General features: G+C 70.8%; 53 protein-coding genes, 1 tRNA gene and 3 pseudogenes (2 of these 57 cut by a window edge). 27 read left to right on the forward strand and 30 right to left on the reverse strand.

Going from position 1 to position 55,024, the window contains the following annotated elements:
- A protein-coding gene (locus RLT59_RS16305; RefSeq protein ID WP_399126905.1) for an NsdA family TPR-like regulatory protein crosses the window boundary here: on the reverse strand, positions 1-457 show its 5' portion. The gene continues 791 nt to the left of window position 1, outside the view; 457 of the gene's 1,248 nt are visible here — the first part of the coding sequence; the start codon lies at positions 455-457; the stop codon falls past the left edge of the window.
- An 859-nt stretch (positions 458-1,316) separates the two neighbouring features.
- On the opposite strand from RLT59_RS16305, the pseudogene RLT59_RS16315 reads away from it, so the two are divergent.
- Positions 1,317-1,844 (forward strand): annotated as a pseudogene (locus tag RLT59_RS16315) (DinB family protein).
- 69 nt (positions 1,845-1,913) lie between these two features.
- On the opposite strand, the gene RLT59_RS16320 reads toward RLT59_RS16315, so the two are convergent.
- The 4 genes from RLT59_RS16320 to RLT59_RS16335 form a co-directional block, all read right to left on the reverse strand.
- On the reverse strand, positions 1,914-2,162 hold the full coding sequence (locus RLT59_RS16320; protein ID WP_399125529.1) for a transposase: 249 nt from the start codon (positions 2,160-2,162) through the stop codon (positions 1,914-1,916).
- A 178-nt stretch (positions 2,163-2,340) separates the two neighbouring features.
- A complete protein-coding gene (locus tag RLT59_RS16325; protein ID WP_311304069.1) occupies positions 2,341-3,177 on the reverse strand; it encodes a hypothetical protein in 837 nt (278 codons plus the stop codon).
- A 432-nt stretch (positions 3,178-3,609) separates the two neighbouring features.
- Entirely contained in the window at positions 3,610-3,819 is a 210-nt protein-coding gene (locus RLT59_RS16330; protein WP_311304070.1) for a DUF397 domain-containing protein, read from the reverse strand.
- Entirely contained in the window at positions 3,816-4,646 is an 831-nt protein-coding gene (locus tag RLT59_RS16335; protein ID WP_311304071.1) for a helix-turn-helix domain-containing protein, read from the reverse strand. Before RLT59_RS16335 ends, RLT59_RS16330 begins: the two co-directional genes overlap by 4 nt.
- A 103-nt stretch (positions 4,647-4,749) precedes the next feature.
- On the opposite strand from RLT59_RS16335, the gene RLT59_RS16340 reads away from it, so the two are divergent.
- The 3 genes from RLT59_RS16340 (at position 4,750) to RLT59_RS16350 (ending at position 6,018) form a co-directional block, all read left to right on the forward strand.
- The gene (locus RLT59_RS16340; protein WP_311304072.1) at positions 4,750-5,031 is read left to right on the forward strand and encodes a hypothetical protein; all 282 of its coding nucleotides are present in this window, start codon (positions 4,750-4,752) and stop codon (positions 5,029-5,031) included.
- Positions 5,032-5,101: 70 nt separating this feature from the next.
- On the forward strand, positions 5,102-5,440 hold the full coding sequence (locus RLT59_RS16345; RefSeq protein WP_311304073.1) for a hypothetical protein: 339 nt from the start codon (positions 5,102-5,104) through the stop codon (positions 5,438-5,440).
- An 80-nt stretch (positions 5,441-5,520) separates the two neighbouring features.
- Positions 5,521-6,018: a hypothetical protein gene (locus tag RLT59_RS16350; protein WP_311304074.1), complete on the forward strand. Its 498-nt coding sequence runs from the start codon at positions 5,521-5,523 to the stop codon at positions 6,016-6,018.
- Positions 6,019-6,049: 31 nt separating this feature from the next.
- Here the strand turns inward: RLT59_RS16350 and RLT59_RS16355 are convergent, their stop codons facing one another.
- Positions 6,050-6,757 (reverse strand): pentapeptide repeat-containing protein, encoded by a 708-nt coding sequence (locus tag RLT59_RS16355; RefSeq protein WP_311304075.1) that lies wholly within the window; start codon positions 6,755-6,757, stop codon positions 6,050-6,052.
- 218 nt (positions 6,758-6,975) lie between these two features.
- Between RLT59_RS16355 and RLT59_RS16360 the strand changes: the two genes are divergently transcribed.
- The gene (locus RLT59_RS16360; RefSeq protein WP_311304076.1) at positions 6,976-7,977 is read left to right on the forward strand and encodes a zinc-binding dehydrogenase; all 1,002 of its coding nucleotides are present in this window, start codon (positions 6,976-6,978) and stop codon (positions 7,975-7,977) included.
- Between the two features lie 18 nt (positions 7,978-7,995).
- Here the strand turns inward: RLT59_RS16360 and RLT59_RS16365 are convergent, their stop codons facing one another.
- A complete protein-coding gene (locus RLT59_RS16365) occupies positions 7,996-8,469 on the reverse strand; it encodes a GNAT family N-acetyltransferase (protein WP_399125533.1) in 474 nt (157 codons plus the stop codon).
- A gap of 34 nt (positions 8,470-8,503) precedes the next feature.
- A complete protein-coding gene (locus tag RLT59_RS16370; RefSeq protein ID WP_399125535.1) occupies positions 8,504-9,475 on the reverse strand; it encodes an aminoglycoside phosphotransferase family protein in 972 nt (323 codons plus the stop codon).
- Here RLT59_RS16370 and RLT59_RS16375 point away from each other — a divergent pair.
- From RLT59_RS16375 to RLT59_RS16385, 3 genes are all read left to right on the forward strand, one after another.
- Positions 9,461-10,135: a rhomboid-like protein gene (locus tag RLT59_RS16375; RefSeq protein WP_311307748.1), complete on the forward strand. Its 675-nt coding sequence runs from the start codon at positions 9,461-9,463 to the stop codon at positions 10,133-10,135. The two genes, RLT59_RS16370 and RLT59_RS16375, sit on opposite strands and share 15 nt — an antisense overlap.
- A 76-nt stretch (positions 10,136-10,211) precedes the next feature.
- On the forward strand, positions 10,212-11,612 hold the full coding sequence (locus tag RLT59_RS16380; protein WP_311304079.1) for an NAD(P)/FAD-dependent oxidoreductase: 1,401 nt from the start codon (positions 10,212-10,214) through the stop codon (positions 11,610-11,612).
- A 171-nt stretch (positions 11,613-11,783) separates the two neighbouring features.
- Positions 11,784-13,517, forward strand: a complete 1,734-nt coding sequence (locus RLT59_RS16385) for a PE-PGRS family protein (RefSeq protein WP_311304080.1) — start codon at positions 11,784-11,786, stop codon at positions 13,515-13,517.
- A 100-nt stretch (positions 13,518-13,617) separates the two neighbouring features.
- Here the strand turns inward: RLT59_RS16385 and RLT59_RS16390 are convergent, their stop codons facing one another.
- Positions 13,618-13,869, reverse strand: coding sequence for a hypothetical protein (locus tag RLT59_RS16390; protein ID WP_311304081.1), 252 nt, complete (start codon positions 13,867-13,869; stop codon positions 13,618-13,620).
- Positions 13,836-14,600, reverse strand: coding sequence for a hypothetical protein (locus tag RLT59_RS16395; RefSeq protein ID WP_311304082.1), 765 nt, complete (start codon positions 14,598-14,600; stop codon positions 13,836-13,838). Before RLT59_RS16395 ends, RLT59_RS16390 begins: the two co-directional genes overlap by 34 nt.
- A gap of 419 nt (positions 14,601-15,019) precedes the next feature.
- Here RLT59_RS16395 and RLT59_RS16400 point away from each other — a divergent pair, with 419 nt between their 5' ends.
- The 4 genes from RLT59_RS16400 to RLT59_RS16415 all read left to right on the forward strand — a co-directional run bounded on the left by RLT59_RS16400 (position 15,020) and on the right by RLT59_RS16415 (position 17,894).
- Complete coding sequence (locus tag RLT59_RS16400; protein WP_311304083.1) at positions 15,020-15,577, forward strand: CGNR zinc finger domain-containing protein; 558 nt, start codon at positions 15,020-15,022, stop codon at positions 15,575-15,577.
- A 378-nt stretch (positions 15,578-15,955) separates the two neighbouring features.
- On the forward strand, positions 15,956-16,273 hold the full coding sequence (locus RLT59_RS16405) for a hypothetical protein (RefSeq protein ID WP_311304084.1): 318 nt from the start codon (positions 15,956-15,958) through the stop codon (positions 16,271-16,273).
- Between the two features lie 107 nt (positions 16,274-16,380).
- Complete coding sequence (locus RLT59_RS16410; RefSeq protein WP_311304085.1) at positions 16,381-17,424, forward strand: hypothetical protein; 1,044 nt, start codon at positions 16,381-16,383, stop codon at positions 17,422-17,424.
- A gap of 26 nt (positions 17,425-17,450) precedes the next feature.
- Positions 17,451-17,894, forward strand: coding sequence for a hypothetical protein (locus RLT59_RS16415; protein WP_311304086.1), 444 nt, complete (start codon positions 17,451-17,453; stop codon positions 17,892-17,894).
- A gap of 316 nt (positions 17,895-18,210) precedes the next feature.
- Here the strand turns inward: RLT59_RS16415 and RLT59_RS16420 are convergent.
- Positions 18,211-18,284 (reverse strand) — tRNA-Thr (locus tag RLT59_RS16420).
- 158 nt (positions 18,285-18,442) lie between these two features.
- Here RLT59_RS16420 and RLT59_RS39365 point away from each other — a divergent pair.
- The 5 genes from RLT59_RS39365 (at position 18,443) to RLT59_RS16440 (ending at position 22,657) form a co-directional block, all read left to right on the forward strand.
- Complete coding sequence (locus RLT59_RS39365; protein WP_399125540.1) at positions 18,443-18,826, forward strand: helix-turn-helix domain-containing protein; 384 nt, start codon at positions 18,443-18,445, stop codon at positions 18,824-18,826.
- Between the two features lie 391 nt (positions 18,827-19,217).
- On the forward strand, positions 19,218-19,835 hold the full coding sequence (locus tag RLT59_RS39370; protein WP_399125542.1) for an RNA-guided endonuclease TnpB family protein: 618 nt from the start codon (positions 19,218-19,220) through the stop codon (positions 19,833-19,835).
- Positions 19,836-20,143: 308 nt separating this feature from the next.
- The gene (locus tag RLT59_RS16430) at positions 20,144-21,280 is read left to right on the forward strand and encodes an ABC transporter ATP-binding protein (RefSeq protein WP_311304087.1); all 1,137 of its coding nucleotides are present in this window, start codon (positions 20,144-20,146) and stop codon (positions 21,278-21,280) included.
- 214 nt (positions 21,281-21,494) lie between these two features.
- Positions 21,495-21,908: a hypothetical protein gene (locus RLT59_RS16435; protein ID WP_311304088.1), complete on the forward strand. Its 414-nt coding sequence runs from the start codon at positions 21,495-21,497 to the stop codon at positions 21,906-21,908.
- Positions 21,909-21,943: 35 nt separating this feature from the next.
- Positions 21,944-22,657 carry a nucleotidyltransferase family protein gene (locus tag RLT59_RS16440; protein ID WP_311304089.1) on the forward strand — a complete coding sequence of 238 codons (714 nt, stop codon included), beginning with the start codon at positions 21,944-21,946 and terminating at the stop codon, positions 22,655-22,657.
- Positions 22,658-22,741: 84 nt separating this feature from the next.
- Here RLT59_RS16440 and RLT59_RS16445 read toward each other — a convergent pair whose 3' ends face one another.
- The 10 genes from RLT59_RS16445 to RLT59_RS16490 form a co-directional block, all read right to left on the reverse strand.
- Positions 22,742-24,451: a DoxX family membrane protein gene (locus tag RLT59_RS16445; protein ID WP_311304090.1), complete on the reverse strand. Its 1,710-nt coding sequence runs from the start codon at positions 24,449-24,451 to the stop codon at positions 22,742-22,744.
- A 198-nt stretch (positions 24,452-24,649) separates the two neighbouring features.
- Positions 24,650-25,606, reverse strand: a complete 957-nt coding sequence (gene rlmB / locus RLT59_RS16450; protein WP_311304091.1) for a 23S rRNA (guanosine(2251)-2'-O)-methyltransferase RlmB — start codon at positions 25,604-25,606, stop codon at positions 24,650-24,652.
- Positions 25,607-25,689: 83 nt separating this feature from the next.
- Positions 25,690-27,093 carry a cysteine--tRNA ligase gene (cysS, locus tag RLT59_RS16455; protein ID WP_311304092.1) on the reverse strand — a complete coding sequence of 468 codons (1,404 nt, stop codon included), beginning with the start codon at positions 27,091-27,093 and terminating at the stop codon, positions 25,690-25,692.
- 64 nt (positions 27,094-27,157) lie between these two features.
- Entirely contained in the window at positions 27,158-28,450 is a 1,293-nt protein-coding gene (locus RLT59_RS16460; protein ID WP_311304093.1) for an MFS transporter, read from the reverse strand.
- The gene (locus RLT59_RS16465; protein WP_311304094.1) at positions 28,447-30,171 is read right to left on the reverse strand and encodes an ABC transporter permease subunit; all 1,725 of its coding nucleotides are present in this window, start codon (positions 30,169-30,171) and stop codon (positions 28,447-28,449) included. Before RLT59_RS16465 ends, RLT59_RS16460 begins: the two co-directional genes overlap by 4 nt.
- 4 nt (positions 30,172-30,175) lie before the next feature.
- Entirely contained in the window at positions 30,176-31,693 is a 1,518-nt protein-coding gene (locus tag RLT59_RS16470; RefSeq protein WP_311304095.1) for an ABC transporter substrate-binding protein, read from the reverse strand.
- Positions 31,694-31,765: 72 nt separating this feature from the next.
- On the reverse strand, positions 31,766-32,338 hold the full coding sequence (locus RLT59_RS16475) for a GNAT family N-acetyltransferase (RefSeq protein WP_311304096.1): 573 nt from the start codon (positions 32,336-32,338) through the stop codon (positions 31,766-31,768).
- A 121-nt stretch (positions 32,339-32,459) separates the two neighbouring features.
- A complete protein-coding gene (ispF, locus tag RLT59_RS16480) occupies positions 32,460-33,017 on the reverse strand; it encodes a 2-C-methyl-D-erythritol 2,4-cyclodiphosphate synthase (RefSeq protein WP_311304097.1) in 558 nt (185 codons plus the stop codon).
- Complete coding sequence (ispD, locus tag RLT59_RS16485; RefSeq protein WP_311304098.1) at positions 33,007-33,753, reverse strand: 2-C-methyl-D-erythritol 4-phosphate cytidylyltransferase; 747 nt, start codon at positions 33,751-33,753, stop codon at positions 33,007-33,009. Before ispD ends, ispF begins: the two co-directional genes overlap by 11 nt.
- 492 nt (positions 33,754-34,245) lie before the next feature.
- Positions 34,246-34,728 carry a CarD family transcriptional regulator gene (locus RLT59_RS16490; protein ID WP_006380568.1) on the reverse strand — a complete coding sequence of 161 codons (483 nt, stop codon included), beginning with the start codon at positions 34,726-34,728 and terminating at the stop codon, positions 34,246-34,248.
- 633 nt (positions 34,729-35,361) lie between these two features.
- Between RLT59_RS16490 and RLT59_RS16495 the strand changes: the two genes are divergently transcribed.
- Positions 35,362-36,054 carry a DUF461 domain-containing protein gene (locus RLT59_RS16495; RefSeq protein WP_311304099.1) on the forward strand — a complete coding sequence of 231 codons (693 nt, stop codon included), beginning with the start codon at positions 35,362-35,364 and terminating at the stop codon, positions 36,052-36,054.
- A 235-nt stretch (positions 36,055-36,289) separates the two neighbouring features.
- Positions 36,290-37,733: pseudogene (locus tag RLT59_RS16500) on the forward strand (NF041680 family putative transposase).
- Between the two features lie 57 nt (positions 37,734-37,790).
- On the opposite strand, the gene RLT59_RS16510 reads toward RLT59_RS16500, so the two are convergent.
- Both RLT59_RS16510 and RLT59_RS16515 read right to left on the reverse strand, forming a co-directional pair.
- On the reverse strand, positions 37,791-38,471 hold the full coding sequence (locus tag RLT59_RS16510) for a two-component system response regulator PhoP (protein ID WP_073733027.1): 681 nt from the start codon (positions 38,469-38,471) through the stop codon (positions 37,791-37,793).
- Positions 38,468-39,742 (reverse strand): two-component system sensor histidine kinase PhoR, encoded by a 1,275-nt coding sequence (locus RLT59_RS16515; protein WP_311304102.1) that lies wholly within the window; start codon positions 39,740-39,742, stop codon positions 38,468-38,470. Before RLT59_RS16515 ends, RLT59_RS16510 begins: the two co-directional genes overlap by 4 nt.
- 198 nt (positions 39,743-39,940) lie before the next feature.
- Between RLT59_RS16515 and phoU the strand changes: the two genes are divergently transcribed.
- Positions 39,941-40,618, forward strand: coding sequence for a phosphate signaling complex protein PhoU (gene phoU / locus RLT59_RS16520; protein WP_311304103.1), 678 nt, complete (start codon positions 39,941-39,943; stop codon positions 40,616-40,618).
- A 437-nt stretch (positions 40,619-41,055) separates the two neighbouring features.
- Here phoU and RLT59_RS16525 read toward each other — a convergent pair whose 3' ends face one another.
- Positions 41,056-42,396, reverse strand: a complete 1,341-nt coding sequence (locus tag RLT59_RS16525; protein ID WP_311304104.1) for an MDR family MFS transporter — start codon at positions 42,394-42,396, stop codon at positions 41,056-41,058.
- A gap of 221 nt (positions 42,397-42,617) precedes the next feature.
- Between RLT59_RS16525 and RLT59_RS16530 the strand changes: the two genes are divergently transcribed.
- From RLT59_RS16530 to RLT59_RS16540, 3 genes are all read left to right on the forward strand, one after another.
- Positions 42,618-43,379: a phosphoglyceromutase gene (locus RLT59_RS16530; protein WP_311304105.1), complete on the forward strand. Its 762-nt coding sequence runs from the start codon at positions 42,618-42,620 to the stop codon at positions 43,377-43,379.
- Positions 43,380-43,594: 215 nt separating this feature from the next.
- Positions 43,595-43,843 (forward strand): hypothetical protein, encoded by a 249-nt coding sequence (locus RLT59_RS16535; RefSeq protein ID WP_073733032.1) that lies wholly within the window; start codon positions 43,595-43,597, stop codon positions 43,841-43,843.
- Positions 43,840-44,082 carry a hypothetical protein gene (locus tag RLT59_RS16540; protein WP_311304106.1) on the forward strand — a complete coding sequence of 81 codons (243 nt, stop codon included), beginning with the start codon at positions 43,840-43,842 and terminating at the stop codon, positions 44,080-44,082. The genes RLT59_RS16535 and RLT59_RS16540 overlap by 4 nt, the downstream gene beginning before the upstream one ends.
- Before the next feature lie 7 nt (positions 44,083-44,089).
- On the opposite strand, the gene RLT59_RS16545 is transcribed toward RLT59_RS16540, so the two are convergent.
- A complete protein-coding gene (locus tag RLT59_RS16545) occupies positions 44,090-44,872 on the reverse strand; it encodes a hypothetical protein (RefSeq protein ID WP_311304107.1) in 783 nt (260 codons plus the stop codon).
- A 246-nt stretch (positions 44,873-45,118) separates the two neighbouring features.
- On the opposite strand from RLT59_RS16545, the pseudogene RLT59_RS16550 reads away from it, so the two are divergent.
- Positions 45,119-46,106: pseudogene (locus tag RLT59_RS16550) on the forward strand (phosphotransferase family protein).
- A gap of 31 nt (positions 46,107-46,137) precedes the next feature.
- Here the strand turns inward: RLT59_RS16550 and RLT59_RS16555 are convergent.
- The 3 genes from RLT59_RS16555 to mshA form a co-directional block, all read right to left on the reverse strand.
- Positions 46,138-47,901, reverse strand: a complete 1,764-nt coding sequence (locus RLT59_RS16555; RefSeq protein ID WP_311304108.1) for a glycosyl hydrolase family 28-related protein — start codon at positions 47,899-47,901, stop codon at positions 46,138-46,140.
- 134 nt (positions 47,902-48,035) lie between these two features.
- The gene (locus tag RLT59_RS16560; protein WP_311304109.1) at positions 48,036-48,593 is read right to left on the reverse strand and encodes a type III secretion system chaperone family protein; all 558 of its coding nucleotides are present in this window, start codon (positions 48,591-48,593) and stop codon (positions 48,036-48,038) included.
- 67 nt (positions 48,594-48,660) lie between these two features.
- The gene (mshA, locus tag RLT59_RS16565) at positions 48,661-50,025 is read right to left on the reverse strand and encodes a D-inositol-3-phosphate glycosyltransferase (RefSeq protein WP_311304110.1); all 1,365 of its coding nucleotides are present in this window, start codon (positions 50,023-50,025) and stop codon (positions 48,661-48,663) included.
- A 204-nt stretch (positions 50,026-50,229) separates the two neighbouring features.
- Here mshA and RLT59_RS16570 point away from each other — a divergent pair, with 204 nt between their 5' ends.
- The 3 genes from RLT59_RS16570 (at position 50,230) to RLT59_RS16580 (ending at position 54,091) form a co-directional block, all read left to right on the forward strand.
- Positions 50,230-51,018: a class I SAM-dependent methyltransferase gene (locus RLT59_RS16570; protein ID WP_311304111.1), complete on the forward strand. Its 789-nt coding sequence runs from the start codon at positions 50,230-50,232 to the stop codon at positions 51,016-51,018.
- Between the two features lie 241 nt (positions 51,019-51,259).
- Positions 51,260-52,348 (forward strand): C40 family peptidase, encoded by a 1,089-nt coding sequence (locus tag RLT59_RS16575; protein WP_311304112.1) that lies wholly within the window; start codon positions 51,260-51,262, stop codon positions 52,346-52,348.
- A 399-nt stretch (positions 52,349-52,747) separates the two neighbouring features.
- Positions 52,748-54,091: a PP2C family protein-serine/threonine phosphatase gene (locus tag RLT59_RS16580; protein ID WP_311304113.1), complete on the forward strand. Its 1,344-nt coding sequence runs from the start codon at positions 52,748-52,750 to the stop codon at positions 54,089-54,091.
- Here RLT59_RS16580 and RLT59_RS16585 read toward each other — a convergent pair.
- Both RLT59_RS16585 and RLT59_RS16590 read right to left on the reverse strand, forming a co-directional pair.
- Complete coding sequence (locus RLT59_RS16585) at positions 54,073-54,408, reverse strand: DUF2516 family protein (protein WP_311304114.1); 336 nt, start codon at positions 54,406-54,408, stop codon at positions 54,073-54,075. The genes RLT59_RS16580 and RLT59_RS16585 overlap by 19 nt on opposite strands.
- A gap of 123 nt (positions 54,409-54,531) precedes the next feature.
- Positions 54,532-55,024, reverse strand: the 3' portion of a protein-coding gene (locus RLT59_RS16590) for a hypothetical protein (protein WP_311304115.1). Its footprint extends 146 nt past the window's final position; 493 of the gene's 639 nt are visible here — the last part of the coding sequence; its start codon lies beyond the right edge, outside the window; its stop codon occupies positions 54,532-54,534.

The raw sequence follows: 55,024 nt of genomic DNA on the forward strand, positions 1-55,024 counted from the left end.
TCAGCTGGTCACGGATGACGGGGTACACGGAGCCCTTGGATCGGGCCAAATGGTAAACCTGCCAGAGATGGCTGTTCATGCGTGCGAAGTCGGCGGGCACCCCCCGGCGGACGCCCTCGGTGAGGGCCTCGGTCTCCTCGACCGGGAGGGTGGCAAAAACCCCGCTGACAGTCAGTATGCGGAGAAATTCGCGGCGGATCATTTCGTCGGGGTCTCCCGCGCTCGGGGGCTCACTGAACTGGCGCCCTGCGGCCATCCGGTCTGCCGCTCGTGGCGGTGCCAGGAGAGCGTCCAGCTCCTGGAGGCTGACTTCGAGGGCGGTGGCCAAGGACCTTCGCTGGGGCGGCTGAGGCGCGACTTTGCCGCTTTCCCAGCGTCCGACAGTAGTGCGGTCCACACCGAGTAACTCGGCCAACGTCTCCTGGCTGTAGCCCAGGGTCCTGCGTCGTTCCGCCAGTCCCGTTGCGCCCCCTTCCCCCGGTTTCGGGGCCTTCGGTGCCCGTCCACGGACCTGCGTCAAGACTGCCGCATGGAGGCCGTGGAGACCTCCGACTTCGCGGGCTTTCCTGGATGTTGCCCCAGACGAGCAGCGGGATTCACAAAGGAGTTCGGTCATGACGACGAGAGACGAGGCTCTGGCGCGCGAGCCGGACGGTAAGGCGCGGACGCGGGTCCTGGGCTCTTCACCGAGAGCCCTCATGACCCTCCGGGTCTCCCACGACTCCGGGCGGACTTGGGGCCAGGTGACAGAAGTACAGGAAGACGAGAGTCCGATGGCCCTCGACAACCCCGGTCGCTTCCCGCCATGCACGTGCCCGCGCTGCGCGGACCATTCCCCGCGCCTTGGAGCCTCCTCGGGTGAAGTCGTGATGCGGTGCGCGCACTGGCGCCGAGTGCCCCTCGACCTGGCACGGGAAGCGCAGGAGAAGTCGGCCGCCACGTACATCGACAGAACGGTGCAGTGCCAGCTGTTCGCGCACGACGACGGTGAGCACTTCGGCCTCCTCACCGACGACGGCGCGCGCGGGACCGCGCTGTGGCTCCGCTGGCACGGGGCGGACGAGGCCGAGCGCGCGTGCTGCCGGACTGCCCGGTGGCCGCTCCAGGGCCCGACGGTGAGGGCTGCTGCCTGTTCACCGGCCACGCCGAGCAGCACACTTGGGAAGACGTCCTGGACGAGGTCTCGTGCACCAGGTGATCGCGAGCCCCCACAAAACCCGGAGCCCTCGCTCGCCTCGCAACGAACAGGGGGTATCGCGTGTTCGTCGCCAGCGAAGGCCCGGGAAGTTCATGGCGGCGTGTGCCAGGGTCCTGGCATGACTTCGACACCGGATGGACGCCCTATCCCACCCGCGCATGCCGGCGAGCGCGCCATGCTGGAATCGTGGCTCGACTTTCACCGTGCCACTCTCGCCCTGAAGTGTTCGGGCCTTAAAGACGATCAATTACGGCTGGCCTCGGCTGCGCCGTCGTCGATGACACTGCTGGGCCTCGTCCAGCACATGGCCGAGGTGGAACGCAATTGGTTCCAGCGTGTGTTCGCAGGCCAGGACACGCAGGCAGTCTTCGGGGAAAGCAACGTCGACGGCTTTGCACTTGAGGATGGCCGAGGACTCGACGAGGCCCTGGAGGTCTGGCAGGCAGAGATCGTTCGAGGGCGTGAGCTCATCGCTGCCGCCTCGCTGGACGACTCCGGTCGGCTGTCTGAGTAGGAAGCCAGCCACGTAGGTGACGTAGGGGTTTCGCTGCGCTGGATCATGGTCCACATGATCGAGGAGTACGCACGTCACAACGGCCATGCCGACCTGATCCGAGAGCGCATCGACGGTGTCTCAGGGGCGTGAAATGCGTTTGGCGACAGCTTGTTCGGCTGGCTCTATTCACCAGTAGTGTCGTGACACCGTCACCAGCTGTTACGACAACAGGACTCTCTTTCTGAGGAGTTGGAAGCCGACCCGGCCGAACATTTGGCGCTTGCGGATCGTGACCTGGTTGGCATCACCTTCGATGACACCCGAGCTCCAGGGGAGGGTCAGGACGGCGGCGACGGCTTCACGGTCGCGGTCGATGCCCGCGGCGAGCGTGTGGAGGCTCGGGAGGCCGTCCTGTCGCACGGCAGCGAGCCAGTCAGGCAGACGCTCACCCTGACGCTCGGTGAGCATGGTCGCGCCCCCGGCCCGCCGCCTCGGCCCGTCGCGCAGCTCCGCCCGTCGCGACCGCGTCGATCACCGCCGTCCAGGACCTCGACGCGATCGTGGAGAGCGCGGAGTGCTCCTGCGACGCCGGGGACGATAACCCCCATTGACCGACACGACCTCCGGACCGCGCCGCCGTTCGGCGTCACCGCCGTCCGCGTTCGGCGCGGGGTGCGAGTCCGGCGCGTACGGCGCTCATTCTGGCGTGTACGCCGTGGTCGGGTACGGCGTCTGTGGGGCCGGTGGGGGTGTTGGGGGTGTTACCTCGGCAGGGGGCGCAGAGTCCGCCGGGCATGGCGTGGGCGTTGCCGGGGGCGCGGCATTCGCGGCATTCCAGGGTGCGCAGGACGATGCGGGGGGTGGGGGAGGCTTCGCGGACGGGCGGGAGTTTGTCCAGGAGGCGTCGGCGGAGGAGTGCGGCGGGGTGGTGGATGCGTGGGGGCAGGCCTTCGGTGAGGGCGTGGAGGACTTCGGGTTCGGTGGCGCCGCGTTCGAACCATTCGGTGATCTGGGGTTCGAGGGTCACGCAGTCCGTGTGGGAGAGGGTGAGTGTGGGGGTGTGGCGTCCGAGGGCGGCGAGCAGGATGAACGAGCGGGAGAGGGTGGGTCGTTGGGATGTGCGCTCCTGGTCCTGTTCCGGGGGTACGTCGCCGCGGATGAAGGTGTCCCACCAGTCGTCGTCGTGCCAGGTGCGGGAGAAGAAGGTGCGGGTGACCCAGAGCAGGGCTTCCTCGGTGGCGATGCATTCGCTGCCCCGGCGCAGGTGGCCTGCTTCCTGGAGGCGGTTGAGGGTGGTGCGCAGGGCGCACTGGCCGTACGGGAGCGTCTTGGCGAGGGTTTTCACGGAGATGTCCGCGCCGTCGCACAGTCCGTCGATGTACGCGGCGACGGCGGCGTCACGGGGCAGGAGGTGCGCGAAATCATGGCCGGTGCGCGGGCGTTGGCCTGGCGCCGAACGCTTGCCGTACCCGGGACCGGCCATCGGGTGATCAAGCGTGGGGACAGGGGGAACAAGGGCAGGACTAAGCTGGCTGGCAGCCATGAGATCGCTCCTGACGATCGAAGTGGTCAGGCCCCCGTTAGGTGTTTCTGCACCGACGGGGGCCGTCTTGGTCCACTGCCGCTAGAGCGCGGCTACCCTCCGTGGCAAGTCGATCGCGAAAAGTCAACCCTCAAGGCAGGGAGGGTGGGTGGGCATTCAGACCCACCCACCATTCCGCTGAAAGAGCGCTCGGAGCTCGACGCTTGAGCCCCGAGCGTGAGCTGCGGAAAGTTCCCGCCGGGTGCCCCGAACCCGCCGCGTGCCACGATTCCGGCCAGTACGTCGAAAGCCCCGCCACACCCCCGACTCGGGGACACGGCAGGGCTTTCGACGATGCAACGCACACGGGGCCGGTGTACGCCGGTCCAGCGGTCAGACGGTGCCGAACTCCCCGGCCTTGACACCCGCCACGAACGACGCGAACGCGCCGGCGGGAAACCCCAGAGCCGGGCCGCACAGATCCTTGGAATCACGCACGGGGACCACACCGCGCGCAGGCGCGAGGTTGAGAGCCACCTCCACGCACTGGCCGCCGTCGGAGCTGTTGGAGGACTTGAACCAGTGGAAGGAATCGGTAGTCACGAGGTGCCCTTTCGTGCCTGGTTGATCAGAGCCACGGAGTCAACCTGCGAGAGCGCTTCGGCCTGTCCCTGATGGTAGGACGTGAACAGAGGCCCGACCAACCGCATGTCACGCTCCAACTGGCCCGCGTGCGCGGACTCCGCGTAAGCCATGTACGACCGGTCCACCATGGTGATCAGGGTCACCGGCTTGTTCAGCGTACGACGCTCACCGAGCATGAACGGGGCGACCTGCACAACGGTGTTCGGCCTGTCAGCGATCACCGCGAGGTGCTCCAACTGTTCCGCCATGACCTCGGGCCCGCCCACGTACTGCCGGATGCAGCTCTCGTCGAGCACGGCGTACACCTGCGGGAGCGGAGTGCGCGCGAGTGACTGCTGGCGGCGGGCAAGCAGCGCAAAGCATTCCTCCGCCTGCACTTCAGTGATCGCACCTCGTCGCACCGCCCCCGTGGTGACAGCGGTGGCGTACGCCGGAGTCTGAAACAGACCCGGCACAAGGCCCATCTCGAACAGGCGGGTCTCCGTGGCCTGCCCCTCCTGAACGACGTACTCGGGGAAGCCGTCGAGTATCGCGCTGTTCCGCGTCTCCGCGCCCTGCCGGGTCAGCGCTTCACCTGTCCCGAGGGCTCGGTCAGCACTTTCAGTGAACGCGGAAGTTGGAGGTCGGGATCCGGTTTCCACGCCGGAAATATGCGATGCCGAGTATCCCGAACGCCCGGCCAAGACCTCCTGCGTCCACCCGCGTCCCTCTCGCAGTCTGCGCAGACGCTCCCCGAAGGCGGCGCGGGGGCTCGCAGACGGGTCTAACCTCCCTCGATTCGCCACCTGTTGCCTCTCCATCATTCGGTCTTGCGGAGGTTGGAGGTGCCGAAAGACCAGTCCACGCTGGGCGCCCCGAGTAGCGGAATCACTACGGAGAGGAGTGGCGATGGCTGTGCGACATGTCCCGCTGGACGGACAGGAACCGCCCCCCGTCCCCGCCCCTGTTCCCACCCCCGGCACGCTCATGGTTGACACCGCTCGCAAGAATTGTGTCGGAGAGTTCCGAGGGGTCGCCGGCCCTTACTGGGCACTGCGACCGGTAAGCGGCGGCCAGGAATGGGAAGCCGAACCCCAGCACGTACGCCTCGCGGACGACATAGAGCGGCTGCACGCGCAGAACGCGCAGAACGCGCGGTGCAACGCCCGGAGCCGGGGCGAGGTGCTGTGAGGGCCACGATCCGCTCACCCCGCCTGCCCAGCCACATGACCGCCCTCACCAGTCCGGTGGCGGGCGCATCGTGAACAAGACCGCGAACGGCTGCGACGCCGTAGCCCGCACGCCCTGGTCCGAGACCGTGCGCGCGTACGGGCAGCAGCGCGACCCCGAACTGTCCGAACCACTTGCCTGCGAGCTGGCCGAGGGGCACCCCGGTGATCACGCCGACCAACTCGGGGACATGGGGCGCGGCACCTTTCAGGTGTGGGTGCGCTGGGGCTCGGACCAGGTCACCTACATCGCCGCCCCCACGTGCGGAATGAAAGACCCCACTATCGACCCCGTGCACCAGGACGTGTGCACGCTGTACAGGGAACACCCACCGGGCCATTCCTGGGAGATCCGAGAAATGTTCGACTGACGCCCACGCCGCGCCCGGAGTCCGACCTGGCCCCGGCTCCACCGGCGCGAGCGACACGCCGGGCATGACACCATCGAACCGTGCTCGATATCGGCTACTCCCTCTCCCGGCGCTTCCCCGATCCCCCGCAGACCGACTACCGCCGGGCGGACGTCCACGCCCTGCGCCACGATCTGTTCTCCGGGGACGTCTACCTCGCGGACACCAAGGAGGACCGCGAAGTATCCACAGGCTGGGGATGGGTGCCGGTGCTCGACTTCGCCTGGGCCCTGTGCGACATCGTCGAGCAGATCGACCAGGACCCCCGGGGCAACCGCTCGCACCGCCGCCAGTTCGCGGAGCTCGACTTCACCGAATCGTCCGACCGGATGCTCTTCGAGCGCCGCTTCGGCTGGGTCGACGTCGAGGCCGACTGGATGCCCGCCGAGGAAGCACCGCTTACCTTCAACCACGCCCTGCTGCGCCGCGAGGCCCGCGACTTCCTGCACGACCTGATCGCGGACCTCTCCGACATGCACGAAGGCCTCGCGGACAACCCGGTGGTCTGGGACCTCCAGGCACGCTTCCCCCGCCTCTGACCGGCGCCCCTTCCGCCCCCTCGGCACGGCTTCACGCCTCCACCCGCACCCCGATCTGCGCCGCGAACGCCGGAGCCAGCTCCATCAGCTGCGACGGGCTGATCACCGCACCCGCCAGCCGCTCCACCCCGCGCGCGATGTCCAGCTCCGCGACCGTCCGCAGATCCACCGACTCCATCCGCACCGCGCTGAAATCGGCCCGCTTCAGCACACAGTCCCGGAACTCCACCCGGTCCAGCTGCGCGCCACCGAAATCCGGCTCGGAGAGCACACAGCCCTCGAAGACCACGTCCTTCAGCCGGGCCTTCCGCAGATTCAGGTAGTCGATCTTCCCGCCCCGCACCAGCACCCGCTCCAGCACCGCGCCGTGCATCTGCACCCCGCCCAGGCGCGCGTCCACGATCTCCACGTCGCGCAGCGACGCCCCGGCGAAATCCGTGCCCACCCCCCGTACGCCCGTCAGCACCGAATCGATGAACCGGGCCCTGACCAGCTCCGTACGGTCCAGCGCGCAGCCCTCCAGCGCACAGTCCATGAACCGGGCACCCGGGCCCGACTCATCCGCCAGATCAACGGACTCGAAGCGCACCCCATCGTAATCCCCGTCCGGCTCAAGGCCCTCGCCGCCGTACGGTTCGAGCGGCGGCAGCCGCACCTCCGGGCGCCGCGCCGCCGCGACCCCGTCCTTACCGCCCCGGCCCCTGCCGTTCCCCTGACCGCTACCGCTGCTGCGCACCATGCCCCCATCGTGACGCACCCCACTGACAACGCCCCGCCATCGACCGGGACGACGGCATCCACCTCGCCCTCCGGGCCACCGAGCACCGCACCACGGCCTCCCCCTCCACCTCCACCTGCCCCTCCCGGACACCGCTTGACCTCAAGCACGCTTGAGGCCGAAGAGTGGGCTCACCGGCACCGGCACGACACCGACACCGACACCCCGGGGAGCCCACCATGCACGCCGTCCGCCTCCACGCCTTCGGCCCCGCCGAGAACCTCGTCTACGAGCCCGTCGCGGACCCCGTCCCCGGGCCCGGCCAGGTCCGGATCGCCGTCCGCGCCGCCGGCGTACACCTGCTCGACACCGCCCTGCGCCAGGGCATGACCGGCCCTTACCCCGCCCCCACTCCGCTGCCCACCGTCCCCGGCCGCGAAATCGCCGGCACCGTCGAATCGCTCGGAGAGGGCACCGACCCCGACTGGCTAGGCCGGCACGTCGTCGCCCACATCGGCAACGCCCCCGGCGGCTACGCCGAGCTCACCGTCACCGAGGCCGACAAGCTTCACCCCGTACCCGACGGCCTCGACGACGCCGAAGCCGTCGCGATGATCGGCACCGGCCGCACCACCCTCGGCATCCTCGGATTCACCCCGCTCGGACCCGAGTCGATCGTCCTGGTCACCGCCGCGGCCGGCGGCATCGGCACCCTGCTCGTCCAGTACGCCAAGAACGCCGGAGCCACCGTCATCGGCCTCGCCGGAGGACCCGCCAAAACGGGCCTCGTCCGCGCCAACGGCGCCGACCTCGCCGTCGACTACACCCTTCCCGACTGGCCCCGCCAGGTCCGCACCCACCTCGACGCCCTCGGCCGCCGCGCCACCGTCGTCTACGACTCCGTCGGCGGTACCACCGCACGCGCCGCCGTCGACCTCCTCGGCAAGGGCGGACAGCACGTCGTCTACGGCTGGTCCGGCCAGGGCCTCCACGACGGCCGGCCCCTCACCTTCACCGAGGACGAACTCGCCGCCCGCGCCATCACCTCGCAGAGCGTCCTCGGCCCCGCCATGATCCAGCGCGGCGGCGGCCTACGCGCCCTGGAGATCCGCGCCCTCGCAGAGGCCGCGGCCGGCCGCCTGCGCCCCGCAGTCCAGCGCTACCCGCTCGCCGGGGCGGCCGCCGCCCACCGCGCTCTGGAAACCCGCGGCACCACCGGCAAGGTCGTCCTCATCCCCTGATCCCCCGACCGCCGGAGGTCAGCCCCCGAGCTCCGCCAACGCCCCGTCCGTCAGCCGGTACACCGTCCACTCGTCCTGCGGCCGCGCGCCCAGCGACTCGTAGAACGCGATCGACGGAGCGTTCCAGTTCAGCACCGACCACTCCAGGCGCTCGTAGCCGCGCTCCACGCAGATCCGCGCCAGCTCACCCAGCAACGCCTTGCCGTGTCCGCCGCCCCGCCGCTCCGGACGCACGTACAGGTCCTCCAGATAGATCCCGTGCACACCGCGCCAGGTGGAGAAGTTCAGGAACCACAGCGCGAAGCCCACCACCTCACCGTCCTCCTCCGACTCCGCGATGTGCGCGAACGCCGCGGGACGCTCACCGAACAGCGCCTCGCGCAACTGCTCCTCCGTGGCGTTCGCCTCGTGCAGCGCCTTCTCGTAGTCGGCCAGCTCACGGACCATCGCGTGAATGGCTGGGACATCGGCGGCGGTAGCGGTACGAATCATGGGGGCAGCGTAAGCAGTACCGCTCCGCCAGCCGCTACCGGCCCAGCAGCCGCCGCGCGATCTCGGCCTGCTCCGGATCCAGCCGCCGCGCACCGTCCTCCGCGCCCCAGCACGCGTTCTGCAGCACCCGCCCCAGCGTCCACGCACGGGCCCGCGCCCGGTCGAGACCGAGCACCTCCGTCATCAGATCGAACCGCCACCCCACCGCCTCCGCGTCGAACCGGTTGACCAGCGCCGGAAACAGCTCGAACCCCGGATCACCCGCCAGCGGCTTCGGATCGATCGCCACCCACCGCGCCCCCTGCCCCGCCGGACCCGGACCGCCCCGCCCGGCCAGCACGTTGCCGAAGTGCAGATCCCAGTGCAGCAACCGGTCCCCCGGCTCCCCCGCCACCTCCCGGACCGCCGCCGCGCAGTCCGCCAGCAGCCGCCGCTCCTCCTCGTCCGCCAGCAGCTCCACCGCCCCCGGCGCCGCCGCCAGCGCCCGCGCAGAGACCTCGCCCAGCCCCCGCAGACCGCTCCCCGCCGGAGCCCGCACCGCCGTCAGCCCGGCCAGCAGCTCCGCGATGATCCGCACCGCCTCCCGTACATCCGCCGTCCCCGACAGGGATCGGTGCCCGTCCAGCCGCTCCAGCAGCATCGTCCCCGTCGCCGGGTCGTGGTCCAGCAGCTGCACCGCACCCGCCGACGCCGCACCCCACACCCGCAGCGCGAGCGGCTCCCCCGCCGTCTCCGCGTCCACCGCCTGCAACTTCAGCGCGGCCGGGCGCCCCTCCGCCACCCGCACCACCGGCAGCACCAGCGCGCACACCCCGTACAACGCCTCGCCGTCCCGGCGCAGCCCCCACCGCTCCAGGAACTCCGCCGCCATCCCCGGCAACGCGGCGAGGAACGCCCGCCCGGCCGCACCGTTGTACTTGGACTGAGTGGCGATCAGCGCATCCGGAATGTCAATCACGCCCCCGATCGTAGGAGCGTGCGTCAATCGGCTATGCCCCTGAGCCATCCCTCCCCGCCCACGCGGCCCCGCCCCGCACCCGTCACGTGGCTCCGCGGCGCCGGCTCATGGATCCGCAGCGCCCCCGGCACCTACGTCTGGCTGCTGGCTCTCTTCGTCACCACCGTCATCGTCCACCAGATGTCACCGGCCTTCGAGGAGGACTTCCTCCGCCAGCGCTCCACCAACATCCATGAGCTCTCCCAGAACCCCGTACGCGTCCTGATCAGCAGCGCGTTCTGGATCGACGGCGGCGAATGGCTCCCCTACGCCGTGCTCTACACCGTCTTCCACGCCCCCGCGGAACGCCGCCTGGGCACGCTGCGCTGGCTCACCGTCGTCGCGGCCGCCCACGTCCTCGCCACCCTCGTCGGCGAAGGCGTCCTGGCCTGGGCCATCCGGCACGGCCACGCGCCCGGGACCGCCGCGAACACCCTGGACGTCGGGGTCAGTTACGCGCTCGCGGGCGTCGTCACCGTCCTCACCTACTACATCCCGCGCCCCTGGCGGTACGTGTACCTCTTCGCCGTACTCGTCATCTACGGCGTCCCGCTCGTCACCGGCGCCACCTTCACCGACGTCGGCCACTTCACCGCGGCGCTCATCGGTCTCGCCTGCTATCCGCTGACCCGCCGCCACCACGAGACGAAACAGTCCCCCGCCCAGTAACGTCCAGCCACGCAGAGCACCGCACTCCACAGCCGGCCACACCACCGGCGCCAGTCACACGGACAGCAGGGGCAACATGAGCACCGTCAGTACAGCCAACGGCGGCATATCCTTCTGGTACGCGGACCAGGGCACCCCCCTCCCTCGCGAACCCCTGCCCGGCGACGCCACCGCCGACATCTGCATCATCGGCGGCGGATACACCGGCCTCTGGACGGCGTACTACCTCAAGAAGGCCGTCCCCTTCCTCAACATCACCGTCCTGGAAGCCAAGTTCTGCGGCTACGGCGCCTCCGGCCGCAACGGCGGCTGGCTCTACAACGGTGTCGCCGGCCGCGACCGCTACGCGAAGCTGCACGGCCACGAAGCGGCCGTCCGGCTCCAGAGGTCGATGAACGACACCGTCACCGAGGTCATCCGGGTCGCGGACGAGGAGAAGATCGACGCGGACATCCACCGGGGCGGCGTCCTCGAAGTGGCCTGCACCCCGGCGCAGCTCACCCGGCTGAAGGACTTCCACTCCGTGGAGATCGCCTTCGGCGAGACCGACCGCACCCTGCACGGCGCCCGCGAGACCGCGGAGCGCGTCCGGGTCACCGGAGCGATCGGCTCCACCTGGACCCCGCACGGCGCCCGCCTGCACCCCGCCAAACTCGTCAAGGGCCTCGCGGACACCGTGGAGGCCCTCGGCGTCACGATCCACGAGTCGACGCCCGTCACCGAGATCAAGCCCAAACACGCCGTCACCCCGTACGGCACGGTCCGCGCCCCGTACATCCTGCGCTGCACCGAGGGGTTCACGGCGGGCCTCAAGGGCGAGAAGCGCACCTGGCTCCCGATGAACTCCTCCATGATCGTCACCGAGCCGCTGCCCGAATCCCTCTGGGAGACCATCGGCTGGAACGGCCGCGAAACCCTCGGCGACATGGCCCACGCCTACATGTACGCCCAGCGCACCGCCGACGACCGCATCGCGCTCGGCGGCCGGGGCGTCCCGTACCGCTACGGCTCGGCCACCGACAACGACGGCCGCACCCAGCCCGCGACCGTCGAGGCCCTGCGCGACCTGCTCGTCCGCCTCTTCCCCACCACGGCGGGCACCCGCATCGCGCACGCCTGGTCCGGGGTGCTCGGCGTCCCCCGCGACTGGTGCGCCACCGTCACCCTGGACCGCTCCACCGGCCTGGGCTGGGCGGGCGGCTACGTCGGCTCCGGCGTCGCCACCACCAACCTCGCCGCCCGCACCCTGCGCGACCTGATCCAGCAGGACTCCGGGCAGGGCGGCCCCACCGAACTGACCGCCCTGCCCTGGGCCAACCACAAGGTCCGCCGCTGGGAACCGGAACCCCTGCGCTGGCTCGGCGTCCAGAGCATGTACGCCGCCTACCGCGCCGCCGACCGCCGCGAACTCACCTCGCCCCGCGCCGGAACCGACCCGATCGCGAAGCTCGCGGACCGCCTGGCGGGACGGGGCTGAACCGCACCGGGACCGGTCCGGCCCCCGTACGCCCGACGGACCGGAGGGGCAGCCGGACTGCCTCTCCGGGCAGACCCTGACGTGGGCCCCCCGTCCGGAGCACGCGACGCCCTAGCGTGGCACCGCACTGGTCCCGCTTCAGGGGCAACCGGTCTCGGCTGAGGGGCGTCCATGAAATCCCATGACAGGAAGCGTCCCGTCGCAGCGGCCGGCCAGGAGAAGTCCGTACGCACGACCGCACCCACCGGGTTGATGGGGGTGCAGGCCAGCAGCGGCAACCAGGTGGTCCTGGAGATGATGCGCCGCGGGCACGAGGAAGAGGGGCAGCGGCGCGGGGAGGCCGTGCAGCGCTCCGTCGACGCGGCCACCACGGTCCAGCGCGCGGGACCCACCGAGCAGGAGGGCGCCGAGGCAGCCGGACCGGCGCAGGAGAAGGACCCGAAGGGCAAGGAGATCATCGCCCGGCTCAGCCAGTCGATCGAGCAGCACACGACCCAGACGAACTCCAAGGCGAACATCTTCGCGCCCGGCACCTGGTGGCCCGAGCAGTGGATGATCGAGGGGCCCTCCCGGCTGCGGAAGACCCTGGAACGGCGGGTGATGCGGGGTCAGGCGTTCAGCGACGAGGAGCTGGATGACATCAGGGAGCTGTCCTCGGTCAACGCGAAGTGGCTGAAGGACGTCGGAATCGGCACCTACGAAGAGGCCAAGACCTACGCCAAGGGGCCGTTCGACAACTGGTTGAAACTGGACCCCGGCAAGCGCGTACTCACCGCGACGCTGGCCATCGGGAATCGTCCCGACATCGTGTCGGACCTGTCCGTCCGCGCACCGACGGACCCGGCCTACACGCTCGGCCGGTTCATGCTCACCCAGACAACCGGCACCGACCCGAAGAAGCGGAAGAACCTGGAAGCGGAGCGCAACCAGCAGATCCGCGACACCGCCGTCGACACGCTCCACCCGGAGGGCATAGCCCCCGAGCGCATGCACGACGGTTCCGTCCCGGCGGAGGGCACCCCGGTGGACAAGGACGGGAAGAAGGCGCCCGACTACGTCGAGAAGGACGCTCAGGGCCGCGAAATGCTCACCAAGATCCTGCTCATCCTGCGCCACGGGCTTCAGCTCTACGACCCGAAGCAGAGCAAGCACGTGAAGGACCACGAGCAGGACGTCATCCGTGCGCTGTCCCACGGCGGCCGCGTCAACGTGCGTATCCCGGCGCTGAGCGCGAAGGGCGATCCCGCCTACTGGCTGCCGCACTTCCTGGGCGCGACCCAGGACGCCACCAAGGGGGAGACCGCGGAGCACGTGTCCGAGCGGGGCTTCGCCACCCACCGCACCGACATCGGCACCAACAAGGGCAAGAAGGAACCCAAGTTCAAGGAGAGGGGCGGCGTCGCGGCGTCCCTCACGAACAAGCTCGCCGTCGGTGCCGCCCGGCCGAAGCTGTGGGGCCAGGACATCTCCGGCGGCGGACTCGGCTCCAAGGACTGGAACGGCGCGATGGTCCTGCCGAACGGCTCGTACGGCCACGTCCTGCTCGTCTACCACCGCCCGACCATGGAGAAGGACGGATCCCTCCAGATCGGCGTCGAGACCATCGCGCCGCACGCCGAGAGCCCCGTCGGCTACGAACACGACTTCCGTTCCACCGAGGCCACCTCGAACCCCGAGTCCATCCTGCACGGCCACAAGGGGGACAAGATCGGCTCCGGCGGCCTCAGCACGAACGAACGCTACGTGGACCTGCGGGACATGGCCAAGGATTCGAGCGGCGGCTGGCAGAGCTACCTGGAAGACATCAAGCAGCAGTGGGACCGGGACCTCGCCGCGACGGACGGCAACGCGGAGGAGCGCCGCGCGCTCTACGAGGAGCTGGTCGGCAAGCGCCTCCCGTCATAACGGCGCCTCTCTCGGCGGCTCCCGACGCCTCCCCGCGGCTCCCGGCGGCTCCCGGCGGCGAAGCGCGCGCTGATCCACCGGGAACCACGGGACACAGCCCTCAGTCGCCCCCACCCCCGCCACCGTCGCCGCCCCCGCCGTCACCGGAGTCCCCGCCGTCCGCGCCCCAGCCGTCGCCGCCACCGGGCTCGTTGTCGTCACCGCCGTTGCCGAGGTTGCTGAACCAGGGGCGGTCCCATGCCCCGTCGGTGGCGATCGGCTCGCCCGCGCGCCCCGCCTGCCGCTCCGACCGGAACCGCGCGGTCCCGGTCGTGTCGCCTATCCCGAAGGCGGCGGCGAAGAGATGCGCCATGACCGCGTCGGGCGGGTCCGCGCTCTCGTGGCGCACCGGGGACAGCGGCCGCAGGACCGTGTCCGGCGTGCGGGCGGGCCTGCGTTCTCCCTGCGCAGCACCCAGTGCACCCCGGCGAGCCGCACCTCGACCACGCTCTTGGACTTGCGCAGCTTCTTCCTGAGTACGAGCTCCGCCTCCGCGTCGCCGACCGTCAGGCGCAGGCCCTTGGACGGATCGGGGCCCTCGCCCTGGAAGCCGCGGGGCGCGCGGACGCGTACGGCGGGGGCGTGCGGCCCCCACACGTCGCCGCGCACCAGCCGGCGGTCCACGGCGACGGCGACCGGCCCGGCGGGCCCCTCCGCGAACCTCCGCGCGATCCACAGCGGTACGCCCTCGGCCCCGGCCCGCGCCGCCAGCGCGGCCACCTGCTCGGGCCCGCCGCACAGCCGCACCGCCAACTCGCCCAGCGCACGGGCGAACTCGGCGGCCCGCCGCGCCTTCACCGGTACCGCGGTGCCGGTGACGCGGGTCAACGGGACGACCCCAGGCCCCTCCGGAAGCCGGTCGAGCGCCCGCTCGGCCCCACCGCCGCCCAGCCAGCACCCACGCCCGTACGCCTCCGCCATGGCACCGAGGTTCAGCTCACCCATCGGCGTGGTGCGGCCACCCCTGCGCAGCCCTTCCTCGGTCAACTCCACGGTCTGCGCCAGCGGATTCCAGGACCGCTCGCCATAGAGCACCTGGCTCACGACAACCCCCCATGTACGAAAGTGCATACGTGCCTCGGCCGCAGCCACCCTCACAGACCCACGACCGCACCCCGGCGCCGGGGCGAGTGCTGCTCACGGCCCCGGGCCCTCCGACCGGCCCACGCACCGCAAGCACTTGACCATCTCGCCGTCGAGCAGAACGACGAGACAGCCGCAGCCACCGACGCAGTATTCGACCTCACCCTCGGACGTGCGGTGACAGGACCTCAGCGTCCACCACCGCGTCTCCGCCGGAGTGGGCTCGTGACAGACGGGACAGCGGTCGCCCGACGGCGGGACCGTGGATGCGGAAGTCATGCCCCCAACATGACGTCACTCCCTAAACCACTTCAACCATTACACAGAACAGGCTCCCGTATCCCTGCAGCACCGAACCCACCCGGTGGTGTAATGACCCCATGCACTTCGACCATTACGGCGGCGAGGCCGCCCGGCTGGCCGCGGACCTGGTCAACCTGACCGCGCCACCGCGCCCCGAGCACCTGGAACCACTCCTCGCCGCACACGGCGTGGTGCACCGCACGCTCACCGCCGCACAGGCCGAGACGATCTGGACATGGTCCCGGTGCCTGGCCGCGTGCTTCGGGCGGCAGGACCTCGAAGAGCGGTGCCAGACGGTCAACACCCTCCTCGCCGACGCCTCCAGCAGCCCCCGCATCTCCCTGCACGACGGCCACCCCCACCTGCACTACAGCGCCACCGGCGCCGACCCGGCCACCCACATCCGGGCCATCACCGCAGCGGGCCTCGCCTACGTCGTATGCTCCGCCGACGCCGACCGCCTGGGCCGCTGCGCCCGCCGCGACTGCGACCTGGCATTCGTCGACACCTCCCGCAACGGCCGCCGCACCTACTGCTCGGTGCGCTGCGCCAACAACGACGCGGTAGCCCGCCACCGCGAACGCCACCAGGCTGCCGCCCGGCCGTCAGCCGCACAGGAGACCCGGTCACCGTGACCATCCAGGAGGCCGACATCGACGTTCTGGGGCCCAGCGATCAACGGTGCCGACGCGAACACGAACGAGCCTGGGGGTTTGGCCGCAGGGCCCTCGCGAGAGGCCCGTCGTGTCAGGACGCCCTTCGCGTCGTCCAAATTAATCGGTGGCCGACGGCACCCCTTGACTCCGACGCCGGCGGAGATTTTCCGCCAAGAGTCCTACCTTCGGCCACCCAGGACGCACGGACTCGGCATCCAGGGTTCGGGTCATCATCAGGACGCAAATGCGGGATCTGTCGTGAAACTGCGTAGCCTGCTTGAACGAAAACCTCAATGGTCAAAGCCCCTCCGCAAGGCTCTGCCCACGGGATGTGGTCACGAATGAAGGCGGCGTCACATGCGCAAGGAACCGGCCGACAACGGCGGCGACGCCCCCCTGCCCTACCTGCCGCTCACGCCGGGCGCGCGAGGACCGCTGGATCCGCCGCTGCCGGGCACCGCTCCGCCGGGCCTCGGCGCCCCTCCGGTCATAGCGGAGGGTGTGCTCCTGAAGGCGGCTGGTGTGACCGACGAGGTCTTCGATGCCTTCCACGAACCCGCCAGGTCAGTAAACGAACCGGCCGGCAAAGCCACGCGCGAGCTGGCTGATTGGTACAGCAGCGCGGCGCTGAAGACGTCCCTGAAAAGCTGGGAACAGCAGGTCACAGCCACTTAGGGGTGGCTCGCGCCCATTGCGGAGAGTCTGCGCACCTCATCCCATGCGTATACGGGCACGAATCAGGAGATCGAGCATCAGTTCAACCAACTGCGAGGGCAGAACTGATGCCTTCCCTCTACCGTGAGCTGCTGGACACCGCTCTCTCCGTACTGGACGACCTCGCGGACAAATGGCGTGAGGCGCATACCAAGACAGAGAACCCACCGAAGCGAATGAACGACGAGGTACTCAAGCTCCTGCGTGACAAGGGGTATTGGGAGGGAGCGGCGGCTCCATTCGCCTGGACACTGATCGATGACATCGCGCGTCAGCTGACGGCGGCCACCAAGGTTGCCAAGGCCCTGTCCGATGTCCTCGACGACGCCGTCTCTGACGTCAGAGTCATTCGGCGTGATCTCAAGGATGCCGTGCAGCGGGCGCTGGACAAGGGGCTGGCCGTGGACAACTCGGGCACAGTGTCCGGGTACATCACCGCAGACCAAAATCTCGCCATGACACTGATGTCCGACGTGGGGATCGACTCCTGGTTCAACAGCAAGCCGCAGCACGACACGATCGGCTCCACAAACCGGATCAGCGCAGACGAGTACAACGCGTATCACCGCGTCCTGGACGGCAAGAACCCATATCCGGGACGGCAGGACGACAGCCCGTACAGCCTCGGCCTCGACTACGTGACCGGCATGGGACCTCGGCAGCGCGACTTCACCAACGGCGACAAGATGACCGATCTGCTCCAGTCCATGGAGAGCATGAAGGACATCCGACGACAGACAGTGGAGCAGTGGGAGGAGACGGGCAGCTTGACAGGGAGCGCGGCGTTCTCCATTTCCGAATCCGGCAAAGTCGGCGCAGCCAAGAAGCTCATCACCCAGGACCTGCCTGCCATCATCACCAACGACCCGGATCGCCTCGGTGAGGCCTTCATCGGCTCGTACAACGTCAAGTACGGGGTCCAGGGCACCGACCCGGACGGATCACTGGTGGTGCAGTACACCCTGGACAACACCACGAGTTCGGAGTCGGCACTCCACTACATCGGCTACTACGACTGGTTGAAATACGCCGAGGCCGCCGATGGTCCGGTGACGAGTGCCGTGCACCAGACGGCTTCCTGGACCGAGCGCATCCCGGGGCGGGGTCAGTGAGCTCCGCACGCACAGGCCGCCGAGTCATGTCGGCCGTCGTGCCCGTGACCGGCTCGCTGCTGACCGGATGTTCCGGCGTCAGCGACGCGGCCGGCTGCGGACCGGCGCCATCGGCGGAGGTCCGCCAGGCCGATCTGTACGGGAACTACTCCGGCCCCCACGGGGCACGCCTCGATCTCACCGCCGTCGGCGGGACGTCGGTCACGTTCTCCGTGAAGAGCTGGCCCAGGGAGGACGGCCCCGAGATCCTGGCGGACGATGCCCCCACGTTCGACGGCGGCGGGGTCTGGAAGCCGCTGAACCTGCCGGGAGAGGACGGCAAGGTCGGGCTCGCCTTCAACGGCCCCGACACAAGCGTCCGGGGCACGACCGTCACCGAACTCCTCGTAGGCAAGGACGACGGACACACCGTCCTCTTCGCCAGGCTCGGGGACCCGGACGTGTGCCGGACCTTCAGGCTGACCCCATAGGCAGGGGCGACCGAAAGGCTGCCTCCGCGTGTCTCCCAGGAAGTCCAGGAGCGCGGTGCGGAGGGCTACCGGCCGGGTCGTCGGGCCGGCCCGGGAGATATGCGCCATCGGGCCGCGCGAGCGGGCGTCGCACCGGAGCGGTACCTCTTCGTGGACGACCGACCGGAGAACGCCCAAGCCGTGCGAGCCACAAGGATGACCGAAGGTTCACTACCGCGAACCTTCGCATCTCCGACAGATGCCGAGCTTCCCGCTGCAGATCCAGACCGGTTTGGCATAAAAAACCCAGGTCAGCTCGGCGCCAACCTGGGAGTTGAGCCGCCTGTCGGATTCGAACCGACGACCTATTGATTACAAATCAATTGCTCTAGCCAACTGAGCTAAGGCGGCATCGCACGCGATGGAAGAAGCGCGCGCGCGAGCCCTCACTCTACACAGCGCCCCACCCGCCGATCCAGGAAGTTCCGCGCACCCCATAACTGTCCGAGCATCCGTGCGTTAAGAAGACTGGCGTGCTGATCCGGATATCGGACAGTAGGGGGAGGGCCATGACGGACAGGGCAGACCAGCCGATACAAGAGACGGGTGACGAGGCCAAGCGCATCAAGCGCGAGGCCCTGGGTATCGCTGACCGCAGGAAGCACCAGGGCCGGACGGCGACCGCTGTGAAGAGCCGAGCCAAGGAGACCGGCACGCAGCAACGCGTGTATCGGTACCGCTTCTACCCGCCCCCCTCGCAGGCCGATCAGCTGGAGAAGACCTTCGGGGCCTGCCGCTGGGTCTACAACGAGGGGCTGGCACTGCGGACGGGCGCCTGGGAACGGCATCGCGTTTCGGTGGGGTTCGCCGAGTCGTGTCGGGCGCTGACGGGGTGGCGGCAGGCGTCGGAGACGTCCTGGCTGCGTGAAGTGTCATCGACCGTGCTTCAGTAGTCGTTACGACACCTGGACGGAGCGTTCACCCGATTCTTCAAGCAGTTGGCCAAGCGTCCGCAGCGGAAGAGGAAGCACCGGTCACGAGATTCGGCGACTTACGTGCGGACCGGCTTCCGATGGGCCGAGGACCCGGAACACCCCGGCACGGGGCTGGTCACGCCGGCGAAGCAGACGGTGCCGTCGAACGTGCGATGGTCGCGGCCGTTGCCTGCCGGAGCGGCGCCGGTGAAGCTGTCGGTGACGCGGGACCGGGCAGGCAGGTATTTCCTCGCGGTGCTGGTGGAGGAGCAGATCGAGCCCCTGCCTGTCGTATTCGAACCGGGCGGGCGCGCACCTGAGGCCGCGGGGATCGACCTGGGGCTGGCTGCGCCGGTGACGCTGGACGACGGTGGATCATCCGCGGCTGCTGAAGAAGTACGAAAGGGAGCTGGCGCGGCTGCAGCGAGGGCTTCACCGCAAGACGAAGGGGTCGAAGAACCGAGGGAAGGCCCGGGAGCGTATCGCCCGGCTGTACGCCCTGATCGGCGATACACGCAGGGACATGCTGGAACAGCTGACCACCCGCCTCGTGCGCGAGAACCAAGTGCTCGTGGTGGAAGACCTGGCCATCATGAATCTGCTGCGTCCAGCCGTCGGAAACGGCCGTCGTCGGAAGGCCCGGCTGAGCCGGTCGATCATCGACGCCGCCTGGGGCGAGCTGCTCCGTCAGCTGCGCTACAAGTGCGCCTGGTACGGGCGGACGCTGGTGATCGTGGACCGGTTCTTCCCATCGACACGGCGGCGTTCCGGCTGCCAAGCCAAGGCGCCGTCGCTCGATGTGTCCGTACGGGAGTGGACGTGCGCGGAGTGCGATGCGGTGCACGACCGGGATGTGAACGCGGCGCGGAACCTCCGGGAGGAAGGCATGCGGCTGTACTGGCTGGTGGCCTCCGCGCTCCCGCCGGGACGGATCCCGCCTCCAGTGATCAAGGCATCAGGGTCGGCAGACGTGCTGCCGGCCGCGTGAGACAGCTGAAGGACCGCGGTACGGACCGACGGGCCGTCGGTCGTCAAGCCTGTGGAGCCCAAGTAAGACCGGCCAGGGGTGCCCTTCAGGGGTGCGCCGGTACGGCGGGGGTGCCGAAGCAGGAAGTGCTGCTGGTGGCACGCGGTCAAAAGTGCGGGGCTCTGGCCGGGAGACATTCGTGGCCCAAGAACTACTGACAGATTCGAAAAGGCCAGGTAGCGTCGCTGAAGGTTCACTCAAGTGGACCAGACCACTCCCTTACGACGGATCGTCCGGCACGTTCCTGCCGGTGGAGGAGAAGATTCAGCATGGCCAGTGTCACGTTCGACAAGGCGTCCCGCGTATACCCCGGCTCCACGAAGCCCGCGGTTGACCAGCTTGAGATCGACATCGAGGACGGCGAGTTCCTCGTCCTCGTCGGTCCCTCGGGTTGTGGCAAGTCGACCTCCCTGCGCATGCTCGCGGGTCTTGAGGACGTCAACGGCGGCGCCATCCGCATCGGTGACCGCGACGTCACGCACCTGCCGCCGAAGGACCGGGACATCGCCATGGTGTTCCAGAACTACGCGCTGTACCCGCACATGTCCGTCGCGGACAACATGGGCTTCGCGCTGAAGATCGCCGGTATCAACAAGACCGAGATCCGGGCGAAGGTCGAAGAGGCCGCCAAGATGCTGGACCTCACCGACTACCTCGACCGGAAGCCGAAGGCGCTCTCCGGTGGTCAGCGTCAGCGTGTCGCGATGGGCCGTGCCATCGTCCGTGAGCCGCAGGTCTTCCTCATGGACGAGCCGCTGTCGAACCTCGACGCCAAGCTCCGTGTCTCCACCCGTACGCAGATCGCCTCGCTCCAGCGCCGCCTGGGCATCACGACCGTGTACGTCACCCACGACCAGGTCGAGGCCCTCACCATGGGTGACCGCGTCGCGGTCCTCAAGGACGGTCTGCTCCAGCAGGTCGACTCGCCGCGCAACATGTACGACAAGCCGGCGAACCTCTTCGTGGCCGGCTTCATCGGCTCCCCCGCGATGAACCTGGTCGAGGTCCCGATCACCGACGGTGGCGTGAAGTTCGGCAACAGCGTCGTCCCGGTCTCCCGCGAGGCGCTCGCCGCCGCCGCCGACCGCGGTGACACCACCGTCACGGTCGGCATCCGCCCCGAGCACTTCGACATCGTCGAGCACGGCGGCGCCGCCGCGAAGTCCCTCACCAAGGACTCCGCCGACGCCCCGGCCGGACTGGCCGTCTCGGTCAACGTCGTCGAGGAGCTCGGCGCCGACGGCTTCGTCTACGGTGCCGCCGAGGTCGGTGGCGAGCACAAGGACCTGGTCGTCCGTGTCGGCGGCCGCGCCGTCCCGGAGAAGGGCACCAAGCTGCACGTCGTGCCGCGCCCGGACGAGCTGCACGTCTTCGCGACCTCGACCGGTGAGCGCCTCACCGACTGATCTCGCACCGCACTCCGTACGACGTCGGCCCCGCACGGACTCCGTGCGGGGCCGACGCGCGTTTCGGGGGTTTGGGCCGGACAGCTCAAATTCCCCGGCACAACGGTCATTTCACTCCGGTTCGTCAACACGGGATTCGAAAAGCACTCTCGAACCATCCCTCGCGAGAGTGACGTAATGTCGCCAATTCATCACTGCCCGCTACGCTCACTGCGTGACCCACACCGCGCGCCGCATCGGCCGAACCCTCGCTCTCGTACTGCCTGTCGTCATGGTCCTGTCCGGGACCCTCGCGGTCACCGCCGTGCCGTGGGCATCTCACAACTCCGACTCCCAGATGCTCACCGCCTCGGCGCAGACCGTCTCCAAGCGCGCCAAGCCGCGCAGCACCCAGGACATCCTGCGCGACAAGCTCCTGCTGGAACTCCAGGAGAAGGACCCCGCCGTCGCGCTGACGGATCTCCAGCGCGCCGTCGAGGGGCGCCCCTCGCTCGCGAAGCACTGCATGTCGATCGCGAAGGCGCTGGGCAGGGCAGCGGTCGAGCAGTACGGCCCGACGCGGGCGCACCGCTTCTCGCGTCCCGTCTGCGACACGTCCTTCGCCTCGGGTGTCGCGCAGTTCAGCTGACCGGTCCTGTGCGGGCACGGCATATCGTGCCTGGCATGCATACGTTTCCGACGCAGGCCGTGATCCTGGCGGGTGGCCAGGGGTCACGGCTGCGCCCGTACACCGATGACCGCCCCAAGCCGATGGTCGAGATCCCTGGTACCGGGACTCCGATCATCGGCCATCAGCTTTCCTGGCTGGCCGCAGAGGGCGTGACCGATGCCGTGGTGTCCTGCGGGCACCTGGCCGAGGTGTTGCAGGAGTGGCTGGACGCGGCGGTGCTGCCGTTGCGCGTCACGACGGTCGTGGAGCGCGAACCGCTGGGGCGTGGCGGCGGGCTGAAGTACGCGGCGGCCCGGCTGCCCGATCCTGAGCAGCCCTGGTACGCGACCAACGGCGACATCTGGACGCGCTTCTCGTTGCGCGAGATGGCCGCGTTCCACGCGGAGCGCGATGCGACCGCGACGCTGGCGCTGGCCCGCCCCCGGATTCCGTGGGGTGCGGTGGAGACGGACGCGTTCGGGCACATCACCGACTTCATCGAGTCGCCGCCCTCGCCGTATCTGATCAACGCGGGTGTGTACGTGTTCTCCCCCGCGTTCACGGCGATGCTGCCGGACCGTGGTGACCATGAGCGCACGACGTTTCCCCGGCTCGCCCGGGAGCGCCGGCTGGCCGGCTATCCGCTGCCGCACGGGGCGTACTGGCGGGCCATCGACACCGCCAAGGACCTCACGGAGGCGGCCAAGGAGCTGGACGGGCAGTCGTAGCGCTTCTCGACCGGGACGGACGTACGTAACAGAGACAGGGGCGGGCACCGGAATCGATCCGGTGCCCGCCCCTCTCTGTTCCGCTCAGCCGAGGAGTCCGCCGAGGGGGTTCTTGCCTCCTTCGCCTCCGCCGGACGAGGCGTCCGGGGCGCTGTCCGTGCCGGGGGCCTGGTCCGGGCCGCCCGCGCTGGTGCCGCCGGCGCCGCCGCCGGTCGGGCCTGCGGAGCTGGGGCCGGCGCTGGTGCTCGGGGGCTGCTGGGGGGTGGTCTGCTGCGGGGGCTGCTGGCCGGTGCCCTGGGTCTGGCTGGGCCGGCCCGTGCCCGCCGTTGCCTGGCCCGACTCGCGGACCGTGCCCGTGGCGGGCGCGGAGGTCTTCGCGGACGGGGTCCTGGGGGCGGTGCTCCGGGTCGGGGCGGGCTCGCGGCCGGCCGGGGTGTGCGAGGCCTTGGCGCCGCTGCGGGACTCCTCGGGGAGCGGGGAGCCGGGGAGCTGGTTGGTCGGGACCCCGTTGGGCCCGGGAACGGTGACGACCCCGGTCGAGCGGACCGCCCCGCCGAGGACGGAGCCGATGAGCAGGGTGAGGCCGACGACCACCGTGGCGACGGCCGCGCCTCGGCGCAGTACGCGGCGGCGGAGGTCCCAGATCTCGGAGCGGGGGCCGAGCCTGCGCCAGGCCTCCCCGGCCAGGCGTCCGTCGACGGAGTAGACGGGGGCGCCCGCGATGATCAGCGGGCTCCAGGCGGCGAGGTAGATGATGTCCGGCGCGTCGTAGACCGGGACGGTCCGCCAGCTGACGGTGACCAGGAGGGCCGCGGAGAGCAGGGCGCCGACCGAGGCGGCGACGCGCTGCCAGAGGCCGAGGACGGTGAGGACTCCGACGACGACCTGGAGGAAGGCGATGCTGAGTCCGGCGCCTACGGGGTGGGAGAGCGCGAATTCGCGCAGCGGCTCCGCGAGGGCCCAGGGGTGCAGCGAGGTCAGCCACTTGACCATGGAGCCGCGGTCGCCGCCGTCGAAGTAGACGGGGTCGCAGAGTTTGCCCATGCCGGCGTAGATCGAGATGAAGCCGAGGAAGACCCGCATGGGCAGCAGGACGACGCCGAGGTTCATCCGGCGGCCGGGGTAGTACGCGTGCCGGACGGAGTCGCCGCTCCGCTCGCGGTCCCGGTCGTCGGTGAGATCGTCGAGATCGTCGAGGGCTTCGCCGTCCCGGCCCCGGCGGGGCCCGTCCGGGCCGTACACGTCGGTCCGGTAGTCGTCCGTCAGGTAGTCGTCCGCGGCGTACGGCCCCGGGCCGGTCCCGACCGGGTCGAACGCGCCGACGGCCTTCCGCATCGGCGGCAGCAACGGGCCGCCGCTCCGGGGGCCGCCGATCAGCGGGGTGGGCTGGGTCTCTTCGAGGCGCGGGATGACCTGGGTACCGGCTGGTTCGTACGAGGCGTACGGCTCGTAGGGGTCGTCCGCGGTGTCGGGGCGGCCCGTGCCCCCCGGCCGGCCCGCGGTGGAGTTCCGTACGGCCTGGAGCAGTCCGGTGGCGCCGGGGTCGCCCGGGGCGGACCTGCCGCTCCACACGACGGGGGCGCGTCGGCCGCGCCCCGCTCCGGAGCCGCTCATGGCGGGGATCCTGGGCGCGGCGGCGGGGGTCACACCGCGCAGCCGTGCGCGCTGGCCGGGTGCGAGCTGTACCCGGAAGCTGGCGTGGTTGACGATGACCTGCGCTGGGTCGCAGTCCACCTTGGTCATGCTCAGGGCGGGTTGCTCGTCGAACCGAGGCGTTCTGGTGTCCACACTCATCTAACCGAGTGATGTGTGTTTAGGACACTGCCTTGACGGCGTCGAAGTGTCCGAGGCCCGTCAACCGGTGGTGGCGGGGCACAGCGGGGCGTACGCGCGCTCCGGTGCGCCCCCGCGCACGGCCGCGCGAAGACGGCGGACGGCGGGGGCGTCCCCCGTCGGCCGCCGCCCGTGCGAGTGGTACCGGCCCGGCGCGGATCAGGCGCGGCGGCGCGCGACCTCGTACATCACGATGCCGGCCGCGACGCCGGCGTTCAGGGACTCGGCGCCGCCGGGCATCGAGATGCGGACCCGGTAGTCGCAGGTTTCGCCGACGAGCCGGCCGAGGCCCTTGCCCTCGCTGCCGATGACGACGACCACGGGGCCGCCGAGCGCCTCCAGGTCCTCGACGGTGTGCTCGCCGTCGGCGGCCAGGCCGACGATCGCGATGCCTTCCTTCTTGTACGCCTCCAGCGCCCGGGTCAGGTTGGTGACGCGGGAGACCGGGGTGCGGGCGGCGGTGCCGGCGGAGGACTTCCAGGCTCCGGCGGTCATTCCGGCGGCGCGGCGCTCGGGCACGACCACGCCGTGGCCGCCGAACGCGGAGACGGAGCGGACGATCGCGCCGAGGTTGCGCGGGTCGGTGACGCCGTCGAGGGCGACGATCAGCGGGTCCTCGCCGTTGTCGTACGCGGCGGCGGTGAGGTCCTGCGGATCCGCGTACTCGTACGGCGGGACCTGGAGGACGAGGCCCTGGTGGTTCAGGCCGTTCGTCATCCGGTCGAGCTCGGGACGCGGGGCCTCCATCAGGTTGATGTTGCCGCGCTCGCCGGCGAGCTGGAGGGCCTCGCGGACCCGCTCGTCGTTGTCGATGTACTGCTGGACGTACAGGGTGGTGGCGGGGACGCCGTCGCGCAGCGCCTCGAAGACCGGGTTGCGGCCGACGACCATCTCGGAGGTGCCCTTGACGCCGCCGCGCCGGGGAGCCGGGCGGCGGTTGGCGGCCTGCTTGGCCTTGGCCGTCGCCATGCGGTTCTTCTTGTGCTTCTTACGGTCCTCGGCGGGCGGCGTCGGGCCCCTGCCTTCGAGGCCACGGCGACGCTGTCCACCGCTGCCGACCTGCATGCCCTTCTTGTTGGACGTGCGGCGGTTCCTGCGCTGGCTGTTCCCGGCCATGACCTACCTGTTTCGTTGCTTCAGACGTGCGTACGTATAAGTGAGAGTGTGCCGCCCGGCGGGCCGGGCGGCACTCGGGAGGACTACTGGCGCGGGCCGAGTGTCCACCGTGGTCCGGCCGGGCTGTCCTCGATGACGAGCCCGGACTGGTTGAGCTGGTCGCGGATGGCGTCGGCCGACGTCCAGTCCTTGCGCTCGCGCGCCGACTGACGCTGGTCGAGGACGAGACGTACGAGGGTGTCGACGACGCCGTGCAGATCGTCGCCCCGGTCGCTCTCGGAGGCCCAGTGGTCGTCGAGCGGGTCGAGACCGAGTACCCCGAGCATCGCACGGACCTCCGCGAGACGGGAGACGGCTGCCTCCTTGTCATCGGCGGCGAGCGCGCTGTTGCCCTGGCGGACCGTGGTGTGGACGATCGCGAGGGCCTGCGGGACGCCCAGGTCGTCGTCCATCGCCTCCGCGAAGGCGGGCGGCACCTCGGCGGCGGGCTCGACGGTCTCGCCGGCCTTCTCCGTGACGCGCTGGACGAAGCCCTCGATGCGGGCGAACGCGGACTCGGCCTCGCGCAGGGCGTCCTCGCTGTACTCGATCATCGACCGGTAGTGCGGGGTACCGAGGTAGTAGCGCAGCACGATGGGGCGCCACGTCTTGACCATCTCGCTGACGAGTACGGAGTTGCCGAGCGACTTCGACATCTTCTCGCCGGACATGGTGACCCAGCCGTTGTGCACCCAGTACTTCGCGAACGCGTCGCCGAACCCCTTGGCCTGGGCGATCTCGTTCTCGTGGTGCGGGAAGATCAGGTCGATGCCGCCGCCGTGGATGTCGAAGGCGGTGCCGAGGTACTTGTGCGCCATCGCGGAGCACTCCAGGTGCCAGCCGGGACGGCCGCGGCCCCACGGGGTCTCCCAGCTGGGCTCGCCGGGCTTGGACGCCTTCCACATGGCGAAGTCGCGCTGGTCGCGCTTGCCGGTCTCGCCCTCGCCCGAGGGCTGGCGCAGATCGTCCAGGTCCTGGTTGGAGAGTGACAGGTAGCCGGGGAACGAGCGCACGTCGAAGTAGACGTTGCCGTCGGCCGCGTAGGCGTGACCGCGCTCGATGAGGCCGCGCATCATCTCGATCATCTCGGGGATGTGGCCGGTGGCGCGCGGCTCGTAGGTGGGCGGCAGGCAGCCGAGCGCGTCGTAACCGGCGTTGAACGCGCGCTCGTTCTCGTAACCGATGGCCCACCACGGGCGGCCCTGCTCGGCCGACTTCGTGATGATCTTGTCGTCGATGTCGGTGACGTTCCGGACGAACGTCACGTCGTAGCCGCGGTGCTCGAACCAGCGGCGCATGATGTCGAAGTTCAGCCCGGACCTGATGTGCCCGATGTGCGGGGCGGCCTGGACAGTGGCGCCACAGAGGTAGATCGAGACACAGCCCGCTGTGAGCGGGACGAAGTCACGGATCTGCCGGGCGCTGGTGTCATACAGGCGAATAGTCACGCCTCAAGGGTAGTCGGCGCGCACCAGTGCCCCGCGACCTCTCGGAGGATTGCGATGACACTTGTTACGGCCCGGGTCCGACCGGCTGCGACCCCCGGCCCGGTACCGGCTCCCCGGCCCCCTTCCCCTCCCTCGCCGCGCCCGCCGGAAGGGTCAGCGCGAGGGCGGCGCCCACCAGCGGAACGGCGGCGAGCAGCGCCCACCGGACGGGCGCCGGGGCGCCGAGCAACGCCCCGGTGGCGGCGCTGCCCGCGAGTACGGCGACGCCGGAGACGGAGGACAGCGCTCCGGTGGCGAGCCCGAGGTGCCGGTCGTCGACGAGGTCCGGTACGAGGCCTCGGGCGGCCGGCACCAGGAGCATCTGCCCGAGGGTGAGCAGGACGACGAACGCGGCCGCGGGCAGCAGTCCGGCGGGCCCGCCCGGGGCCGAGGGCACGGCGGCGAATCCGGCGGCGACGGTGACGAGCCCGGCGACGAGAGCGGTACGGGGCGCGAGGCGGCGGGCCGCCCAGCGGGTCAACGGCAGCTGCGCGCAGACGACGAGCAGCGAGGAGAGCGCGAACAGCGCGCCGAGGGCGGCCTGCGATCCGGTGGCGCGCCGCACCTCCTCTGGGAGCGACAGATAGAGCTGGTTGTACGCGACGAGGTAGCTGCTGTACGCGAGGCAGAGCAGCAGGAACGGCCGGTTGCCGGACACCTCGCGCACGGAGCCCCGGCCGCGGTCCTTACGGGCCACGGGCGCGCGGCGCGGCATCAGCCGGGCGTGCCCGGCGAGGACCGCGACGAAGACGGCGACCCCGGCGAGGGCGGCTTCCCGGAACCCGCCGCCCAGGAGCAGGAGGGCCGAGCCGAGGAGCGGTCCGAGGAAGGCCCCGGCCTGTCCGGCGGCGGAGAACCGGGCGAGCACCTGGGCGCGCGGGGTGCCGGTCGCCCGCTCGTGGCGGACTGCCTCGCGGGCGGTCTCGGACTCGACGGCGGGTGAGAACAGCGCGGCGGCCAGCCCGGTCAGCAGGACGGCGCCGATGACGGTCGCGGTGGATCCGGCGAAGGCGAGCCAGCCGAATCCGGCGATGCGCAGGGCGCATCCGGCGAGGACGACGGGGCGGGGTCCGTAGCGGTCGGTGAGGGCGCCGCCGATGACGAAGAGGCCCTGCTGGCTGAAGGTGCGCAGCCCGAGGACGAGTCCGACGAGCCAGCCGGCCATGCCGAGTCCGGTGCCGAGGTGGGTGGCGAGGTAGGGCAGGACGGCGTAGAAGCCGATGTTGAACGCGAACTGGGTGGTGGTGAGGAGGCGGAGGTAGCGGTCCGGGGCGGTGGCCGTGGCGACGACCCGGGGCGTGCGTGCGCCGGCGCTCACGCGGCGCCCTTGCGGTGTCGCACGCCGCGGACGGCGGCGGCCGCGAGCACGGCGGTCGCGCCGAGGGCGGCGAGGGCGGCGGCGGGGGCGAGTACGGCCCAGGGGGCGCGTTCGGCGTAGGGGAGGTTCTCGGAGAGCATCCGGCCCCACTCGGGCGACGGGGGTGCGGTGCCGAGGCCGAGGAAGCCGAGCGAGGCGAGGGCCAGCGCGATGGCGGGGACGCGCAGGACGGCGTGGCGGACGACGGGCGGCAGCACGCCGGGCAGGACCTGGTGGCGCAGCAGGTGCGCGCGTCCGGCGCCGAGTGCGCGGGCGGCCGCGATGTGCGGGGCGGCGCGTTCCTGGGCGTAGAGGGCGCTGGTGTGTGCGGCCAGCGGTGCCCAGGCGACGGCGGTGACGGCTGCGGCGGCGCTCCAGGGGCCGGGTCCGGCGAGGCCCGCGACGACGAGCCCGGTGAGGATCGCGGGCAGCGCGTTGGCGGTCTCGGTGAGCGCTCCGGCGCGTACGGCTCCGAGGACGAGGCCGAGGAGCAGGGTGGCCGCGGACACCGCGACGGCGGTGAGGACGGTGCGGGCGGCGCCGTGTCCGAGCCGGGCGAGGATGTCGCGGCCGAGGGAGTCGGTGCCGAAGGGATGGGCGGTGGACGGTCCGGCGAGGCGGGCGGCGGCGTCGATGTGGAGCGGGTCGCGCAGCAGCCCGGCGACGGTGACGGCGGCGAAGAGCGCGGTGAGCAGGAGTGCGCCGGTGATCAGTGACCGGCGTGCGCGGGCGGCCGGCGGGACGAGCGCGGGCAGCGCGCCGTCGTGCAGTGCGGGGCCGAGCAGGGTGCGGGAGGCGAGCCGGGCGGCGAGTCCGGCCACGACGCCCAGGAGCAGCAGCATCAGGACGCAGGCCTGGAGGACCGGGAGGTCCTGGGCGAGTGCGGCAACCAGGGCGCTGCCGCCGAGGCCGGGGATGGCGTAGAGGGTCTCGACGGCGACGGCCCCGCCGGTGAGCCCGACGACGATCAGGCCGAGCTGGGGCAGGAGTCCGGGCAGGGTGCGGCGCAGGGCGTGCCGGGCGATGCGGCGCGCGGGCAGTCCGCCGGCGGTGGCGGCACGCGCCCAGGGTTCGGCGAACGCGGCGGGCAGCGCGTCGTCCAGCAGCCGGCCGAGCAGCGCGCCCGCCGGGATGCCCATGGCGAGCGCGGGCAGCACCGCCTGCTCGGGGCTCCCCCAGCCGAGCGCGGGGAGCCAGCCGAGCCGGACCGCGACGACGGCGGCGAGCACGGCGGCGATCAGGAATTCGGGGAAGGCGGCGAGGACGGCCGCGCCGACGCCCGCGCGGGCGGTGACGGTGCGGCGTGCCGCCCCGCGCCGCAGGGTCCCGGCGGCGAGGGCCGCCGCGAGGACGAGGGCGACGGCGAGAGAGCAGCCCATCAGGGTGAGCGAGACGCCCAGGGCGGACATCGCGTCGGGGGCGACGGGCTGCCCGGAGACCCAGGAGGTGCCGAGGTCGCCGTGGAGGAGTCCGCCGAGCCAGCCGCCGAGGACATGGAGGGGGCCGCCGTCAAGGCCGGTCTCCGCCCGGATGGCGTCGAGGGTATCGGGGGTCGGCGGCCGGTCGGCGTACCGGGCGCGCAGGATCGTCAGGGCCGGGTCGGTGCGGGTCAGCCGGGGCAGCAGGCCGATGACGGCGAGGACCGCGAGGAGTGCGGTGAGCCGTCCGGCGAGGTACTTCATCCGGTCATCCGACGCGGGTGTCCGCGGTGATGAGGGTGCGCTCCATCGGGTCGAGCGCGACCCCGTGGACGCGGCTGTCGTCGTACCCCTGCACGAAACGTTCGTGGAGCAGCGGGACGAGTGCGTCGGTGGAGAGGATGCGGGCCTCCGCGGTCATCGCGGCGCGGTGGCGGGCGTCGGTTCCGGCGAGTGCGGCGGCCTTGTCCACGTCGGTGTCGACGCGCTTGTCGCAGAGCTGAGAGATGTTGAAGCTGCCGTCGCAGGTGAAGTCGGAGGCGAGGTAGGAGACGGGGTCGGCGGTGTCCAGGAGGGTGTTGCGGGCCTGGATGAAGGCGTCGTACTTGCCGGCGAGGGCGTCGGCCTCCAGCTGGGCGTAGTCGCGGACGACCTGCTTGACGGTGAAACCGCGCTTCTGGAGCTGCTGCTGGACCACAGTGGCGGCCTCGGGGAGCTCAGGCCGGTTGGTGTACGTGGCGAGGACGATCTGCGGCGCCTTAGCGACCTCTGCCTTGCTGGCGGCCTTCGCCCGGCCGGCCGGGTCCTGGCGGGCGGCGGCCCACCGCACGCCGGGTCCGAGGAGGCCCTGCGCGCTGTCGGCGCGGCCTTCGTAGACGGCCTTGACGAGCGCCTTGGAGTCGATGGCCTCGCGGGCGGCGGCGCGCATCGCGGGATCGCTGAAGACTCCGTGTTCCGTGTTGAGGGAGAGGCCGTTGGTGCGGGCGGAGGGGAATTCGTGGACGAGCCCTTCGCCGAGGAGGGAGGCCTGGGAGATCGGTACGTACTCGGCGACGTCGACGGCCTTGGTGCGCAGGGCGTTGGCGCGGGCGGTGCCGTCGGCCACGAAGGTCACGTCGGCGCCGGGGGCCTTGGCCTTGGCGCCCCAGTAGTGCTCGTTGCGCTCCAGGGTGGCGCTGACGGCGCCCTTGACCGAGGCGAGGGTGAAGGGCCCGGTGGCGTGCCCGGCCGGGTTCACCTTGCCGTCGCGGTAGGCGGCGGCGGACAGGACGGTGAGGGAGGGGTTGGCGAGGCGCTGGGGCAGCAGCGGGTCGGCCGCTGTGGTGACGACCCGTACGGTGCCGGCGCCCTCGGCCGTCGCGGTGATGCCGGTGTCCGACAGGACGCGGGGCTTGGGCGAGGCCTTCTGAGCGGCGTTCAGGGAGTGGGCGACGGCGGCCGCGTCGACCTTCGCGCCGTCCTGGAAGGTCGCCTCGCGCAGCGTGAAGGTCCACGCCTTCGGGCTTTCGCGCTTCCAGGAGGCGGCGAGCGCGGGCTTCGCGGCGCCTTCCCGGTCGAGGGCGGTGAGGCCTTCGACGACCGCGAGGCGGCTGAGGGTGACGGCGTCGTCGCCGTAGGGGGACATCGCCTGGGCGGGCGGGAAGGCCATGACGACCCGGAGGCGTTGTCCGCCGCCCGACGCGCTCCCGGTGTCGTCCGCGCCGCCGGAACAGGCGGTGACGAGCGGGACGAGAAGGGCTGCCGCGGTCAGCGGCAGCGCGGCGCGAAGGAGTCGGGACGGGGGCATGGCAACGACCTTATATGAAAACGATTGTCATTTGAAATGGCGCGGAATGGCACGACCGAGGGCCGCCGCCGTTCAGCCGGCGGCGGGCATCGGCAGCTCGAAGTGGACGACGCTCTGACCCCGGCCGGGCAGCGTGCGCTCGTCGCACACCTCGTGCGCGAGCGACCGCCAGAACGGCTCGGCGCCCGGCACGGCCGGGTCGGTGTGCAGGTAGACCGCCTCGTACCCGCCGGCCCGCGCGACGAAGTCGCGGAGCTCGCGCACCAGCCGCCGCGCCAGCCCGCGCCTGCGGTGCTCCGGCGTCACGTAGATCCGGCACAGCTGGGCGGTGGTGCCGGACGGGAAGCGGTCCGCGACCCACTGCGGATTGGGCGGCGCCTGCGGTCCTCGGTCGCGCACGGCGCCCGTCGCGACGATCTCACCGTCGCGCTCGACCACCAGCAGGGTGCAGCGCTCCGGCCGCAGGTAGCTGGACCCGGGGTCGATGATGTCGGCGTGCCAGCGGGGTACGTAGCCGGACCTCAGGTCGCGGTAGACGGTGTCGAGCATCACGGCCCGCGCACCGTCGACATCCCGGGGGGTGGCGGTGCGCAGGACGTATCCGTCGGCATCGGCCCGTACCGCAGCCACTGTCGTCGTACTCATCCCGGAGCCACTCCCGTCCCTCGCGTCATCTCATTGCCGTACCAGAGTACGTGCGACTGATGGGCAACAAGGTCGCGGGCCCGGCGCTCCGCCGGGCCCGCTCGGTCGGCTTCCGGGCAGGTCAGACCGGTCGGTAGACCAGCGCGGTGGCGATTCCGGCGATGCCCTCCGCTCGGCCGGTGAAGCCGAGCCCGTCGGAGGTGGCGGCGGAGAGCGAGACCGGCGCGTCCACGGCGGCGGAGAGCACGCGCTGCGCCTCGGCGCGCCGCTTGCCGATCTTCGGCCGTACGCCGACGACCTGCACGGCGACGTTGCCGATCTCGAACCCCTCGGACCGCACGATCCGGGCCGCCTCGGTCAGCAGCGTGGCCCCCGCGGCCCCGGACCACTCGGGGCGGCCCGTGCCGAAGTGCTGCCCGAGGTCGCCGAGACCGGCGGCCGAGAACAGCGCGTTGCACGCGGCGTGCGCGACGACGTCCGCGTCGGAGTGCCCGGCGAGCCCGGGGCCCTCCCCCTCCCACAGGAGACCCGCGCACCACAGCTCGCGGCCCTCCTCGAAGGCGTGGATGTCGGTCCCGATCCCGACGAGCGGGATCACGGGCGCGTTGCGCGCCCCGGCACCCCCGGAGACCTCGGAAGCCGTCCGCTCGCCGGAAACCCGCTGCTCCTCAGAAGGCATCGTTCGCCCTCCTGCGCGCCAGAACCGCTTCGGCCAGGACCAGATCCAGTGGCCGGGTCACCTTGAACGCCTCCTCGTGTCCGGGTACGACCACGACGGGCGCCCCGAGCTGCTCGACCAGACCCGCGTCGTCGGTCGCGCCCTCGCCGCTGACGGCGACCCGCTCATGGGCCCGCACCAGCGTGTCGCGGTCGAAGCCCTGCGGCGTCTGCACCGCCCGCAGCCTGGACCGCACCGGGGTGGAGAGCACCGGTTCCGGCTCCCCCGGCGCGCCCGGCTCGACCTCCTTGACGGTGTCCGCCAGCGGCAGCGCCGGGACGACGGCGAGCGCTCCGGCCCGTACCGCCTCGACCACCGCGTCGACCGTGTCGACGGGCACCAGCGGGCGGGCCGCGTCGTGCACGAGGACGGCGGAGACATCGGCGGGCAGCGCGTCCAGGCCGAGCTTCACCGACTCCTGCCGGGTCTCGCCACCGGGCACGACGAGGAATTCGGTGCGCTCGGGCAGCGCGTGCTCGTCGAGCAGGTACCGGACCCCGTGGGCGCCGTCCGGCGGTGCGACGACCACGACCAGGGAGACCTGGCGGGAGGCCGCCATGGCCCGTACCGCATGGACGAGCATCGGCGTTCCGCCCAGCGCACGGAGCGCCTTGGGGGCGCCGGGACCGAGCCGTACACCGCGGCCGGCCGCGGGAATCACGGCGGCGGTGCGGCGGGGAAGTGATTGATCAGACATCGGTTGCACTCCGAAGCATCGGCATGTTTGTCTCCACGGCCGACGTGGGTATGGCCTCAATCGAGCCGGGCGCTACGCCCTGACTCGACCGGGACCCTTTCCGTGACCCCGGGCGAGACGAGGACCGCACCGGCCGCTCGGGATCGGCCTGACACGTCGACTTCACAAGATCGCGAGCAAAGTACCGGGGGATCGTCGACGAGGCCAACGCGTCGGCGCATCGAGAACAACATCCGGGACACCTGGGCCTCGCCCCTTGACGTCCCGGTGCCCGGAATCCGCAGTGTGGCCAGAAAGCATGGCCGGAATCCGCGCGCCCGAATCCGCAGTCGGGCGCGTCCGGATGCCATGCCCCGTAACCATGCCCGGACATGCCGCAGTGCCCGACGACAGGCCGTTCGAACGGCTGGCCAGCGGGCACCACGGCACATTATTTACGTCTCGGACGTCCCGGGCCTGTACGATCCGGTCCGGACGTCAGACACGAGCACTTCAGGACGCGAGGACCTCGTCGAGCAGAGCCTCGGCCTTGTCCTCGTTGGTGTTCTCCGCGAGAGCGAGCTCACTCACCAGGATCTGGCGAGCCTTGGCGAGCATGCGCTTCTCACCTGCGGAGAGTCCGCGCTCACGCTCACGACGCCACAGGTCACGGACCACTTCCGCGACCTTGATGACATCGCCGGAGGCGAGCTTTTCGAGATTTGCCTTGTAGCGTCGGGACCAGTTCGTCGGCTCTTCGGCATACGGCGCGCGCAGCACCTCGAAGACCCGGTCCAGCCCTTCCTGACCGACTACGTCACGCACACCCACGAACTCCGCATTGTCCGCCGGTACACGCACCGTCAAGTCGCCCTGAGCGACCTTGAGCACCAAGTAGGTCTTGTCCACGCCTTTGATCTGGCGAGTTTCGATAGCCTCGATCAGCGCGGCCCCGTGATGGGGATAGACCACGGTGTCGCCAACCTTGAACGTCATGTGACAGGTACCCCTTCCGTGGCTATCAAGAGTAACACGAGAACTGCTTCTCCTGAATGGCGTTTTCGCAGGTCAGGGCATATCTCGGGGCTTGACAACTGCAACACGTACGTGCTGCGGAAGACACATCGGGGAGGGTATTCGCAGGTCGGAGGCGCTGCACGGGGGAGGAGAAACGCGGACGTTACACCCGTCGGAACTTGCTCGGAAGGGACCTAACGTCCCGGTTTGCCGGGTTCAGGATGGTGAACTTTCCGTACTCCGTTCGAGGATCGATCACCCGTACGGCGGTAAGTGCCGACGCCCAATGAAATTGATCAACGTTCGGCCGTCGCGTGGATGTCGCGTGGAATATCCGCAATGAATGCGCCGGTGCACGTCAAGGCCGGTGGAACTCACGCGGGAAGCGCCGGACGAACGTCCGACGGAATTGATCAAGCGCGTTATGTGAACGGCTTGCGAATCATCGCCCCGGGCCGGCCCGCGATCCCCGGGGCGTCCGGGGGGCGGGTCGGGTGCGGGGCGGGGACGGCGGCTCGGTAACCTGACGGCTGTCACACCGCTTGGGGCGACTTCGACACGACTCGCCCGACCCCGTCCGTAAGTCCGCTCGTTCAAGGAGTTGCCCCCGCCGTGAGCCGCAGCCTTCGACACGGCGCTCTCGCCGCCACCGCCATCGCGTTCTCGATCGCCGCGCTCTCCGCATGTGGTGCGGGCAAGAACGCGCAGACGCTCGAAGTCAGGCCTGACAACGCTGCCACCTCGGTCGGCACCATCAAGATCCAGAACGCCAATGTCGTCACCCAGCCGAAACTCGGCGCCAAGGGCCCGGCCGTCGTGATCGCCACGCTGTTCAACAACGGCACGAAGCCGGAGACGCTCAACGCCATCGCGCTGACCGGCACCAGCGCCTCCGTGCAGCTGCACGCCGCCAAGGGCACCGGACCGGTCGTCGTACCGGCCGGCGGCCGGGTGGTGATCGGCGGCAAGGACAACGCGGCCGCCGTGATCGAGAACGGCAGCGAGGCCACGCAGAACGGCAACGTCCAGAACCTGGTCTTCAAGTTCAGCGAGTCCGGCGACATCCCGCTGGGCGCCACCGTCGTCCCGGCCACCAGCTACTTCAAGGGCTTCGGCCCGAGCGCGCTGCCGGAGCTGCCGAACGCGAACGCCTCGGCGTCCCCCTCGGGCGACGCGACGCCGTCCGGCTCCGCCACGGCGGACCCCCCGGGCTCCCTCTCCGGCACCCCCTCCGGGTCTGCCTCCTCCGAGGACACGACCACCCCGACCGACGCGGCGTCCGACTCGGCCCAGCCGAACACCTGACACTCGGGCACGCGCGAGCACGCGCAACGTACATACGGCTGAGGCGCCTCCCGCTCCGGGAGGCGCCTCAGCCGTATGTACCGCGCGTACCGCGCCTAGCTTGTTCTTTATCTAACGGCCTCGAACGGCGTCTCGAACTGAGTCGCTCACCTGGGGATTCGCCGGACGTAGGGGCGGCCTTCGTCTGATCATGTGCTCCGACCAAGGTGCACTGACCAAGACGAAGGCCGTGAGGGTGAGTCTGCTGCCTGATGCTGTGCGGAGGGAAGCGTTTGCGGAGGCGTCACGCTTCCGGGGTGAGTTCTACGAGTGTCTGACCGCTCGGCGCGATGAACTGTTCGAGCTGTCGGACGCGGTGCTGTGTGCGGACGGTGCGGTGAAGTCCCCGGTCGACCTGACGTTGTTGCCCGAGCATCGTCGTGGACACGGAGCGATGTACGGCGGCCTGAACCACGGCCGGATCGACGTCGATCGGCTGCGGACAGTGCCGGCGGGGCTGCCACTGCCTCGATTCGATGGCGGGCGCTTGGTGCTGGCGGTCGACGTGTCGCCCTGGCTTCGGTCGGACGCGCCGTGCTCGGCCGATCGGCTGTTCTGCCACGTCTACGGCCGTACGAAAACCGCGTCGCAGTTCATTCCGGGCTGGCCCTACTCCTTCGTCGCCGTGCTGGAGCCGGGCGCCACGTCCTGGACTGCGATCCTGGACGCGGTCCGACTCGGACCGGTCGACGACGCGACTGCGGTCACCGTCGCCCAACCGCGAGGAGTCGTTGAAAAGCTCGTCACCACGGAGCAGTGGCAGGCAGGCGACCCGGACATCGTGATCGTCAGTGATGCCGGCTACGACGTCACCCGCCTGGCCTGGGTTCTGCGGGACCTGCCCGTCGAGCTGGTCGGCCGCGTCCGCTCCGACCGGGTCATGCGGCTACCGAAACCACCCAGGCTGCGCGGCGTCAACGGCTTAGCCGCCCAAGCACGGCCCGGAATTCCGCCTCACCAAGCCGGAGACCTGGCCGGAGCCCGCGATCACCACCGCCACCGCCACCACGAACTACGGGAAAGCCGAGACCCAGGCATGGGACCGGGTCCACCCCCGGCTCACCCACCGCGCGGCCTGGCTCGACCACGAAGGCGAACTCCCCCTGATCGAAGGCACGTTGGTCCGGCTGAAGGTCGAGCACTTATCAAAGGGCCGGGACGCGCCACCGGTGTGGTTGTGGTCCTCGAAGACCGGCGCCGCCCCGGACGACGTCGACCGTTTCTGGCAGGCCTACCTGCGCAGATTCGACCTTGAGCACACGTTCAGGTTCGCGAAGCAGACCCTTGGCTGGACGACCCCGAAATTCCGCACTCCCGAGGCCGCGGACCGCTGGACCTGGATCCTGATCGTCGCCCACACCCAGCTCCGGCTCGCCCGCCCTCTCGCCGAGGATCTCCGCCGGCCGTGGGAGAAACCCGCCACCCCCGGCCGGCTCACCCCGGCCCGGGTCCGCCGGGGGTTCAGGAACATCCGCGCTCACCTCGCCTGCCCGGCCCGTGTTCCCAAACCCCGCGGCGTCGGCCCCGGACGGCCACCCGGCGCCAAGAACAGACACCGGGCACCCCGCTACGACGTCGGCAAGACCGTCAAACGCCCCGAAACCCTCAAAGCCATCGGCAGACCTGACAGGTCCTGGTAGATAAAGAACAAGCTAGGGCCTGTCTTCAAACTGCCGTCCGCCGGGCGGCGGGCCGGTTTACGGCTCGAACTTGTACCCGAGGCCCCGCACCGTCACCAGGAACCTCGGCGCGCCCGGGTCGGGCTCGATCTTGGCCCGCAGACGCTTGACGTGGACGTCGAGCGTCTTGGTGTCGCCCACGTAGTCGGCGCCCCAGACCCGGTCGATCAGCTGCATCCGGGTCAGCACCCGACCGGCGTTGCGCAGCAGCATCTCCAGCAGGTCGAACTCCTTGAGCGGGAGGTCGACCTTGCCGCCGGAGACGGTGACGACGTGACGGTCCACGTCCATCCGGACCGGACCGGCCTCCAGGGCGGCCGGAGTGACCTCCTCCGGCTCCCCGCGGCGGCGCAGCACCGCGCGGATCCGGGCGACGAGCTCACGCGAGGAGAAGGGCTTGGTCACATAGTCGTCGGCTCCTATTTCCAGGCCGACGACCTTGTCGATCTCGCTGTCCTTGGCCGTGACCATGATCACGGGGACGTTGGACTTGCTGCGCAGCTGCCGGCAGACCTCGGTGCCGGGCAGTCCGGGCAGCATCAGGTCGAGCAGCACGAGGTCGGCGCCGTTGCGCTCGAACTCGTCCAGGCCGTCGGGACCCGTGGCCGCGATGGCGACCTCGAAGCCTTCCTTGCGGAGCATGTAGGACAGGACGTCGCTGAAGGATTCCTCATCCTCGACGACAAGCACTCGGGTCACGGAAGAGCCTCCGGGGCAGGAAATGAATCAAGAGTGTCGGGGGCGGCGGCCGGTTGGGGCCCCTCGTCGCCGTTGACGATGAGCGGTCCGCCTGATGTGCGGTCCCGTTCCCTGCCGACGCCCGCTTCGGGCAGCCGCAGGGTGAAGGTGGAGCCCTGTCCCTCCGAGCTCCAGACGGTGACCTCCCCACCGTGCGAGGCGGCCACATGCTTGACGATGGCCAGGCCGAGGCCGGTGCCACCGGTAGCCCGTGAGCGGGCCGGGTCGACGCGGTAGAAGCGTTCGAAGACCCGCTCGCGGTCCTTCTCCGAGATGCCGAAGCCCTGGTCGGTCACGGCTATCTCGATCTCGTCCCCGCCGGACATGGCCACCCGGCGGACGGCGATGCCGACGCGGGTGCGGGCGGGGCTGTAGTTGACGGCGTTCTCGACGAGGTTGCCGAGAGCGGCGGCGAGCTGGCCCCGGTTGCCCCAGATGCGGAGCTCCGCGGTGCCGCCGGCGGCCATGGTGATCTGCTTGGAGCCGGCCTGCTGCCGGCAGCGGTCGATGGCCTCCGCCACCAGTTCATCCACCCGGACGGGTTCGGCGTCCTCCAGCGGGTCGTCGTTCTGCACCCGGGAGAGGTCGATGAGCTCCTGTACGAGGTTGGTGAGCCGGGTCGCCTCGATCTGCATCCGGCCCGCGAACCGTTCCACCGCCTCCGGGTCGTCGGAGGCGTCCATGACGGCCTCGGAGAGCAGCGAGAGCGCTCCGGTCGGGGTCTTGAGCTCGTGGCTGACGTTGGCGACGAAGTCACGCCGGACCGCCTCGATGCGGCGGGCCTCCGTGAGGTCCTCGACCAGCAGCAGCACCAGCCGGGAGCCGAGCGGGGCGACCCGGGCGGAGACCGCGAGGGCCTCGCCCCGGCCGGTGCCCCGCCTCGGAAGGTCCAGTTCGACCTGGCGTATCTCGCCGTCACGGCGGGTGTCCCTGGCCATGTTCAGCATCGGTTCGACGGCGAGCCGTCCGCCCCTGACCAGCCCCAGCGCGTACGCGGCGGAGCTGGCCTTGACCACGCTGTCGCTCTCGTCGAGCACGACGGCGGAGGAGCTCAGCACGGACAGGACCGTGTCCACCCCGGGGGGCAGGGGGGTATTGCTGTCGGGCCGCATGGAGGTACGCGTCGGCTTCTTCTGGTCGCGCTCGCTCCAGCGGAACGCCAGCATCGCGATCACACCGGTACACAGCCCGGCGATCGCTGCAGCTGCGGCGACCGCCGCGTTCACGTCCATGGCTCCAGGTTATGCGGCCCGGCAGACACTCTCCCAGCCATCCGAGTGCCTGCTCGAACACTCGTCGCCCAGCGTTCACCGAGGAGCAAGCACCGGTTCACTTGGCCGGTCGGATCCCGACGCGTACGGCCGTCACGGTGGCAACGTGGGGTTCAGAGCTGGCCCCGACCTCGGTTCAGGACTGGAGAGGGACTTCCCATGCGTGACGCGTACCACGAGGAACTCGACTCGATCGGCGAGGGGCTGGTCGAGATGGCCAGGCTCGTCGGGTCGGCGATCGGCCGGGCGACGACGTCCATGCTCGACGCCGATCTCAAGCTCGCGGAGACGGTGATCGCCGCGGACCAGAAGGTCGACGACCTCCAGCACGACCTGGAGGCCAGGGCCATCGCGCTGCTGGCCCGCCAGCAGCCGGTCGCCACGGACCTGCGGATCGTGGTGACCTCGCTCCGGATGAGCGCGGACCTGGAGCGCTCGGGCGACCTCGCCCAGCACGTCGCCAAGCTGGCCCGGCTGCGCTTCCCGCAGTCGGCGGTGCCGCACGACCTGCACGCCACCATCCTGGAGATGGGGCAGCTGGCGCAGCGCCTGATGGCCAAGGCCGCCGAGGTGATCATCACCAAGGACGTCGACCTGGCGCTCCAGCTGGAGCAGGACGACGACGAGATGGACCTGCTGCACCGCACGCTGTTCCAGCACCTGATGGACGACCGCTGGAAGCACGGCATCGAGACGGCCGTAGACGTGACGCTGCTGGGCCGCTACTACGAGCGGTTCGCCGACCACGCGGTCTCGGTCGCCAAGCGCGTGGTCTACCTGGTGACGGGTGAGCACGCGGACGAGATCCAGCAGGCGGCTCCGGTGGAGGGCGCGTAGCGGGACGGGAAACGGGACGGGGAGCGGGAAGCGACGGGCGTACGACGGCGCGTTTCCTCGCACATGCGTTCCTGCGCATGTGCGCCGTTGATGCGCCTGCCCGGGTGGGCATGCAATGGGGTGGGGCGGCACGACTTGTCCGTACGCCCCGGTCGTGGGCCCCGTGCGGGGCGTACGGCCCTGTCGTACGCCTTGAGGAGGAACCATGGCCGATTCCCCCACGACCGAACCCCAGCAGGAGACATCCGCCGACGTCGCTCAGGGGGCCGTCCTCGGTGCCTGCGGATGCGGCTCGGGCTGCGGGTGCGGATGCCAGTCCGGAGCGCCGTGCCAGTGCGGCGGCTGCTCGGGCTGACGGACGCGGAACAGCGGTGGGCGGCCCCGGCGCGGGGTCGCCCACCGCTGTTCGACCGTCCGGGTCCTCGGCCGTCCGCAGGTCAGACGGTCCGCTCGGGAGCGGCGGGCTCGGGAACCGCGGTCTCGGAAGCGGTGGGCTCAGCAGCGATGGACTCGGAAGCGGTGCTGCCGTGCCCGCTGTCCACGGTCACGACCGTCCCGCCCGCCTGCGGCAGGTTCCGCATCAGCAGCCGGTACCCGAGGGCCGCGACCGTACCCAGCACCGCGCACATCCCCCAGAGCCACCCGGCCCCGAAATGGTCGATGACCAGCCCGGACAGCAGCGGGGCGACCAGCGAGGCGGCGGCCCAGGACAGCGTGTACATGCCCTGGTAGCGGCCCCGCCCCTGGGCCGGGGAGAGCTGGACGACCAAGCCGTTCTGCACGGGCGCGTTGACGATCTCTGCGACGGTCCACACGCAGATCGTCAACGCGTACACGGCGACCGACCCGGCGAAGGCGGTCAGCCCGAATCCGTACCCCGCCAGCAGCGAAGAGACGATGAGCAGCCGGCGCGGGTCGCGGCGCTGGATGAACCGGGTGACCGGGATCTGGAGCACCACGATGAGCACGCCGTTGACGGCGACGGCGGTACCGAAGTCGGAGCTGCTGAACCCGTCCGCTCCCATGGCCACCGGCAGCCCCACGTACCCCTGCTGGAAGATCAGGGCGATCACGAAGGACAGCCCGACGACCCCCATGAACCGCCCGTCGCGCAGCACGGTGCCGAGCCGTACGTCGTCGTTGTCCGGTGCGGCGCCGCCCCCGGCACGCGGAGCGGCCTTCTCCGGCCGCGACTCCGGCACCTTCATGAAGACGACGACGGCGCAGAACAGCGTCATCAGGGCCTCCCCGACGAAGCCGGCGAGATAGCTGTACTCCGCGATGAACCCGGCACCGGCCGAGGAGACCGCGAAGCCCAGGTTGATCGCCCAGTAGTTGAGCGAGAAGGCCCGGACCCGGTCCTTCGCCGGGACGATATCGGCGATCATCGCCTGGACGGCGGGCCGCGAGGCGTTGCTCGACATCCCGACGAAGAAGGCGACACCGGCGATGGCCACCGGATGGACCATGAAGCCGAGCACGGCCACCGAGACGGCCGTGGAGACCTGCGCGACCAGCATCGTGGGCCGCCGCCCGAACCGGTCGGCCATCACCCCGGCCCCGAGCGAGGAGACGACCCCGCCGAGCCCGTGCAGGGCGGCGACCAGCCCGGCGTACGAGGCCGAGTAGCCCCGGTCCAGGGTCAGGTACAGCGCCATGAACGTGGCGACGAACGCCCCGAGCCGGTTGACCAGGGTGCTGGTCCACAGCCACCAGAACTCCCTGGGGAGCCCTGAGACGGTGTCGCGGGTGGCCCGCCTGAGCGCGGCGACAGACATGCGGGTTCCCCCCCAGGGACGTAAAGGATTCGGCTCGGCGGCAGGAGACCCGCCGGTCCCGGGGCCGCCACCGAGCCGAACACTACGAACCCGGATCGCGCCCTGCCACTCGATTGACACCTGCCGTCAATCGGAGCCGCCCCCGGCTCCCCCGCCCGTCCGGCTGTCCGCTCCGTGGCCGGGCGCGCGCGGCCCGCGCGGGTTCGATTACGCTCGGACGCATGGCCGACGCACCGTACAAGCTGATCCTCCTCCGCCACGGCGAGAGCGAATGGAACGCGACAAATCAGTTCACCGGTTGGGTGGACGTCAACCTGACCCCGAAGGGCGAGAAGGAGGCGGTCCGCGGCGGTGAGCTGCTGACGGAGGCCGGCCTGCTTCCCGACATCGTGCACACCTCGCTCCAGAAGCGCGCGATCCGCACCGCCCAGCTCTCGCTGGAGGCCGCGGACCGCCACTGGATCCCCGTGCACCGCTCCTGGCGGCTGAACGAGCGCCACTACGGCGCCCTCCAGGGCAAGGACAAGGCCCAGACCCTCGCCGAGTTCGGCGAGGAGCAGTTCATGCTCTGGCGCCGCTCCTACGACACCCCGCCCCCGGAGCTCGCGGACGGCGCCGAGTACTCGCAGAGCGGCGACCCCCGCTACGCGACGATCCCGCCGGAGCTGCGCCCGCGCACCGAGTGCCTCAAGGACGTCGTCGTCCGCATGCTGCCGTACTGGTACGACGGCATCGTCCCGGACCTCCTGGCCGGCCGCACGGTCCTGGTCGCCGCCCACGGCAACAGCCTCCGCGCCCTGGTCAAGCACCTCGACGGCATCTCCGACGCCGACATCGCGGGCCTGAACATCCCGACCGGCATCCCGCTCGCCTACGAACTGGACGCGGACTTCCGCCCCTTGAAGCCGGGCGGCACGTACCTCGACCCGGACGCGGCGAAGGCCGCGATCGAGGCCGTGAAGAACCAGGGCAAGAAGAAGTAACCAGCGGAGCCGAAGCGGCTCACGTACCGAAGAAGCTCCCGTCCGTGGCTCGTCCGCGTGACGGGAGCTTTTTCGTGCGCCGGGCCGCCGGGCCTCCGCGAGGGACACCCTGAGGGCGTCCCGTCCTCAAGTCGCCCCGGTGGACCGGGCGGAGGTGACGCCCCGTATCGCTCGTCGTACCCTGTGGCGCATGCGGGGAGATCGGGAGAGCGGCTATGGGTGAGCCTCTGAAGACCTTTGTCGGCGGTGCCGAGGTCGAGGTGCCCAACAGCATCCCCGCCATCCGCGCCGCCCTGCCCGAGGCGAGACGCGAGGAGTTCGACGGTGCCATCAACGGGGCCGGGGTGCATGAGATCCAGGCCGTGATGCGGCACTGGATGCTGGAGGCCGTGCCCGATCCGGAGGCCGAGCGGATTCTGGACCGGCTGGCGCGGGACGAGGCCGAGAGGCGGAACGTCGCTTGAGCTTCCGGATCTCCTATGCGCCACCTGCCGATGACACCCTGGCCAAGATGCGGGACGGCGACATCTTCCGGGACCAGATGGCGCGTTCCCTGGGGCGCGAGCCGTACGGGCACGGGTCGTCCGCCGTCAAGGAGGAGCACGATCGCCGTGAGGCCACCGTCGCCGGGGCGATCGTGCTCTATTACGTCTCCGGTTCGGTGCTGACCGTCACCGTGGTGCGGCTCGTCCCGCTGCCCTGACCGGGGGTCAGGGCAGCTTGGCGGTCTGCGCGTCGATCACGGCCGTCGGCAGCTCGAGGTCCTTGCCGGAAGCGGCCGCGGCCAGGTTGACCGCGGTGAACGAGGCGACCGTGGCGCCCTGCCGGATCCGCACGAGCTTCATCGTCATCCTGTCGCCCTCCGAGTCGATGTCCACCGTCCAGCCGGCGGCCTCCTCACCGCCCTTGACCCGCTCCTCCGTGATCTTGACGATCTTCTGCTTGTCCCCGTCCACCGTCATCGTGAAGCCGGAAGCGCACCTGTCCGCCGCCGTCCGCAGGCCGGCCACCGACTCCTCGGCGCCCTTGCCCTCGTAGGAGGAGAGCGTGGTGAGCGTCATCGTGATGTCGAAGGCCGCCTCGAACGCCTCGTCGAGGTCCGCGCTGTCCTGGTCGACGCCCTTCTTCGGCTCGCTGGTCACCTTGCGCTGGGTGGACGCGGCGGGGGAACCGGACACGGCTCCCATCAGGGCATCGGCGAAGACGTCACAGGCGGCCTTGTCCGCGGTGACATCATCGGTGGAGGCGGAGTCCCCGGGACCGGCCTTTGCGACCTTGTGGCCCTTGACGTCGCCCTGGGCGAGCGAGACCTTCTCCAGCTCGGCGGCGGTCAGCACCCTGGCGGCGGCGGGCTCGGCCGGGGAAGCTCCGTCCGCCTTGCCCTTGTCGCCGCCGTCCTTGTCCGCCGCGTCCGAACCGCAGGCCGCGGTGAGCAGGGCCAGGGACATCACGGTAGCGGCAACAGCGGTACGACGTATGGCAGTGGGTCGCATGGCCCATCCTTCTGTATCAAGTCGTTTCGCCCGCACGAAGGCAGCCGCGCCGGGTTCGGCGCGGCCATGGGGAGATCGTGGGGGTGCGCCAACTCTATGAGTCGGCTGTGGTTTGGCAATCCGTCAGACCGGGCATCGCCCCTGATCGTGACTACGTCGTGATCACCCCGAGCACGCTCTGAGCTGGGTCTTCGCCCCGGCCGGCCGCGATGCGTACCCGGGTGACCACCCGAAGGGGGTCCGCTGATGCCGATCGATTCCGCCCTGTCCGCCGTGCTCGGTTCCGTGGGGGTGCCGCCGGAGCTGATCGCCTCGTGCGAGCCGCTCACCGGCGGCACGTACAACGCCGTCACCCGGGTCCGGCTCACCGACGGCCGGGAGTGGGTGGTGAAAACACCGCCGCCCGTGAAGGCCGGGGCGCACCTCGGTTACGAGCGCGACCTGCTGGTCAACGAGGTCATCTTCTACAACACGGCGGCCGCCCTCACCGAGGAGACCCCGGTCCCCCGCGTCGTCCACAGCGGGCTCGACGCCACCGCCCCATGACCGCGTGCCCCGGGCAGCCCTGGCACGAGGTCACCGGGGCGATGGCCGACGGCGAGGAGCGGCGGCTGCGCGCGGAGCTCGGGCGGTTCGTCGGCCGGCTGCACACCGCCCCGGCGGCTTCGGCTATCCATCCGCCGCGCTCGCCCCGTTGGCGCCGACCTGGCGGCAGGCGTTCACCACGATGACCGACGCCGTGCTGGACGACGCGCTGACCTACGCGGCGAGGCTGCCGCGTACGGTCGCGGACATCCGTGGGGTGCTCGCCGCCGCCTCTCACGTACTGGACGACGTCATACGGCCGGCCCTGGTCCACTTCGACCTGTGGCAGGGCAACATCCTGGTGTCCGGGGAGCCGGGGGCGCGGCGGATCGGCGGGATCATCGACGGGGAGCGGATGTTCTGGGGCGATCCGGCCGCCGACTTCGTCTCGCTGGCCCTCTTCGCGGACATCGAGGAGGACAAGGATCTGCTGGCCGGATACGGGGAGTCGGCGCCGGGCGGGCCGGTGCGGTTCGACGGTTCGCTGCGGCTGCGCCTCGCGCTGTACCGCTCGTACCTCTACCTGATCATGCTGGTGGAGACGGTGCCCAGGAAGGCGGACGGGGAGCAGCTGGCCTGGGCGTGGCAGGAAGTGGCGCCCCGGCTCGAAGCGGCCCTGGGCGAGGTGGAGTCGGCGCTGCGGGGCTGAGAGGCCGCCGCAGCACCGGTCTCCCCGTCCGTCAGCGGTCCAGGGCCCGTTGGGCGTCGTGCAGGTTCTGCGGGCGGACGGCCTCCGGGGTGCCGTACGCCTCCAGGCGGGTGTGCAGGTCGCCGGTGAAGTCGGGGACGTCGATCTGGCCGAACTCCGTCACCTCGCTGATCCCGACGCTCGCGCTGTAGGGGGCGAGGCCGTCGATGCGCATCAGGCCGGCCCGGCCGTTGGTGACCCGGATGTTCCAGTGCGTGAAGCGGGCGCCGAACAGGGGTCCGGCGCTCGCGTCGCCGCCGTGCTGCCCGTTGTTGTTCACCGTGATGTCGGTGCGGACGTTCGCGAACGGCATCCCCCGGTGCGAGTCGAACGTGCCCATCTCCATCACGCCGCGCGACCAGACGTTGTAGCTGGACAAGCCCTCGACGTTGATGCCGTGCAGCTGGGTTCCGGCGGGCGCCGGAACGGTGCGCTGCTCGATGGTGAAGTCCTCGATCAGGTTGTCGTGCGAGCCCTCGCGGCAGTAGTACGGGTGGTGCGAGCCGCGCCCCGCGACCCTCGTCCGCCGCAGGGTGCAGGCGGAGGCGCCGATGAGGCCGAAGCCGTTGTCGACGTGGCGGACGGTGATGTCGTCGGCCCAGCAGTCGTACGCGCACTGGAACGCGACGCCGTTGTACCCCTTGTCGAGCAGGTGCTGCGACTGCGGGGTCTCGACCGCTTCGAGGGTGAGCCCCTCGACGCCGGAGCCGGTGAGCGGGGCGGCGAGGGTGGTCAGGCGCGGGTCCCACTCGGGGCGGACGTCGAGCGGGAGCGGACGCTCCAGGGTGACCCTGCGGCCGTGCACGGCGGTGATGCGGACGGGCCATTCGTAGGGGACGTACGAGGTCAGCTTGGTCTTGTCGTCCCAGTAGTACGCCTCCGGGCCGGGCCCGCCGCCCGCCATGTGCTCCAGGAGGGTGTGCGCGGAGTCGTCGGCGAGGCGGAGCAGGACGAGTGCGCCGCGCTTCAGCTTCCGGGTGTCGTCGACGGTGATAGTACGGTCGCCGAGGCGGGCGGGGGCGACGGTGGTCAGGGTGCGCCACTCGTCGCGCCTGTTGCCGGTCCAGCCCTCGAAGGGCCAGTCCTTCGCCTTGATCGCGTTCGTGAGGGAGGCCCAACGCGCTTCGGGGCAGAGCCAGATGAGGCCGCCCGCCCAGGACCAGCTGGACTTGTCGCCGCCGTACCGGCTGCCGTAGACACCGATCAGCTCGGTGAGGTTGCGGGTCGCGTACAGCTTGGTACGGCCGCTGCCCGCGCCGCGCACGACGACGTCGCTGTGGCCGATGCGGATGATGTCGTCGATGCGGTACGTGCCTTCGGGGATGAGGACCGTGCCACCGCCGCGCTCTCCGGCAGCGGCGATGGCACGGTTGATCGCGGGGGCGGCGTCGGCGGAGTTGTCCGGCTTCGCGCCGTAGTGCAGGACGTTGGCGGTGAAGCCGTGTCCGGTGCGCGGGCGGTGAGGCAGGTCCGAGCCGCCTCGGTAGCCTGCCCGGCCGATGAACGGGATCTGCGGGTGGGTGAGGGGCGCTGCGGTGAACTCCCGCCAGAGCGGGGTGTACTGCGGTCTGCCGCCGCCCGCACCGGTCGCGGTGCGCGCTGCGGTGTGTGCGGTGTTGCCGTCGCCCGGCGCCGCGAACGCCGTCTCGCTGATGGCCGCTCCGGTTGCCGCTGCCGCCGCGACGGCCACCGCGCTGCCGAGCAGTCCACGCCTGCTGATGTTCCCCACGTGCCCCACGCTCGCCCTGGTCGCCATGAGCCCGATCCGCCTTTCATGAATGTGAACGACGTTCATGTCTGCGTCGGCGGTGAGCATGCCACGCGCCCCCGGCGCGGCGAAAGGGTCGTGCGTCGGGGAATTGGGGCGTGGCTCGGCTCAGTTGGCGCGCGTCAGCCGGTGGGGCGCTGAGTCAGATGCGTGAACGCGTCCAGGTTCCGGGTGGACTCTCCGCGCGACACCCGCCACTCGTACTCCTTGCGGATCGCGCTCGCGAAACCGAGTTCCAGGAGGGGGTTGAACGCGCCGTCGGCGGCCTCCAGGACCACGCCCAGCAGCCGGTCCAGCTCCTCGGCCGTGACCACCGAGAGCGGCAGCTTGCCGACGAGATAGACGTCTCCGAGGGAGTCGACGGCGTAACTCACGCCGAACAGGCGGAGGTTGCGCTCCAGCAGCCAACGGTGGACCGCCGGTTCGTTCTCGTCGGGGTGCCGGATGACGAAGGCGTTGAGGGAGAGCGAGTGCTTGCCGACGAGCAGCGAGCAGGTGGTGGAGAGCTTGCGGGTGCCGGGCAGCTGGACGACGTAACTGCCGGGGGCCGGACTCTCCCAGTCGAGTCCGGCGTCGTCGAGCGTCGCCTCGATGACCTGCGCCACCTGCCCGGTCTGCCCGGCCTGCGCGGTCTGTCCGGCCTGGTTCGTCGCCGCCGCGTCCTCGGGTGCATCAGCCATGGCCCGAGCGTACGTCGGATCAGCCGAGCGGTTCGAACGCGGGCGCCTCAGAGGTGGCGCGGGCGTCTCACACGTAGCGCGAGCGCACCCGTCGGCGGTGGTCCTGCATCGCCTCCGTGTACACGTCCGCCGTCGCCGCCGCAGCCGTGCCCCAGCCGAACCGCTGGGCGTGCTCCGCGGCCGCGGCGCCCATCCGGGTGACCAGCTCCGGCGCCTCCGCGAAGCGCGCCAGCGCCTCCGCGTAGGCCGCCGGGTCGTGGCCGGGGATCAGGAAGCCGCTCTCCCCGTCCCGCACCGCCACCGGCAGCCCGCCCACGGCCGCCGCGACCACCGGGGTGCCGGCCGCCTGGGCCTCGATGGCGACCAGGCCGAAGGACTCGCTGTACGAGGGCATGACCAGCACGGACGCGGCCCGGAACCAATCCGCGAGCTGGTCCTGCCCGACCGGCGGCTGGAACCGTACGACGTCCGCGATGCCGAGCCGGGCCGCGAGCTTCTGGAGCCCCTCCGGCTTGGCGAGCCCGCTGCCGCTGGGTCCGCCGACGACCGGTACGACGATGCGCGAGCGCAGCGAGGGGTCTCGGTCGAGCAGGACCGCGATCGCGCGCAGCAGCACGTCCGGGGCCTTCAGCGGCTGGATGCGGCCCGCGAAGAGCGGGACCAGGGCGTCCTGGGGCAGCCCCAGCCGGGCCCGCGCCGCGGCCCGCCCGTCGGCCGGGCGGAAGCGGTCCAGGTTCACACCGGGGTGCACGACGGCGACCGCCTCGGGGGCGGCCTCGTAGAAGCGGACGAGCTGGTCCGCCTCCTCCGCGGTGTTCGCGACCAGCCGGTCGGCCGCGCTGACGATCTGCGTCTCACCGATGACCCGGGCGGCGGGCTCCGGGGTGTCGCCCTCGGCCAGCGACGCGTTCTTGACCTTCGCCATGGTGTGCATGGCGTGGACGAGCGGGACGCCCCAGCGCTGGGCGGCGAGCCAGCCGACATGGCCGGAGAGCCAGTAGTGGGAGTGCACCAGGTCGTAGTAGCCGGGGCGCTGACCGGCCCACGCCTGCATCACACCGTGCGTGAAGGCGCAGAGCTGGGCGGGCAGCTCCTCCTTGGCCAGACCCTCGTACGGCCCCGCGTCGACGTGCCGGACCAGCACACCGGGCGACAGCTCGACCGCGGGCGGCAGCGCGCCGGTGGTGGAGCGGGTGAAGATCTCGACCTCGATGTTGATCGCGGCGAGGCGCTCCGCCAGCTCCACGATGTAGACGTTCATGCCGCCCGCGTCGCCCGTCCCCGGCTGGTGCAGCGGAGAGGTGTGCACGGAGAGCATCGCGATCCGGCGGGGCTTGCGGTGTCCGCCCGGGAAGGAGCCGGAGAGACCGGCGGGGAACCTGAGACGCGGTGCGACACGGCTGCTGCCGAGCCGAGAGACGTACTGGCTCACGTCGTCCGGTCCTCCTCGTTCAGGGCACTGGTACCGACTCGTTCAAGGCATGGCACCGAAGGGGCACACGGTCCCTTCGATGGGCTGGAACAGTGGAATCCCTCCTTTCATTTCCGCTTTGCCAAATCATTACGGTACGTGTCCGGCGCGTCGCCGCGACTCCACCGCACCATCCCCTCCACGCCGCTCGTTACGCTCTGTGCCATGCGCCCCATCGGCACCGCGACCCGCGGGACCACCAACCCGAACCGGCTGCGCCGCATGGACCGCTGGATCGCCGCCACCCACGGCCCCGCCCTGCGCCGCGCCGACGCCCCCGTCGCGGTCGACCTGGGGTACGGCGCCGCGCCCTGGACCGCGGTCGAGCTGCTGGAGCGGCTGCGCGGCGCAGAGCCGCGCACCGCGGTGGTCGGCATCGAGATCTCCCCGGAGCGGGTGGCCGCGGCGAAGCCGTACGAGCGCGAGGGGCTCACCTTCCGGCACGGCGGCTTCGAGATCCCGCTGCCCGAGCGGCCCGTGCTGATCCGGGCGGCGAACGTGCTGCGCCAGTACGACGAAGGCGAGGTCGCCGCGGTCTGGGAGCGGCTGTGCGCGCGGCTCGCGCCGGGCGGACTGCTGGTAGAGGGCACCTGCGACGAGATCGGGCGCCGGCATGTGTGGGTGGCGCTCGGTCCGGAGGGCCCGCGCACGGTGACGTTCGCGACCCGGCTCGGCTCCCTCGACCGGCCCTCGGACCTCGCGGAACGGCTGCCCAAGGCGCTCATCCACCGCAATGTGCCGGGCGAGCCCGTCCACGCGTTCCTGCGCGACTTCGACCGGGCCTGGGCCGCCGCGGCGCCGTACGCCTCGCTGGGCGCGCGGCAGCGCTGGATCACTGCGGTGCGGGCACTGTCAGGGGACTGGCCGCTGGCGGACGGGGTACAACGGTGGCGGCAGGGCGAAGTCACGGTGAACTGGGCGGCGCTGAGGCCCGAACGGCACCCCGGGCGGTAGCGGGTCCCGCCCGGATCGGGGGAACTGTCCGTCCGCCGGGAACACCGGCCGGACACCGTTCGTCCCAGATATACGGGGAGCGGTAGGAGGGAGTACGGCTGCGGCACCGGCGACCGGCCGGAATGGACCGGAGATGTGTGAGCCTCTGTTGCTTTTCGGTACGGCATGGCACGATCTCGTCGGTGCCATAAGTTACTGACGGTAAATCAGGTCCGGGTGGATCTGTCCGGAGGGGGAGCTCGTGAACCGACGCCACAGTGCCGCCGCGGCGATCACACTGGTCTACGCGCTTGCCGTACTGGCCGCACCGGTCCAGGCCTTCGCCACGCCCGCGCCCCCCGCGCCGGAACAGCCGCCGAGGTCCGGGGACGCCGAGGACTCCGGGACGTCCGGCAAGAAGAGCCTCGAAGAGGTGCGTGCGAAGATCGACGCCCTCTACCGCAAGGCGGGGGCGGCGACGGACGCGTACAACCTCGCGGAGGAACGGTCCAAGAAGCAGTCGGGCGAGATCGTCAAGCTGGCGCAGGCCATAGTCGAGGGCCAGGCGAAGATCGCCGAGCTCAAGAGCAGGGCCGGCGCCCAGGCGCGCGAGCAGTACCGCAACGCCGGACTGCCGCCCGGCGCCCAGCTGATGCTCAGCGGCGACCCCCAGCTCTTCCTGGACGGGATCAGCCGGGCCCACCAGGGCCAGCAGGCCGCCAAGGGCGTTCTCGGTGAACTGAACAGGACCCAGGAGGACCTGGAGACGTACACCCAGGACGCGAGCACCAACTGGACCAAGCTCGAAGCCAATCGCGTCAAGCAGGCCAAGGCCAAGAAGAAGATCAACGAGCAGATCGCGGCGGCGAAGAAGCTGGAATCCCAGCTGGAGAAGAAGGAGCGGGCCCGGCTCCTCCAGCTCGAACAGCAGGCGGAGTACAAGTCGCAGACGGCCTGGCTGAGTTCCGGCGCGCTGAAGGAGATCAACCGGGGAGCGAGCGCGAGCGGCAAGAAGGCGGTGGCCTTCGCGACTTCACAGATAGGCAAGCCGTACAAGTGGGGCGCCGTGGGCCCCGCGTCGTACGACTGCTCGGGGCTGACGTCGCAGGCGTGGGCGGCGGCCGGTCACCCGATCCCGCGCACCTCGCAGGAGCAGTGGCGGCAGCTGCCGCACATCGCCGTCAAGGACATGCGCCCCGGCGACCTGGTCATCTACTTCGGCGACGCCACGCACGTCGGGATGTACATCGGAGACGGCGCGATCGTGCACGCCCCGCGCCCCGGCCGCGACGTCACGATCACGGGGGCGGGATCGATGGAGATCCTCGGAGTCGTACGCCCGGACAAGTAACGGCCGCGGGCCGGGGCCCGCGAACCGCACCGCCGGGAGGCAACGTTAAGAGAGCCTCAAGGCACTCTTAAGGCCCTCCAGGAGCCCCCGGAATCCCGAAACGGAACGGATTCCGTCGCCGCCGCCCAGCCCGGATCCGCCTGCCGCCCCGCAGTCGTGACCCGCGCCACCCGGCGCCCGCCGCTCCACGTGACCTTTGTCATGCGCCGGAAACCGCCGCGCCCCCGTCGCATCCCGCCGGATCTGCGTCCTTCCGCGGCTTAAGGCCGTTCCCGGAACGGCCGACACGCTTCGGGCGCCATTCCGTTCCCACATCCCGTACCGCTATCGTCCCCGTCTGGCGGGTCGTCGGTCGTCGCTCCGCCGCGCCCTCGGGGGGAGGGAAGGAAACCCGATTCGATGCCCGTACCCGTACCGCAGCAGCGTTCCGTTCCCGCTGCGGAGACCAGCTATGGCGCCGCCCTCACCCTCCTGGTGATCGAGGACGACCCGGCGGGCACGCTCACCGTCCCGGAACTGCCCGCAACAGCCGGCACCCGGGTCCGTATCCGCAGTGCCCGCAACCTGACAGAGGCGGGCCGGCTCCTCACCGACGACGTGGACTGCATCCTGCTGGACCTGGCCCTGCCGGCCGGCAGCGAGGCGCGCACCAAGCAGGGCGAGGAGGCGGACGACCTGGCCACCCTCAAGCACGTGCTGCGGATCGCGCCCCGGCACGCCGTCATCGCGCTCACCGCCCAGGAGGACGCCGAGCTGGCCGCAGAGGCGGTACGGGTGGGGGCGCAGGACTACCTCTTCCGCGACGAGCTCGACGGCAGGCTGCTCAGCCGCGCCATCCGCTATGCCGTCGAGCGCAAGCGCGCCGACGTCGCGCAGCACCAGCTCACCGAGTCCCGGCTGCGGGCCCAGGAGAACGCCCGCCTGGAGCGCGGACTGCTCCCCACCCCGCTGCTCGACGGCTCCGATCTGCACTTCGCCGCCCGCTACCGCCCCGGCCGCAGCCGTGCGCTGCTCGGCGGGGACTTCTACGACACGGTCCGTACGCCCGACGGCACGGTCCACGTGATGATCGGCGACGTCTGCGGGCACGGCCCGGACGAGGCGGCGCTCGGGGTGGAGCTGCGCATCGCGTGGCGGGCGCTGACCCTGGCCGGTCTCTGCGGCGACGAGCTGCTCTCCACACTCCAGCAGGTCCTGGAGCACGAACGGGAGAGCGAGGAGATCTTCGCGACGCTCTGCACGGTGGACATCGCCCCCGACGGCCGCCGTGCGGGCCTCTGCCTGGCGGGCCACCCCGCACCGCTGATCGCCCGCCAGGGCCGGGCGGCGCATCTGCTCCCGTACCAGGACGGCGGCCCGGCACTCGGTCTGCTGCCACGCGCCCGGTGGCCACGACGCCAGGTGGAACTGGGCGGCTCCTGGAGCCTGATGATGTACACGGACGGGCTGATCGAGGGCCGGATCGGCACCGGCACCCAGCGCCTCGGCCAGGACGGAATGGTCTCGATGATCAACCGTCAGCTGGCGGAGGGCCTGACCGGCGAGGCCCTGCTGGAGGCCGCGGTCACCCGCGTCCGCGAGCTGAACGGCGGCGAACTCACCGACGACGTCGCGGTCCTGCTGCTCGACCGACACGAGGACGCCGAGCGCCGCAAGCCGTACCAAGGCGACCGGGGCCGGAGCATTCCGCGCCCCCGCCCCGGACAGGTGTCACCCGCAGGCGCTCAACGCCCGCCGTTGTAGGGCCCGTACGGGCCGTCGCTGCTCGAACCGCCGCGGCGGTTGCCGCCGCCCATGACGGCCTTGAGCGCCGGCCGCACGTCCACGAAGTACACGATGGTCGCGACCAGTCCGGCGAGCTGGATGAAGAGCATCGGCACCCAGAGGTTCACCACCACCGTGATGCCGAGAATGATCAGCCAGAAGGGCTTGGTCTGCTTCCCGGCTGCCCGGTAGGCGTCCTCGCGGACGACCGCGGCCATGATCAGGGCCACGACGGCGAGAACGAGCATCGCCGTGTAGATCAGCCCGAGGATTGAGTTGAAGCCTTCGAGCAACATGATGTGCACCGCCTAATACGTGGATGAGCGCCTCGCGGCCAAGGTACCGGGACAACGGCCGGGGCACCCCGAAAGGTGCCCGGCCGTCCCCCGGCACTCCGGCCGGCCGTCACGCCGGTCGCGCTACTTGGCGGTGGGCGGTGTGGTCTTCTTGGCGGCGGGCTTGCGCGCGGCAGCCTTCTTGCCGGCCGCGGGCGCGGGCTTGACCTCCGCCTTGACGGTCCTGGCGGCGGGCGCGGGCTTGGCGACCGGCTTCGGCGCCGCCTTGGTCCCGTCCTTGGCCGGGGCGGCGGCCGGCTCCGACTCCTTGCGCGGCTCGACGACGACGGCGATCTCGACGATCTCCTCAGCCGTCTCGCCACGCCACGTGCGCACGGTCTGCTCGCCGCGCTCGGCGACCTTCTCGTACGTCTCGCGGGCCCGGACCGCGTACTCGGCGGCCACACCCACGCCGCGCAGCGCCAGGTCCTGGGCGCTCTCGCCCAGCTTCTTCAGATCGGTGTCGAACGCCCCGATCACCTCGGTGACCCTGGCCTGGAAGCTGGCCTGCGCCTCCTTGGCCTGCCCGGTCACCTTCTCCTGCACGACCTTGGGGTCGGTGTTGCGCACGGCCTCG

It is taken from the genome of Streptomyces sp. ITFR-6 (assembly GCF_031844725.1).
Lineage (GTDB): Bacteria > Actinomycetota > Actinomycetes > Streptomycetales > Streptomycetaceae > Streptomyces.

What these genes read in the sequence shown, in the direction of transcription:
- RLT59_RS16320 (WP_399125529.1), bottom strand. Translation starts at nt 2,162, where the DNA reads ATGCTCACCGAGCGTCAGGGTGAGCGTCTGCCTGACTGGCTCGCTGCC.
- RLT59_RS16325 (WP_311304069.1), bottom strand. Translation starts at nt 3,177, where the DNA reads ATGGCCGGTCCCGGGTACGGCAAGCGTTCGGCGCCAGGCCAACGCCCG.
- RLT59_RS16340 (WP_311304072.1), top strand. Translation starts at nt 4,750, where the DNA reads ATGGCTGTGCGACATGTCCCGCTGGACGGACAGGAACCGCCCCCCGTC.
- RLT59_RS16355 (WP_311304075.1), bottom strand. Translation starts at nt 6,757, where the DNA reads ATGGTGCGCAGCAGCGGTAGCGGTCAGGGGAACGGCAGGGGCCGGGGC.
- RLT59_RS16360 (WP_311304076.1), top strand. Translation starts at nt 6,976, where the DNA reads ATGCACGCCGTCCGCCTCCACGCCTTCGGCCCCGCCGAGAACCTCGTC.
- RLT59_RS16365 (WP_399125533.1), bottom strand. Translation starts at nt 8,469, where the DNA reads ATGATTCGTACCGCTACCGCCGCCGATGTCCCAGCCATTCACGCGATG.
- RLT59_RS16375 (WP_311307748.1), top strand. Translation starts at nt 9,461, where the DNA reads ATGCCCCTGAGCCATCCCTCCCCGCCCACGCGGCCCCGCCCCGCACCC.
- RLT59_RS16370 (WP_399125535.1), bottom strand. Translation starts at nt 9,475, where the DNA reads ATGGCTCAGGGGCATAGCCGATTGACGCACGCTCCTACGATCGGGGGC.
- RLT59_RS16380 (WP_311304079.1), top strand. Translation starts at nt 10,212, where the DNA reads ATGAGCACCGTCAGTACAGCCAACGGCGGCATATCCTTCTGGTACGCG.
- RLT59_RS16385 (WP_311304080.1), top strand. Translation starts at nt 11,784, where the DNA reads ATGAAATCCCATGACAGGAAGCGTCCCGTCGCAGCGGCCGGCCAGGAG.
- RLT59_RS16390 (WP_311304081.1), bottom strand. Translation starts at nt 13,869, where the DNA reads ATGGCGCATCTCTTCGCCGCCGCCTTCGGGATAGGCGACACGACCGGG.
- RLT59_RS16400 (WP_311304083.1), top strand. Translation starts at nt 15,020, where the DNA reads ATGCACTTCGACCATTACGGCGGCGAGGCCGCCCGGCTGGCCGCGGAC.
- RLT59_RS16405 (WP_311304084.1), top strand. Translation starts at nt 15,956, where the DNA reads ATGCGCAAGGAACCGGCCGACAACGGCGGCGACGCCCCCCTGCCCTAC.
- RLT59_RS16410 (WP_311304085.1), top strand. Translation starts at nt 16,381, where the DNA reads ATGCCTTCCCTCTACCGTGAGCTGCTGGACACCGCTCTCTCCGTACTG.
- RLT59_RS16415 (WP_311304086.1), top strand. Translation starts at nt 17,451, where the DNA reads ATGTCGGCCGTCGTGCCCGTGACCGGCTCGCTGCTGACCGGATGTTCC.
- RLT59_RS39365 (WP_399125540.1), top strand. Translation starts at nt 18,443, where the DNA reads ATGACGGACAGGGCAGACCAGCCGATACAAGAGACGGGTGACGAGGCC.
- RLT59_RS16430 (WP_311304087.1), top strand. Translation starts at nt 20,144, where the DNA reads ATGGCCAGTGTCACGTTCGACAAGGCGTCCCGCGTATACCCCGGCTCC.
- RLT59_RS16440 (WP_311304089.1), top strand. Translation starts at nt 21,944, where the DNA reads ATGCATACGTTTCCGACGCAGGCCGTGATCCTGGCGGGTGGCCAGGGG.
- RLT59_RS16445 (WP_311304090.1), bottom strand. Translation starts at nt 24,451, where the DNA reads ATGAGTGTGGACACCAGAACGCCTCGGTTCGACGAGCAACCCGCCCTG.
- rlmB (WP_311304091.1), bottom strand. Translation starts at nt 25,606, where the DNA reads ATGGCCGGGAACAGCCAGCGCAGGAACCGCCGCACGTCCAACAAGAAG.
- RLT59_RS16465 (WP_311304094.1), bottom strand. Translation starts at nt 30,171, where the DNA reads ATGAAGTACCTCGCCGGACGGCTCACCGCACTCCTCGCGGTCCTCGCC.
- RLT59_RS16470 (WP_311304095.1), bottom strand. Translation starts at nt 31,693, where the DNA reads ATGCCCCCGTCCCGACTCCTTCGCGCCGCGCTGCCGCTGACCGCGGCA.
- RLT59_RS16475 (WP_311304096.1), bottom strand. Translation starts at nt 32,338, where the DNA reads ATGAGTACGACGACAGTGGCTGCGGTACGGGCCGATGCCGACGGATAC.
- ispF (WP_311304097.1), bottom strand. Translation starts at nt 33,017, where the DNA reads ATGCCTTCTGAGGAGCAGCGGGTTTCCGGCGAGCGGACGGCTTCCGAG.
- ispD (WP_311304098.1), bottom strand. Translation starts at nt 33,753, where the DNA reads ATGTCTGATCAATCACTTCCCCGCCGCACCGCCGCCGTGATTCCCGCG.
- RLT59_RS16490 (WP_006380568.1), bottom strand. Translation starts at nt 34,728, where the DNA reads ATGACGTTCAAGGTTGGCGACACCGTGGTCTATCCCCATCACGGGGCC.
- RLT59_RS16515 (WP_311304102.1), bottom strand. Translation starts at nt 39,742, where the DNA reads ATGGACGTGAACGCGGCGGTCGCCGCAGCTGCAGCGATCGCCGGGCTG.
- phoU (WP_311304103.1), top strand. Translation starts at nt 39,941, where the DNA reads ATGCGTGACGCGTACCACGAGGAACTCGACTCGATCGGCGAGGGGCTG.
- RLT59_RS16525 (WP_311304104.1), bottom strand. Translation starts at nt 42,396, where the DNA reads ATGTCTGTCGCCGCGCTCAGGCGGGCCACCCGCGACACCGTCTCAGGG.
- RLT59_RS16530 (WP_311304105.1), top strand. Translation starts at nt 42,618, where the DNA reads ATGGCCGACGCACCGTACAAGCTGATCCTCCTCCGCCACGGCGAGAGC.
- RLT59_RS16535 (WP_073733032.1), top strand. Translation starts at nt 43,595, where the DNA reads ATGGGTGAGCCTCTGAAGACCTTTGTCGGCGGTGCCGAGGTCGAGGTG.
- RLT59_RS16545 (WP_311304107.1), bottom strand. Translation starts at nt 44,872, where the DNA reads ATGCGACCCACTGCCATACGTCGTACCGCTGTTGCCGCTACCGTGATG.
- RLT59_RS16555 (WP_311304108.1), bottom strand. Translation starts at nt 47,901, where the DNA reads ATGGCGACCAGGGCGAGCGTGGGGCACGTGGGGAACATCAGCAGGCGT.
- RLT59_RS16560 (WP_311304109.1), bottom strand. Translation starts at nt 48,593, where the DNA reads ATGGCTGATGCACCCGAGGACGCGGCGGCGACGAACCAGGCCGGACAG.
- RLT59_RS16570 (WP_311304111.1), top strand. Translation starts at nt 50,230, where the DNA reads ATGCGCCCCATCGGCACCGCGACCCGCGGGACCACCAACCCGAACCGG.
- RLT59_RS16580 (WP_311304113.1), top strand. Translation starts at nt 52,748, where the DNA reads ATGCCCGTACCCGTACCGCAGCAGCGTTCCGTTCCCGCTGCGGAGACC.
- RLT59_RS16585 (WP_311304114.1), bottom strand. Translation starts at nt 54,408, where the DNA reads ATGTTGCTCGAAGGCTTCAACTCAATCCTCGGGCTGATCTACACGGCG.